Origin of the sequence: Nakamurella alba, from assembly GCF_009707545.1 — a bacterium.
GTDB classification, from domain to species: Bacteria; Actinomycetota; Actinomycetes; order Mycobacteriales; family Nakamurellaceae; genus Nakamurella; species Nakamurella alba.
In genome coordinates this window covers 1430541-1486098 of sequence record NZ_WLYK01000001.1, presented here as the reverse complement: position 1 = coordinate 1486098, position 55558 = coordinate 1430541, and the positions used below count along the sequence as shown (strand labels likewise).

The 55558-nt window shown below is 71.1% G+C and carries 59 protein-coding genes and 3 tRNA genes (2 of these 62 only partly in view); 27 read left to right on the top strand and 35 right to left on the bottom strand.

Annotation, left to right across the window (positions count from 1 at the left end):
* The 7 genes from rho to GIS00_RS27330 form a co-directional block, all read right to left on the bottom strand.
* Positions 1-688 carry the beginning of a transcription termination factor Rho gene (gene rho / locus GIS00_RS06735; RefSeq protein ID WP_322097607.1) on the bottom strand. Its footprint begins 1367 nt before the window's first position, so the window shows 688 of its 2055 coding nt (coding positions 1-688); its start codon is at positions 686-688; its stop codon lies beyond the left edge, outside the window.
* 1570 nt (positions 689-2258) lie between these two features.
* On the bottom strand, positions 2259-3161 hold the full coding sequence (thrB, locus tag GIS00_RS06730; RefSeq protein ID WP_322097606.1) for a homoserine kinase: 903 nt from the start codon (positions 3159-3161) through the stop codon (positions 2259-2261).
* On the bottom strand, positions 3158-4258 hold the full coding sequence (gene thrC / locus GIS00_RS06725; protein ID WP_154767452.1) for a threonine synthase: 1101 nt from the start codon (positions 4256-4258) through the stop codon (positions 3158-3160). The genes thrB and thrC overlap by 4 nt, the downstream gene beginning before the upstream one ends.
* A gap of 2 nt (positions 4259-4260) precedes the next feature.
* Complete coding sequence (locus tag GIS00_RS06720) at positions 4261-5559, bottom strand: homoserine dehydrogenase (RefSeq protein WP_154767451.1); 1299 nt, start codon at positions 5557-5559, stop codon at positions 4261-4263.
* Positions 5556-5783 carry a hypothetical protein gene (locus GIS00_RS06715; protein ID WP_154767450.1) on the bottom strand — a complete coding sequence of 76 codons (228 nt, stop codon included), beginning with the start codon at positions 5781-5783 and terminating at the stop codon, positions 5556-5558. The genes GIS00_RS06720 and GIS00_RS06715 overlap by 4 nt, the downstream gene beginning before the upstream one ends.
* Complete coding sequence (gene lysA, locus GIS00_RS06710; RefSeq protein ID WP_322097605.1) at positions 5780-7198, bottom strand: diaminopimelate decarboxylase; 1419 nt, start codon at positions 7196-7198, stop codon at positions 5780-5782. Before lysA ends, GIS00_RS06715 begins: the two co-directional genes overlap by 4 nt.
* Entirely contained in the window at positions 7195-7797 is a 603-nt protein-coding gene (locus tag GIS00_RS27330; protein ID WP_154767449.1) for a DALR anticodon-binding domain-containing protein, read from the bottom strand. Before GIS00_RS27330 ends, lysA begins: the two co-directional genes overlap by 4 nt.
* 217 nt (positions 7798-8014) lie before the next feature.
* On the opposite strand from GIS00_RS27330, the gene GIS00_RS06700 reads away from it, so the two are divergent.
* The 3 genes from GIS00_RS06700 (at position 8015) to GIS00_RS06690 (ending at position 9921) form a co-directional block, all read left to right on the top strand.
* Positions 8015-8980 (top strand): DUF3105 domain-containing protein, encoded by a 966-nt coding sequence (locus GIS00_RS06700; RefSeq protein WP_230312853.1) that lies wholly within the window; start codon positions 8015-8017, stop codon positions 8978-8980.
* Positions 8977-9783 (top strand): DUF305 domain-containing protein, encoded by an 807-nt coding sequence (locus GIS00_RS06695; protein ID WP_322097604.1) that lies wholly within the window; start codon positions 8977-8979, stop codon positions 9781-9783. The genes GIS00_RS06700 and GIS00_RS06695 overlap by 4 nt, the downstream gene beginning before the upstream one ends.
* Before the next feature lie 66 nt (positions 9784-9849).
* A tRNA-Arg gene (locus tag GIS00_RS06690) sits at positions 9850-9921 on the top strand.
* A 66-nt stretch (positions 9922-9987) separates the two neighbouring features.
* Here GIS00_RS06690 and GIS00_RS06685 read toward each other — a convergent pair.
* Both GIS00_RS06685 and GIS00_RS06680 read right to left on the bottom strand, forming a co-directional pair.
* Entirely contained in the window at positions 9988-10716 is a 729-nt protein-coding gene (locus GIS00_RS06685; protein ID WP_154767448.1) for a hypothetical protein, read from the bottom strand.
* 246 nt (positions 10717-10962) lie between these two features.
* The gene (locus GIS00_RS06680; protein WP_154767447.1) at positions 10963-11496 is read right to left on the bottom strand and encodes a hypothetical protein; all 534 of its coding nucleotides are present in this window, start codon (positions 11494-11496) and stop codon (positions 10963-10965) included.
* A 174-nt stretch (positions 11497-11670) separates the two neighbouring features.
* Here GIS00_RS06680 and GIS00_RS06675 point away from each other — a divergent pair, with 174 nt between their 5' ends.
* A complete protein-coding gene (locus GIS00_RS06675; protein WP_154767446.1) occupies positions 11671-12111 on the top strand; it encodes a pyridoxamine 5'-phosphate oxidase family protein in 441 nt (146 codons plus the stop codon).
* An 85-nt stretch (positions 12112-12196) separates the two neighbouring features.
* Here the strand turns inward: GIS00_RS06675 and GIS00_RS06670 are convergent, their stop codons facing one another.
* Positions 12197-12775 (bottom strand): TetR/AcrR family transcriptional regulator, encoded by a 579-nt coding sequence (locus GIS00_RS06670; RefSeq protein ID WP_154767445.1) that lies wholly within the window; start codon positions 12773-12775, stop codon positions 12197-12199.
* An 81-nt stretch (positions 12776-12856) separates the two neighbouring features.
* Between GIS00_RS06670 and GIS00_RS06665 the strand changes: the two genes are divergently transcribed.
* Positions 12857-13738 carry an SDR family oxidoreductase gene (locus GIS00_RS06665; RefSeq protein ID WP_154767444.1) on the top strand — a complete coding sequence of 294 codons (882 nt, stop codon included), beginning with the start codon at positions 12857-12859 and terminating at the stop codon, positions 13736-13738.
* On the opposite strand, the gene GIS00_RS06660 is transcribed toward GIS00_RS06665, so the two are convergent.
* The 5 genes from GIS00_RS06660 to GIS00_RS06640 form a co-directional block, all read right to left on the bottom strand.
* On the bottom strand, positions 13703-14206 hold the full coding sequence (locus GIS00_RS06660; RefSeq protein ID WP_154767443.1) for a DUF4262 domain-containing protein: 504 nt from the start codon (positions 14204-14206) through the stop codon (positions 13703-13705). The genes GIS00_RS06665 and GIS00_RS06660 overlap by 36 nt on opposite strands.
* 292 nt (positions 14207-14498) lie before the next feature.
* Positions 14499-15536, bottom strand: a complete 1038-nt coding sequence (locus tag GIS00_RS06655; protein WP_154767442.1) for a TIGR03842 family LLM class F420-dependent oxidoreductase — start codon at positions 15534-15536, stop codon at positions 14499-14501.
* Positions 15537-15551: 15 nt separating this feature from the next.
* Positions 15552-16985, bottom strand: a complete 1434-nt coding sequence (gene hydA, locus GIS00_RS06650; RefSeq protein WP_322097603.1) for a dihydropyrimidinase — start codon at positions 16983-16985, stop codon at positions 15552-15554.
* Entirely contained in the window at positions 16982-17827 is an 846-nt protein-coding gene (locus tag GIS00_RS06645; RefSeq protein WP_154767440.1) for a nitrilase-related carbon-nitrogen hydrolase, read from the bottom strand. Before GIS00_RS06645 ends, hydA begins: the two co-directional genes overlap by 4 nt.
* Positions 17828-17899: 72 nt before the next feature.
* Entirely contained in the window at positions 17900-18418 is a 519-nt protein-coding gene (locus GIS00_RS06640; RefSeq protein ID WP_322097602.1) for a nitroreductase family deazaflavin-dependent oxidoreductase, read from the bottom strand.
* Positions 18419-18565: 147 nt separating this feature from the next.
* Between GIS00_RS06640 and GIS00_RS06635 the strand changes: the two genes are divergently transcribed.
* Positions 18566-19081, top strand: coding sequence for a DinB family protein (locus tag GIS00_RS06635; protein WP_154767439.1), 516 nt, complete (start codon positions 18566-18568; stop codon positions 19079-19081).
* 63 nt (positions 19082-19144) lie between these two features.
* Here the strand turns inward: GIS00_RS06635 and GIS00_RS06630 are convergent, their stop codons facing one another.
* Positions 19145-19657 carry a hypothetical protein gene (locus GIS00_RS06630; protein WP_154767438.1) on the bottom strand — a complete coding sequence of 171 codons (513 nt, stop codon included), beginning with the start codon at positions 19655-19657 and terminating at the stop codon, positions 19145-19147.
* Between the two features lie 324 nt (positions 19658-19981).
* Between GIS00_RS06630 and GIS00_RS06625 the strand changes: the two genes are divergently transcribed.
* Positions 19982-20842, top strand: a complete 861-nt coding sequence (locus GIS00_RS06625; protein ID WP_154767437.1) for an alpha/beta fold hydrolase — start codon at positions 19982-19984, stop codon at positions 20840-20842.
* Here GIS00_RS06625 and GIS00_RS06620 read toward each other — a convergent pair.
* From GIS00_RS06620 to GIS00_RS06610, 3 genes are read right to left on the bottom strand one after another with little or no spacing between them, the layout of a single operon-like run.
* Positions 20823-21425: a hypothetical protein gene (locus tag GIS00_RS06620; protein WP_154767436.1), complete on the bottom strand. Its 603-nt coding sequence runs from the start codon at positions 21423-21425 to the stop codon at positions 20823-20825. The two genes, GIS00_RS06625 and GIS00_RS06620, sit on opposite strands and share 20 nt — an antisense overlap.
* Positions 21422-21763: a hypothetical protein gene (locus tag GIS00_RS06615; RefSeq protein ID WP_154767435.1), complete on the bottom strand. Its 342-nt coding sequence runs from the start codon at positions 21761-21763 to the stop codon at positions 21422-21424. The genes GIS00_RS06620 and GIS00_RS06615 overlap by 4 nt, the downstream gene beginning before the upstream one ends.
* Positions 21760-23553, bottom strand: coding sequence for a TIGR03767 family metallophosphoesterase (locus GIS00_RS06610; protein WP_322097601.1), 1794 nt, complete (start codon positions 23551-23553; stop codon positions 21760-21762). The genes GIS00_RS06615 and GIS00_RS06610 overlap by 4 nt, the downstream gene beginning before the upstream one ends.
* Before the next feature lie 120 nt (positions 23554-23673).
* On the opposite strand from GIS00_RS06610, the gene GIS00_RS06605 reads away from it, so the two are divergent.
* Positions 23674-24207 (top strand): hypothetical protein, encoded by a 534-nt coding sequence (locus tag GIS00_RS06605; RefSeq protein ID WP_230312846.1) that lies wholly within the window; start codon positions 23674-23676, stop codon positions 24205-24207.
* Between the two features lie 122 nt (positions 24208-24329).
* Here GIS00_RS06605 and rpsR read toward each other — a convergent pair whose 3' ends face one another.
* From rpsR to GIS00_RS06590, 3 genes are read right to left on the bottom strand one after another with little or no spacing between them, the layout of a single operon-like run.
* On the bottom strand, positions 24330-24569 hold the full coding sequence (rpsR, locus tag GIS00_RS06600; protein WP_154767432.1) for a 30S ribosomal protein S18: 240 nt from the start codon (positions 24567-24569) through the stop codon (positions 24330-24332).
* Positions 24569-24733 (bottom strand): 50S ribosomal protein L33, encoded by a 165-nt coding sequence (gene rpmG, locus GIS00_RS06595; protein ID WP_154767431.1) that lies wholly within the window; start codon positions 24731-24733, stop codon positions 24569-24571. The genes rpsR and rpmG overlap by 1 nt, the downstream gene beginning before the upstream one ends.
* A 10-nt stretch (positions 24734-24743) precedes the next feature.
* Positions 24744-25802, bottom strand: coding sequence for a GTP-binding protein (locus tag GIS00_RS06590; protein WP_322097600.1), 1059 nt, complete (start codon positions 25800-25802; stop codon positions 24744-24746).
* 75 nt (positions 25803-25877) lie between these two features.
* Between GIS00_RS06590 and GIS00_RS06585 the strand changes: the two genes are divergently transcribed.
* Positions 25878-26270: a VOC family protein gene (locus GIS00_RS06585; RefSeq protein ID WP_154767429.1), complete on the top strand. Its 393-nt coding sequence runs from the start codon at positions 25878-25880 to the stop codon at positions 26268-26270.
* A gap of 12 nt (positions 26271-26282) precedes the next feature.
* Here GIS00_RS06585 and GIS00_RS06580 read toward each other — a convergent pair whose 3' ends face one another.
* Positions 26283-27368, bottom strand: coding sequence for a DUF2332 domain-containing protein (locus GIS00_RS06580; protein ID WP_322097599.1), 1086 nt, complete (start codon positions 27366-27368; stop codon positions 26283-26285).
* A complete protein-coding gene (locus GIS00_RS06575; RefSeq protein WP_322097598.1) occupies positions 27365-28159 on the bottom strand; it encodes a hypothetical protein in 795 nt (264 codons plus the stop codon). The genes GIS00_RS06580 and GIS00_RS06575 overlap by 4 nt, the downstream gene beginning before the upstream one ends.
* A gap of 137 nt (positions 28160-28296) precedes the next feature.
* Here GIS00_RS06575 and GIS00_RS06570 point away from each other — a divergent pair, with 137 nt between their 5' ends.
* The 5 genes from GIS00_RS06570 (at position 28297) to GIS00_RS06550 (ending at position 31845) form a co-directional block, all read left to right on the top strand.
* Positions 28297-28848 (top strand): sigma-70 family RNA polymerase sigma factor, encoded by a 552-nt coding sequence (locus GIS00_RS06570; protein WP_196073148.1) that lies wholly within the window; start codon positions 28297-28299, stop codon positions 28846-28848.
* Positions 28845-29849, top strand: a complete 1005-nt coding sequence (locus GIS00_RS06565; protein WP_154767426.1) for a hypothetical protein — start codon at positions 28845-28847, stop codon at positions 29847-29849. The genes GIS00_RS06570 and GIS00_RS06565 overlap by 4 nt, the downstream gene beginning before the upstream one ends.
* Before the next feature lie 117 nt (positions 29850-29966).
* Positions 29967-30314, top strand: coding sequence for a hypothetical protein (locus GIS00_RS06560; RefSeq protein ID WP_154767425.1), 348 nt, complete (start codon positions 29967-29969; stop codon positions 30312-30314).
* Entirely contained in the window at positions 30314-30886 is a 573-nt protein-coding gene (locus GIS00_RS06555; RefSeq protein WP_196073147.1) for an RNA polymerase sigma factor, read from the top strand. The genes GIS00_RS06560 and GIS00_RS06555 overlap by 1 nt, the downstream gene beginning before the upstream one ends.
* Positions 30883-31845, top strand: a complete 963-nt coding sequence (locus tag GIS00_RS06550) for a hypothetical protein (protein ID WP_154767423.1) — start codon at positions 30883-30885, stop codon at positions 31843-31845. Before GIS00_RS06555 ends, GIS00_RS06550 begins: the two co-directional genes overlap by 4 nt.
* Positions 31846-32152: 307 nt before the next feature.
* On the opposite strand, the gene GIS00_RS06545 is transcribed toward GIS00_RS06550, so the two are convergent.
* From GIS00_RS06545 to GIS00_RS06535, 3 genes are all read right to left on the bottom strand, one after another.
* Positions 32153-32224: transfer RNA gene (locus GIS00_RS06545), tRNA-Val, on the bottom strand.
* Positions 32225-32240: 16 nt separating this feature from the next.
* Positions 32241-32711: a peroxiredoxin gene (locus tag GIS00_RS06540; protein ID WP_154767422.1), complete on the bottom strand. Its 471-nt coding sequence runs from the start codon at positions 32709-32711 to the stop codon at positions 32241-32243.
* On the bottom strand, positions 32712-33137 hold the full coding sequence (locus GIS00_RS06535) for a DUF3052 domain-containing protein (protein ID WP_322097597.1): 426 nt from the start codon (positions 33135-33137) through the stop codon (positions 32712-32714). It lies immediately after the preceding gene.
* Between the two features lie 277 nt (positions 33138-33414).
* Between GIS00_RS06535 and aceE the strand changes: the two genes are divergently transcribed.
* The 8 genes from aceE to GIS00_RS06495 all read left to right on the top strand — a co-directional run bounded on the left by aceE (position 33415) and on the right by GIS00_RS06495 (position 43220).
* A complete protein-coding gene (aceE, locus tag GIS00_RS06530) occupies positions 33415-36306 on the top strand; it encodes a pyruvate dehydrogenase (acetyl-transferring), homodimeric type (protein ID WP_154767420.1) in 2892 nt (963 codons plus the stop codon).
* 277 nt (positions 36307-36583) lie between these two features.
* Positions 36584-36787, top strand: a complete 204-nt coding sequence (locus GIS00_RS06525; protein WP_154767419.1) for a cold-shock protein — start codon at positions 36584-36586, stop codon at positions 36785-36787.
* Between the two features lie 76 nt (positions 36788-36863).
* Positions 36864-38063 (top strand): PucR family transcriptional regulator, encoded by a 1200-nt coding sequence (locus GIS00_RS28835; protein ID WP_322097596.1) that lies wholly within the window; start codon positions 36864-36866, stop codon positions 38061-38063.
* Positions 38064-38206: 143 nt separating this feature from the next.
* Entirely contained in the window at positions 38207-39118 is a 912-nt protein-coding gene (locus GIS00_RS06515) for an ACP S-malonyltransferase (RefSeq protein WP_407666792.1), read from the top strand.
* Positions 39115-40095 (top strand): beta-ketoacyl-ACP synthase III, encoded by a 981-nt coding sequence (locus GIS00_RS06510; RefSeq protein ID WP_154767418.1) that lies wholly within the window; start codon positions 39115-39117, stop codon positions 40093-40095. Before GIS00_RS06515 ends, GIS00_RS06510 begins: the two co-directional genes overlap by 4 nt.
* Before the next feature lie 112 nt (positions 40096-40207).
* Entirely contained in the window at positions 40208-40450 is a 243-nt protein-coding gene (locus tag GIS00_RS06505) for an acyl carrier protein (protein ID WP_322097594.1), read from the top strand.
* A gap of 94 nt (positions 40451-40544) precedes the next feature.
* Positions 40545-41771, top strand: a complete 1227-nt coding sequence (locus GIS00_RS06500; protein WP_154767417.1) for a beta-ketoacyl-[acyl-carrier-protein] synthase family protein — start codon at positions 40545-40547, stop codon at positions 41769-41771.
* Positions 41772-41792: 21 nt separating this feature from the next.
* A complete protein-coding gene (locus tag GIS00_RS06495; protein WP_154767416.1) occupies positions 41793-43220 on the top strand; it encodes an acyl-CoA carboxylase subunit beta in 1428 nt (475 codons plus the stop codon).
* A gap of 35 nt (positions 43221-43255) precedes the next feature.
* On the opposite strand, the gene GIS00_RS06490 is transcribed toward GIS00_RS06495, so the two are convergent.
* Positions 43256-43909 carry an SDR family oxidoreductase gene (locus tag GIS00_RS06490; protein ID WP_154767415.1) on the bottom strand — a complete coding sequence of 218 codons (654 nt, stop codon included), beginning with the start codon at positions 43907-43909 and terminating at the stop codon, positions 43256-43258.
* Positions 43910-43962: 53 nt separating this feature from the next.
* Positions 43963-45057 carry a glycoside hydrolase family 3 protein gene (locus GIS00_RS06485; RefSeq protein ID WP_154767414.1) on the bottom strand — a complete coding sequence of 365 codons (1095 nt, stop codon included), beginning with the start codon at positions 45055-45057 and terminating at the stop codon, positions 43963-43965.
* Between GIS00_RS06485 and GIS00_RS06480 the strand changes: the two genes are divergently transcribed.
* Complete coding sequence (locus tag GIS00_RS06480; protein ID WP_154767413.1) at positions 45023-45514, top strand: hypothetical protein; 492 nt, start codon at positions 45023-45025, stop codon at positions 45512-45514. The two genes, GIS00_RS06485 and GIS00_RS06480, sit on opposite strands and share 35 nt — an antisense overlap.
* A gap of 9 nt (positions 45515-45523) precedes the next feature.
* Here the strand turns inward: GIS00_RS06480 and GIS00_RS06475 are convergent, their stop codons facing one another.
* A complete protein-coding gene (locus tag GIS00_RS06475; protein WP_322097593.1) occupies positions 45524-46015 on the bottom strand; it encodes a DUF3145 domain-containing protein in 492 nt (163 codons plus the stop codon).
* A 389-nt stretch (positions 46016-46404) separates the two neighbouring features.
* Positions 46405-46542: a hypothetical protein gene (locus GIS00_RS06470; protein ID WP_154767412.1), complete on the bottom strand. Its 138-nt coding sequence runs from the start codon at positions 46540-46542 to the stop codon at positions 46405-46407.
* Between the two features lie 72 nt (positions 46543-46614).
* On the opposite strand from GIS00_RS06470, the gene GIS00_RS06465 reads away from it, so the two are divergent.
* Complete coding sequence (locus GIS00_RS06465; protein ID WP_154767411.1) at positions 46615-47574, top strand: LysR family transcriptional regulator; 960 nt, start codon at positions 46615-46617, stop codon at positions 47572-47574.
* On the opposite strand, the gene GIS00_RS06460 is transcribed toward GIS00_RS06465, so the two are convergent.
* The 3 genes from GIS00_RS06460 to GIS00_RS06450 form a co-directional block, all read right to left on the bottom strand.
* Entirely contained in the window at positions 47532-49565 is a 2034-nt protein-coding gene (locus GIS00_RS06460; protein WP_154767410.1) for an acyltransferase family protein, read from the bottom strand. The two genes, GIS00_RS06465 and GIS00_RS06460, sit on opposite strands and share 43 nt — an antisense overlap.
* 206 nt (positions 49566-49771) lie before the next feature.
* Positions 49772-50059, bottom strand: coding sequence for a hypothetical protein (locus GIS00_RS06455; protein ID WP_154767409.1), 288 nt, complete (start codon positions 50057-50059; stop codon positions 49772-49774).
* A gap of 235 nt (positions 50060-50294) precedes the next feature.
* A tRNA-Ile gene (locus GIS00_RS06450) sits at positions 50295-50368 on the bottom strand.
* Positions 50369-50501: 133 nt separating this feature from the next.
* On the opposite strand from GIS00_RS06450, the gene GIS00_RS06445 reads away from it, so the two are divergent.
* Complete coding sequence (locus tag GIS00_RS06445) at positions 50502-53435, top strand: AfsR/SARP family transcriptional regulator (RefSeq protein WP_154767408.1); 2934 nt, start codon at positions 50502-50504, stop codon at positions 53433-53435.
* 111 nt (positions 53436-53546) lie between these two features.
* Positions 53547-54164, top strand: a complete 618-nt coding sequence (locus GIS00_RS06440; RefSeq protein WP_154767407.1) for a hypothetical protein — start codon at positions 53547-53549, stop codon at positions 54162-54164.
* A gap of 68 nt (positions 54165-54232) precedes the next feature.
* Here the strand turns inward: GIS00_RS06440 and GIS00_RS06435 are convergent, their stop codons facing one another.
* A complete protein-coding gene (locus tag GIS00_RS06435; RefSeq protein WP_154767406.1) occupies positions 54233-55177 on the bottom strand; it encodes a quinone oxidoreductase family protein in 945 nt (314 codons plus the stop codon).
* 89 nt (positions 55178-55266) lie between these two features.
* Here GIS00_RS06435 and GIS00_RS06430 point away from each other — a divergent pair, with 89 nt between their 5' ends.
* Positions 55267-55558: the 5' portion of a TetR/AcrR family transcriptional regulator C-terminal domain-containing protein gene (locus GIS00_RS06430; RefSeq protein WP_154767405.1), read on the top strand. 356 nt of this gene lie beyond the right edge of the window; only the first 292 of its 648 coding nucleotides appear in the window; its start codon is at positions 55267-55269; the stop codon falls past the right edge of the window.

The window sequence follows — 55558 nt, the reverse complement described above, 5'->3', positions numbered from 1 at the left end:
CACGGCCCTGACGGTTCTGGTCCCGACCCTGGTCGCCGGACGGGCTGTCGCCGCCGTCCGGCCCCTCGGCCCGCACGTCACGGTCACCGCGGTCGCGGCGGCCGCGCCGGTTGCGGCGGCTGCCACGGCCGTCGCCGTCCTGCTGCCGGCCGTCGTCGGACGAGCCCTGCTCGGACCGGTCGCCGTCGGCGGATCCGCGGTCGTTGCGGTCGTGCTGGGCGGCGCTGCCACCCGGCGGGGGCGGCGGCGGCAGCTCGATGGCCGGGATGTTGATCGGGGCCGGCTCGGCGGCGCCGCCGGCCCGCGTGCTGCGCCGGCGGGCCGGGCGCTCGCGCTCCGGCAGGTCCAGCGGCAGCGACAGCTCGCCGTGCCCGTTGCTGCGGGAGTCCTGCGCGGCCGGCGCCTCCACGGCCGGCGCTGCGGCCACGACCGGGGCGGCCGGGGCCTCGGCCTGCTCGCGACGCGATCCGTTGGACCCGGCCTTGGCGGACGGGGCCGACTGGCCGGACTGGTGGCTGGTGATGGCGGCGATGAGGTCGCCCTTGCGGAGGGCGGAGGTGCCCTTGATGCCGAGTTGGCTCGCCATCGCCTTGAGCTCGGGCAGGGTCTGACCCGACAGGCCCTCGCCGCCGCTGCGGCGGGCGCGGGTGGAGGTCGTGGTGCCGGCCTGCTCCGTGGTTTCGCTCACGAAGTTCCTTCCTTCCGGCCCGAAGATGTGATTCCGGCCGGTTCCGAACGCCGCGGACAGATGGACCGCGGCGGATGCACCGCACCCGGCGGGCGCGGATCCCGATCCCGGCCGGCCCGTTGCCGTTCCCTGAAGAAGGAACGGTGCTGGGAGACGTGCGCCGGACTGCGGAATCAAGTGGTGTGTGCCCGAGGGGGCGGAGAATGACCAGTTCTCCAACGGCATCGGGTGCAGGGATCGTGAAGACGAAAGACCCCACCAAGGATTCCGGCGGCTGAGTTCACGACCGGTGATCACGACCAGACTAGACGCTGGTCACGGTGAGTGGCAACAACCCCCGGCGTGTCGTCATTCCCGGGAGCGATCGGGATGCCCTGCCGCCCGCCGCAGCTCTCTCCGCGGGACCGCAGCTCTCTCCGCGGGACGCGTCGCCGAGTCGGCCCCGGCATCCCGGTAGGTCACCCGCCGTTGCTCGGATCTGACGACAGGCCGGGACCGACGATCTCCGCCGGAACGGGGTCAGTGCGCGAGAGTTCCAGGGCCGGGCGGCGATGGGTAGGTGGCCGGGTTCCGCGTATACCCCGACCAGCCGGGGTTGTTCCGCCCGCCGGACTCCAGGGTCCGACCGGCGGTGAGCGGGTGGCCGGGTTCACGATCTGCCCTGACCAGAGAAGGACTGCCGACAGCAGTTCCGGAGCCGGGCGGCGGTGGGCACGTGGTCGGGTTCGGTGCATGCCCTGACCAGCGGGGAGGGATGCGGGCGCGCCAGCGGGGAGGGATGCGGGCGCGCTGTTCTCACGCCGGGCGGCGGTGGACACGTGGTCGGGTTCAATACATGCCCTGACCAAGCGGGAAGGGGTGCGGGTCGTCGGTTCCGGAGCCGGGCGGCGGCCCGGATCCTCTTCACCGGCCCCAGAACGACGCTCCGTGTACCTGGACGGACGCTGATGGAAGGATCTCCGGGACTACCTCTTCCCCGGCCCGTCCACGACATCGATTCCACCGACTGTCACCCTTCGTTGGCCGAATATCCCTGTGACACACGGATTGTGGGCCAACGAACGTCAGAATCCGGGTTCCCGGTCCCTTTGCATACACGGACGGTGGGCAGACGGCCCCGGAACCACCACGCCGGCAGTTCCTCCCACCTCTGAACCGCCACCGGGCCACTCGACCCCGCCCGCCACGGGCGATTCCCATCCGGGCGCAGTTCCTCCCCACTCCCGAACCGCCCCCCGGCCACCCGACCCCGCCCGCCACCGGCGATTCCCATCCGGGCGCAGTTCCTCCCCACTCCCGAATCGCCACCCGGCCACCCGACCCTGCCAGCCACGGGCGATTCCGTCCGGGCGCAGTTACTCCCCACTCCCGAACCGCCACCCGACCTCTGGACCCGGTTGCCGGCGTACCTCTCCGTACTAGCGCGGTGTTTCGCCACTCCCGAGCGGCTACCCGGCCACCCGTACCCGTTCGCCACGGGTCACCCCTTCGTCCAGGCGCAGTTTCCCCCTCCGCACCCCCGGCAACCCGACCCGACCTCGCACCCGACCGCTCGCGGTACGAACGGTGGTCAGCCGGTGGTGACGACAGCCCCGATGGTGTCGACCTGCACCGGGACGATCTCGAAGCCGTTGCGGGCGAACGGCTCCGGACTGATGTCGAGGTCGGTGAGGGCCAGCACCGACGGCCCGGCGCCGGACACGACGGCAGCGATGCCGGCGTCGCGCAGCGCCGCGACCAGGGCCGCGGTCTCCGGCATGGCCGGCGCCCGGTACTGCTGGTGCAGCCGGTCCTCGGTGGCCTCCAGCAGCAGCGCCGGTTCGGCGGTGAGCGCGTGCACCAGCAGCGCCGCGGCCGCGGTGTTCGCGGCCGCGTCGGCGTGCGGAACAGTCGGCGGCAGCAGCGATCTCGCGTAGTGGGTGGAGGCCGCCCGGTCCGCGCTGAACAGGTGGGCCCGCACGTCCGGGTGCACCTGCTTGCGGACGGTGCTCGGCCGGCCGTCGGTGGCGGCGGTCCACGCCATGGTGAACCCACCGAACAGGGCCGGCGCCACGTTGTCCGGGTGCCCCTCCATCTCGGTGCCGAGTTCCAGCACGTCGCGGTCGGTGAGCACCGTCGGGTCCGGCAGCATCGCGCGGCCCAGCAGCAGCCCGGCCACCACGGCGGCCGCCGAGGATCCCTGGCCGCCACCGTGCGGGATGGTGTTGCGGCAGGTCAGGGCGAAGCCCGGCAGCACGGCCCCGGCGGCGGCGAACGCACGCAGCGCAGCCCGCACCACCAGGTGGGACTCGTCGGTCGGCACCTCGCCGGCGCCGACCCCCTGCACCTCCACCGAGATGCCCTCGGCGGGGACGGCGGACACCTCGTCGTACCTGGTCAGCGCCAGTCCGAAGCTGTCGTACCCGGGGCCGAGGTTCGCCGAGGTCGCCGGCACCCGGACGGTGACCCGACCGGTCACCTGCTCGTCCGTCACCCGATCTCCAGGGCCCGGGCGACGGCCTCGGCGGACACCGGCACGATCACCGGAGCGGTCATCGACTCGAGTGCTGTCTGCGGGTCCTTCAGGCCGTGCCCGGTGACCGTGCAGACCACGGTGGCACCCTTCGGCAGTCGCCCGTCCGCCGCGGTCTTCAGCAGGCCGGCCACCGACGCGGCCGACGCGGGCTCGACGAAGACACCCTCGGTGGTGGCCAGTAGCTTGTACGCGGCGAGGATCTCCTCGTCGGTGACGGCGTCGATCAGGCCGCCCGAGGAGTCACGCGCCTCGACAGCGCCGTTCCACGACGCCGGCTCACCGATCCGGATGGCGGTGGCGATCGTCTCGGGATCGCGGACCGGGTGGCCGAGCACCAGAGGCGCGGCGCCGGCGGCCTGGAAGCCGAACATCCGCGGGGTGGACGTGGTGACACCGTCGGCGGCGTACTCGCGGTAGCCCTTCCAGTACGCGGTGATGTTGCCGGCGTTGCCGACCGGCAGCAGATGCACGTCGGGCGCCTTGCCCAGTACGTCGCAGATCTCGAAGGCGGCGGTCTTCTGCCCCTCGATCCGCACCGGGTTCACCGAGTTGACCAGGGCGATCCCGTCGACGGCCGCGGCGGTCTTGCGGGCCAACTCGAGACAGTCGTCAAAGTTGCCCTGCACCTGCAGGATCTTCGCGCCGTAGGCAACCGCCTGGGCGAGCTTGCCGGCGGCGATCTTGCCCTCGGGGATCAGCACCGCACACTCCAGCCCGGCCCGGGCGGCGTAGGCCGCGGCCGAGGCGGAGGTGTTGCCCGTCGACGCGCAGATGACGGCCCGCGCCCCGTCGGCGAGTGCCCAGGTGACCGCGACGGTCATCCCGCGGTCCTTGAACGACCCGGTCGGGTTGGCGCCCTCGATCTTCAGGTGCACGTCGGCACCGACCCTGGCGGACAGCGCCGGAGCGGGCAGCAGCGGGGTGCCCCCCTCCTGCAGCGTCACGATCCGAGCACCGGCCGGGATCGCGACCCGGTCGGCGTAGGCGGTGATCAGGCCCGGCCAGCGGGTGGCCACCGCGGTGCCGTTGGGTGCGGCGGGGGTGGATTCGGTCATGGTCACTGCTCCCCCATCACTCGCATCACCGAGGTGACGCGGTGCACGACGTCGAGTTCGGACAGCCGGGTCACCGTTCCGGCCAGGGCGGCGTCGGGCGCGCTGTGCGTGACGACCACCAGCTCGGCGTCCCGCCCGGTGCCCTCCTGTCGCACGGTGGAGATCGAGACACCGGCGTCGGCAAAGGCATTCGCGACCTCGGCCAGCACCCCGGCACGATCGTGCACGTCGAGGCTGATGTGGTACCGGGCCGGCACCTCGCCCATCGGCTGGATCGGCAGGTCGGCGTAGGCCGACTCGCGCGGGCCGTGGCCGCCCGCCACCCGGTTCCGGGCCACCGCCACCAGGTCGCCGAGCACAGCAGAGGCGGTGGGGGCGCCGCCGGCCCCTGGCCCGTAGAACATCAGCCGCCCGGCGGACTCCGCCTCGACGTAGACGGCGTTGTAGGCGCCGTCCACCCCGGCCAACGGGTGCGACTTGGGCAGCATGACCGGGTGCACCCGCGCCGACACGGACGCACCGGCGCCGGTCGCGTCGCCACCGACGCGTTCGCAGATCGCGAGGAGCTTGACCACACAACCGATCTCGGTCGCCGCAGCGATGTCGGCGGCGGAGACCCCGGAGATCCCTTCGCGGTGCACGTCGGCCGCGCCGACCCGGGTGTGGAAGCCGAGCGAGGCCAGGATGGCGGCCTTGGCCGCCGCGTCGAAGCCGTCGACGTCCGCGGTCGGGTCGGCCTCGGCGTAGCCGAGCCGGGTGGCCTCCTTGAGCGCGTACTCGTAGCTGTCGCCCGTCGCGGTCATGGCCGACAGGATGTAGTTGGTGGTGCCGTTGACGATCCCCATGATCCGCGAGATGCGATCCCCGGCAAGGGATTCGCGCAGCGGGCGGATCAGCGGGATGGCGCCGGCGACGGCCGCCTCGAAGTAGAGGTCGGCACCGGAGGCATCGGCCGCCTCGTACAGCTCCGGACCCTCCTCGGCCAGGAGCGCCTTGTTCGCGGTGACCACGCCGGCACCCCGGCGCAGCGCGGTCAGCAGCAGGTCCTTGGTCGGGGTGATCCCGCCGATCACCTCGACGACGATGTCCACGTCCTCGCGCGCGACCAGCGCCGCCGCGTCGGTGGTGAGCAGGTCGGCCGGGATGTCGGTGTGCCGCTGCGGGCGCCGGACGGCGACACCGACCAGTTCCAGCGGCGCGCCGATCCGGGCGGTCAGCTCGGCGGACTGCTCGCGCAGCAGCCGGACGACCTGGCCGCCGACGGTGCCGGCGCCGAGCACGGCGACCCTGATCGGGCTCATCGGCGGCCGCCGCGGGCGGTGATCCGGAAGAGCCGCACGGCGAAGACCAGCAGCAGCAGCACCATCACCACGGCGACGATCGCGATGGTGGTGCGCAGCCAGCCGGGCATGTCCGGATTGATCAGTACGACGATGATCAGGACGGCGGCGCCGCCGAGCAGCACGACGCCGGGGACGACGGAGGGCTGGCCGGTACCTTGCGGGCGGGGCTCGGGCGTGGTCACGGCATCTCCAGTCGCAGCAGGTCGTCGTCGGTCTCGCGGCGCAGCATCACCCTGGCCGTGCCTTCGCGCACGGTCACCACCGGGGGCCTCGGCACCCGGTTGTAGTTGCTGGCCATCACGTAGCAATAGGCACCGGTGGCGGCCACAGCGATCAGGTCCCCCACCGCCAGGTCGGCAGGAAGGTAGCAGTCGCGGACGACGATGTCACCGGACTCGCAGTGCCGCCCGACCACCCGGCAGCGCACCGGCGCGGCGTCGGAACTGCGGGAGGCCAGGGTCACCGTGTAGTCCGCGTCGTACAGGGCGGTGCGGATGTTGTCGCTCATCCCGCCGTCCACCGAGACGTACCGGCGGGTGTGCCGACCGTCCAGCGCGACGTCCTTGATGGTGCCGACCTCGTAGACGGTGACGGTGCCCGGACCGACGATCGCCCGTCCCGGCTCCACGGCGATGGTCGGGACCACCAGCCCGGCCGCCTGGCACTCGCGGGTGACGATCTCGGTCAGCGACTTGGCCATCGCGTCCGCGGTCGGTGGCCGGTCCTCCTCGGTGTAGGCGATGCCGAGACCGCCGCCGAGGTCGAGCGTGGTGATGGTGTCGGTCAGCGCCGGGTGTTCGTCGAGCAGGTCGCGCAGCAGGCCGACCAGCCGGTGCGCGGCCACCTCGAACCCCGAGGGGTCGAAGATCTGCGAGCCGATGTGCGAGTGCAGGCCCACCAGGCGGAGACCGGAGTTGGCCAGGATGCGCCGCACCGCCTCCGCGGCGTCGCCACCGGCCAGCGAGAAGCCGAACTTCTGGTCCTCATGGGCGGTGGCGATGAACTCGTGGGTGTGCGCCTCGACGCCGACGGTGACCCGGACCATCACCGGCACCGGGTCCGCCCCGTTGCGGCCCTCGGACTCGACCAGCCCGGCGAGCCGGCCGATCTCGTCGAAGGAGTCGACCACGATCGCGCCGATCCGCCCGCGGACGGCGGCGGTCAGCTCGGCGGTCGACTTGTTCGACCCGTGCAGGGTGATCCGCTGCGCCGGGAATTCGCGGGACAGCGCCAGTGCCAGTTCGCCGCCGGTGCAGACGTCCAGCGCCATGCCCTCGTCGGCGAGCCAGTCGACCACGCGGCCGGACAGGAACGCCTTGCCGGCGTAGTGCACCTGGCCGGCGCTGCCGAACGCGTCCGCGAAATCCTGGCAGCGGGAGCGGAAGTCGAGCTCGTCCATGACCATCATCGGGGTGCCGAACTCGGCTGCGAGGTCGCGCACGTCGGTCCCGGCCAGCTGCAGCGCACCGTCGGCACCGCGACCGGCGTGCCGCGGCCAGATGCGCTCGGACAGGACGTTCAGGTCGGCAGGTGCGCCGCTCTGCTCGTGGGCGGCCGGGATCTCGCCGTGGCGGGGTCCGGCGGGGTGCGCTCTCACAGGTACTCCGGTGCGGTGACGCCGGCCAGGCCGAGGCCGTGGCGCAGCACGTGGCGGGTGCGACCGAGGTCGCGGGTCAACTCGGGGGTGCGGACCGCGGGCAGGCGCGTGTCCAGCCAGCGATGGGTGGCGTCGGCCAGCTCGTCCAGGTGCAGGGCGAGCCGGTGCGGGGCGGCCGAGCGGGCGGCATCGGCGAGCACCCCGCGGTAGCCGGCCACCAGCGTGCGGACCCGCTCGCGCGTGCTGTCGGCCCCAGGCGTCTGTCCGAGCACGCCGGCACCGGCCTGGGCGCGGGACAGGCGGGCGTGCGCGGACTGCACGGCGAACACCGGATTGGTGGTGCGGTAGGACGTCCACACGGCCGGGTCGAGGGTGATCGACCGGGCCGGTGACCTGCGCAGCAACGCCCAGCGGGTGGCGTCGGAGCCGAGGATCCGCAGCGGGTCCCCGCCACCCTTGACCAGCACTGCTGCCGAAGGGCGGGCCGTGGTGGCGGAGACGCACCGGACGCTGTGACGGATGCCGGCCAGCACCTCGTCGACGATGCGGTCACGCAGCGCCGACCCCGGTCGGGCGTCGTCCGGTCGGGCGGCATCCACGTGACCATCCTATTCAGCGGCAAGGACCGCTCCGGACCACCCGCGGCGACCCGACGACGTGGTGCTGCCCACCCCGGACCCGTCACCCGACCGGTCCACATGCCCCTGACCTGCGACTCACGTCGATGACACGAACGCAGACCGTAGACTCCCCGCTGTCCCCGAGTGCCGCAGACGGCTGCACTCCCGCGTGTGAACGAACGAGGTCGCGCTACCGATGATGGCCAGCGGCAAGAAGAGCAGGAACTCCCGCCCCGCACCGGTGGTCTCCCGGCGGCAGGGACTGCCCTGGCTGACGATCGGCGCGGTCGTCGCCGTCGTGGCCCTGATCGGCGCGATCTTCGTGGTCGTCTACTCCCGGAACTCCGAGAACTCGGCCGCAGCGGACCGTCTCGCGCCGTGGGTGCCATCCGAGGAGAACAAGGACCCGTCGGTGAACATCCCCGGGATCTACGTGGGGGCCTCGGTCGAGGAGAACGGTGTCATCACCTTCCCGAAGTACAAGGCCGCGTTGCACGTCGAGTCGACCGAGCGGGTCGCCTACGACCGGTATCCCGCGGTCGGCGGGCCGCACGACGGGGTGTGGGCGGCGTGCAACGGCGTGATCTACACACAGGCCGTGCGCGAGGAGAACATGGTCCACCCGCTGGAGCACGGCGCGATCTGGATCGCCTACAACCCGGACACCATCGCCGACGGCGACCTGGCGATCCTGGAGGGCCTGGTCCGCAACCAGACCTTCATGGTGCTGTCGCCGTACCCGACCCTGGACCAGCCGATCTCGCTCCAGTCCTGGGGCCACCAGCTGAAGCTGCAGTCCGCGTCCGACGAGCGGATCCAGGAGTTCATCACCGCGCTGAAGCAGAACCAGTACGTGTACCCGGAGATCGGCGCCACCTGCGACCAGCCGTCCTTCGACACCGAGAACCCGCCGCCGTTCGTGCCGGGTGCCCCCGGTGCCGACGCCATCCCGCTGGACGGCTCCGGTCTGACCTCCGACACCTCCGAGGTCATGACCGACGACACCGCGAGCGGCTCCGAGACCGCCTCCGGGACCGGTTCGGCCACCTCCTCCGAGGTCTCCGGTTCGGGCACGTCGTCGGAGTCCGCAGAGACCTCTGGATCCACTGAGTCCGCTGTGAGCACCTCCGGCTCCGTCCTCGGGACCAGCGCGTCCCAGTGACAGACAGGCAGCAGCCGGCGCTCACCGACGCGTCCGCGCCGTCCGGTGCGGACCCGTCCTCGGCCGACGGCGCCGCTCCGCGCGGGGCCGGCCGGCTGCTGGACCGCTGGGGATCCCGTGGCACGGTGATCGTGCTGTCGTTGTCGGCCGTCGTGTTCCTGCTGGTCGGCGCCGTGCTCGGGGTGGCACTGGCGCCACAGCGGGATGCCGGGCCGAACATGGAGCCGGGTGCGGTCGACGTCGGGTTCGCGCAGGACATGATCGTGCACCACAACCAGGGCGTGCTGATGGCGCACTACGCCGAGCTCGACACCGATGACTCCGACATCGCCGTGCTGGCCTACGACATCAACTACACGCAGACGGCGCAGATCGGCCAGATGCAGGGCTGGCTGGCGCTGTGGGGCAAGCCGGTCTTCAACTCCGGCACCGTGATGGGCTGGATGACGGCCGGCGGCATGGATCACATGAACATGGGCGACAGCACCTCCGGCGGGACAGCCGGGATGAGCGTCGACCCGGCCCGCGCCGAGGACGGCGCGATCATGCCCGGGATGGCCACCAACACCGAGATGGCGAAGTTGAAGTCCTTGCGCGGCAAGGAGTCCGACATCTACTTCCTGCAGCTGATGATCCGCCACCACCAGGGCGGTGCGGACATGATGGAGTACGCCGCGGCCAACGCCTCGGTCGGCGTGGTCCGCAACTTCGCAGGTCAGATGCTCCAGGCCCAGCAGGCGGAGATCGGCCAGATGACCGACTGGCTGGCCGATCTCGGCGCCCAGCCGCTGCCGGCGCCGTGATCGGGGCCGTGCGCCGGCGCCGGGTGGACGGGACGACCTCCCGCATGCGGTAGAGTTCTCCCTCGCGCCCCCGTAGCTCAGGGGATAGAGCACCGCCCTCCGGAGGCGGGTGCGCAGGTTCGAATCCTGCCGGGGGCACAGGCGCAGAAGGTGCAGTTCAGGGCCGGTCAGCTGGAGACAGCGGACCGGCCCTTCGCTGTTGTCTCAGTCGGTTGCAGGCCTGCCCGGGATGCAGCCTTCGGGGTTGCCCGGGCTGGCCAGCGGTACTTCGACCCACCAAACCGGCCCTACGGCTCCCTTCACGTTGGGGGCACCCACCAGCACGGCCCGCACCGACCACGGCCCCTTGCTCATGGAGAAGGACAGATAGAACGATCCGTCAGCTGCCACCCGACCCACGCTCTGGCGCTTCCAGAAGACCGTCAGGTCATTGAAATAGAACTCCGCTGTCACGATCGTCCCCGCCGCCTCCTTAGGCGCCTTACCGACCATCGCGATGTAGGGCGCGCCGACGTAGCAGCCCTGGGCGTAGAACGAGTCGAAGCCCATCCGCACCCCGACCGTCGCGACCGGCGAGACCACCGCGTTGCCCGGCAGCCGCGCCTGCAACACCCGCGCCTGATCCGGCGTGTAGCGGAAGGTGAAGTGGCCCAGCGCGTTCGACCGGGTGTTCTGCACATGCGACCACGCCGTGCTGCCCACCGGCCGCGTCCACAGCTCGATCACCCCGCCGGCGACCCGATCACCGGACGCGGACTTCGCCGTGCCGGACACGATCGTCGATTGACCGATCCGCACCTCCGCCTGACTCGACGCGATCGACAACGACCCCGCCGCCGCGGACGCCGACGTGACCGCTGCGCCTGCGGGCACCGTGGCCGCACCCACCACCGGCACCACCCCGATCAGCGCCATCACCACCGTCGAAACCACGACCGCCCACCGCTGTGCCGCTCTGCTCATCAACCCGCTCCCCTTCGTCGATTCCTCGCCGTACCGGTCCGTTCAACGCCCCTCTCGGTCGCCGTGATCATTTCGTTACCAGGCTTCTTGGAGTGGATCGCAACGCCCGCATCGTCCCCGAGAAGGGGCACAGCAGAACGGTGACGCCGCTTTCGCTGTCGTCGAGACGCCCGCCACTCGACCAGGTCACCGTTCCCGTGCAACGGTCGTCTCAGGTCAGTAGCGGATCGAGTCCTCACCGACGAACTGGACCTTGTCTCCGTCCAGGAACAATGGTGACCATGGCGAACCGTCGTCTTGTGCGGTCGACGTCAGTACGTCGCCGTCGAGCGGACCGCCTTCCGGGTGGAACGAAACGACATACCTTCCACCGAGATCGTGGACACCCCAGGCCGTGAGCCGGATTCCGCGGGCCAGCAGCGACGGGAACGCCCGGGTCAACTGCTCGTCGAGGATGTCGACCTCCGCCTTCGACAGGACCGCGCGCTCGAATCGCAGCGCGACCTGCTCCGACAACACGGCCGCTCGATACCGATCGGCCGCATCCTCCGGCGTCGGGTCGGATCTGTAGATGACGAGCTCGTCGGACCTGGCTCTGACCTCCACCAGCGCGAACTTCGGATCCTCGGCAGCGACCCCCGCCTGGATGAGCGCAGCAATCCGACCGAGTTCGTCCTGCCGGGTCATCCAGACCTGGTCGGCCGGGTTCCACCCGTCCGCATGCTCCTCCGGAGAGTCGGTCCCACCCATGACCGGCACTGTAGGCCACGCCGGTCCGGACTGACCGCCCTCGGAATGAGGCCCGCGACCGCCCCGACTGGCCGCACCGCCAGGGATCGAGACACGGCGGCCGAGCGGGTCAATGCAGCCACCCCGGCACGTCCTGCGGTTTGTGGCGGACCCCGTTCGGGCACTTCCGGATCGATGACCGACGACCGCTTGACCGCCGATGATCTCGAGTTCCTGCGACGCCCGCTGCACGGGTTCCTGTCGGTGGCGGCCGGTCCGGTGCCGGCCCAGCCACGTCCGGTGTGGTTCGAGGCGACGCCGCCGTCGCCCGACGACCCGGCCGGCACCATCCAGCTCTTCACCGGCCCGGATACGGTGAAGATCCGGCGACTCGCCAAGGACCCGCGCGCCTCGATCGTGATCGCGGCCCCTGCGGATGAGCGGGAGCGCTGGATCGCGGTGGCCGGTCGGACCAGTGTCGAGGCCGACGGCGCGCACGACCTCGCAGCCCGGTTGGCCTCGCGCTACTGGGATCTGGCCGACCCCACCCGGGCTGCCGATCTGGCGGCCATCCTGGCCGAGGACCAGGTGCGGATCGTCATCCACCCGGAGAGCGTTCGTCGGTACAGCTACTGACCTCGACGGATGGCCGGAGAATCTGGCCCAGCAACGAGGCTGGCCGCTCATCCCCGGCGATCGGTGGCCGACCCGGATCCCGCGGTCATCCGAGAGCGGCGCTCGCCGCCCGCAAGTCGTCCAGCGCCGCCCGGGTGTAGGTGGCGAGCGGGACGTCCGCCGCACGATCGGTCTCCGTCCAGCGCGCCCAGCCCTGGCGAAAGGCGATCATCCCCAGTTCCGCCGCCAGGTGCGCGGTCGGATCGGCGATACCCCGGCGCAGCAGTGCCTCGGTCATCGCCGCCGACATGCCGACGCTCTTCGTCCGGTCCCGTTCCTGCAGCTCGGTGTTGGCCGCCACGGCGGCCTTGATCCGCGGCCCGAGATCTCTGTTGAACGACGTCATCTCGGACGACACACGGTCCAATCCCGCAGCGACAGCCTCGAGCGGCGTCGCATCCTCGGGAGCATCGGCGATCCCCTCGGACAGCAGCCGGCTCAACGCCTCCTGACCGGCGACCAGCACCTCCCGCTTGTCCGGGAAGTGCCGGAAGAAGGTGCTCTTGGTGACCCCGGCCCGCTCGGCGATCTCGGCCACCGTGGTCGCGTCGTAGCCCTGCTCGGTGAACAGGTCGACAGCCGCCAGCACCAGCCGTTCCCGCGCGCCGGGTTCCCATCGAGCCATCGGTCGATCCTACTGATGGGACTCTTGTCCCATCGCGGGTGTATCGTGACGGGACAAAGCTCCCATCACTTGGAGGACCTCATGCACGTGTTCGTCACCGGAGGCACCGGACTCATCGGAACCGCCGTTGTCGCCGAGCTGATCAGTCACGATCACTCGGTCTCCGTGCTGACCCGATCCGACGCGTCGGCGCAGAAAGCGGAACGGGCCGGCGCCGCCGTCGTCCGCGGCGGGCTGGCCGACCTCGACGTGTTGCGCACCGCTGCTGCCGGCGCCGACGGCGTCGTCCACCTCGCCTTCGGCAACGACTTCAGCAGCCCCGAAGCCCTCGCCGCGTCGGTGGCCGAGGAGACGGCGGCGCTCACCGCTCTCGGCGAGACGCTGGTCGGCACCGAGAGGCCGTTGGTGACCGTCTCCGGTACACCGTGGATCCCTGGCCGGCCGTCGATCGAGTCCGACCCGTTGCCGTTCGACGGCCCGGTGGGCGGGCGTGGGCGCACGGTGACAGCGACTCTCGGGCTTGCCGACCGCGGCGTCCGGGCCAGCGCCGTCCGTCTCCCCCGCACGGTGCACAACGAGGGACAGGGTGGTTTCGCCGGCCTGCTCACCCAGATCGCCCGCAGCACAGGTGTGTCCGGATACCCCGGCGACGGGACTCAGCGCTGGCCCGCCGTCCACGCGCTCGACGCCGCGGTGCTGTTCCGACTCGCCCTGGAGCAGGCGCCTGCAGGCACCGCCTGGCACGCGGTCGACGACGAAGGCGACCGTGTGCGTGACATCGCGGAGGTCATCGGTCGGCGGCTCGGCCTCCCGGTGCAGCAGGTCCCTCAAGAGTCCTTCGGTCCCATCGGCGTCATCTTCGCGACCGATCAGCCGGCGAACAGCGAGTACACCCGCCGGACCCTCGGCTGGCACCCGACGCACCCGTCACTGCTGGCCAATCTGGAGTTGCTGCAGCCCTGAGCGGCCCGGGCCGGGCCGGGACAGCTGTTGCGAGAACTTCCAGCGGTTGTAGCCCTTGTCCCACGGGTAACGGCCCTGCCAGTCCGGCCAGACCACCTGCAGCGCAGAGAATTCCGGGTAGACCTGTCCCGAAGCGACCATGTCGGCGTCGTCGATCACCTCCAGGAACACCACCGGCGCGCCGGCCGTCCGGCTCTCCACGACCTGTCCGTGCCGGAAGGACTCACCCGCCTGCACCCGGGCGCCGAACTCGTTGATCAGCGTCACCCCGGCATCCTTCTTGCGCCAGCCGCGCAGCAGGAACTCGGGGTGCCCCATCGCCGTGAGCCCGATGGAGTAGCTGAACGGATGCTCCACCCACTCGTTGCCACACTCCTTGTGCTTGCACCCGTCCCCGATGTGCAGGACCGCCCACCCGAACCTGTCGATCGTCTTCAGGATCCACAGCAGGTCATCGTCCATCACCATGTCGCGCCCTCCCCCGCTTCCGACGCACGTCCGTGCGACAGGAACGACGCTAGCCAGCGCGGACGAGACCGACGGAAACACTTCGGCCGGTTGTGGACAACCTCGGGCTTGTGGACAACCACCGCCCCGGAGGCCATCTCGGCAGCAGCAAGGCTCCGCAGATCCAGGACCGAAACCGTTGCCTCACATGGAAAAGGTGCCCGATTCCCTCGCCCCTGCCGTCCGCCGAGGAACCACGAAGGCGCGGCCGCTCCCATCGAGCGGCCGGGCCTGTCGTGAACGAGCCGAAGGGTCAGGCGTTCTCGCGCGCACTCCCGCGCACGGTCATGCCGGGGATGACCCGCTCGCCGTAGGTCGAGAGGGTGCGGTCCTTCGCATCGTGCTGGAGATAGACGGCGAACTGGTCCACACCCAGCGCCCGCAGCTCCTCGAGCTTCTCGATGTGCTGCTCGGCGGTGCCGATCAGGCAGAAGCGCTCGACGATCTCGTCCGGCACGAAGTCGGTGTGGGTATTGCCGGACTTGCCGTGCGAGTTGTAGTCGTAGGACTCCCGCCCGGCGATGTAGTCGGACAGCGCCTTGGGCACGCTCGCCCCGTCCGCGCCGTACCGGCCGACGAGGTCGGCGACGTGGTTGCCGACCATCCCGCCGAACCAGCGGCACTGGTCGATGCCGTGCTGGTAGGCGTCCGGCCCGTGGTCGGTGATGTAGGCCGGCGCCGCCACGCAGATGGTGATCGATTCGGGATCCCGGCCGGCCTTCTCCGCCGCCTCCCGGACGGCTTTGACCGACCATTCGACGATGGTCGGGTCGGCGAGCTGCATGATGAAGCCGTCGCCGACCTCACCGGTCAGCTGCAGCGCCTTCGGGCCGTAGGCGGCGACCCACACCGGCAGTTCGGAGCCCTTCGACCAGGCCAGCCGCAGCTTGCTGCCCTTGTAGTCGACCTGCTCGCCGTTCGCGAGACCCTTGATGACGCCGATGGACTCGCGCAGCGTCTTCAGGGTCACCGGCGCGCCGTTGATCACCCGCACCGCGGAGTCGCCACGGCCGATCCCGCAGACCGTGCGGTTGCCGAACATGTCGTTGAGCGTGGCGTGCAGTGATGCGATGACCGTCCAGTCCCGGGTCGCCGGGTTGGTGACCATGGGGCCGACGGTCATCCGGTGGGTGGCCGACAGGATCTGGCTGTAGACGACGTACGGCTCCTGCCAGAGCAGGTGCGAGTCGAAGGTCCAGGCATGGCTGAACCCGTACGTCTCGGCGCGGACCGCCAGGTCCACCACCCGCCAGGCGGGCGGGTCGTTCTGCAGCACAACTCCGAAATCCATGGGCGCAGGTCGTCCTTAGATGAGGTTCTGCGACAGTTCGCGCTTGACGAACCTGCCGTGGCTCTTGCCGCCGATGTAGCCGGTCTCGTCCTTGATGACGGTGCCGCGGGAGATCACGACGTCCACGTGGCCGTCGATCTCGTACCCCTGCCAGGCCGAGTAGTCCATGTTCATGTGGTGCTCGCGGCCCTCGCCGATACCGAGCGAGGTGTGCCCGTCCGGGTCGTAGATCACGATGTCGGCATCCGCGCCCGGGGTGATGACGCCCTTGCGCCCGTACATCCCGAACATCCGGGCCGGTGTGGTGCAGCAGACGTCGACCCAGCGTTCCTTGCTGATCCGGCCGTCCTTCACACCCTGGAACAGCAGGTCCATCCGGTGCTCGACCGAGCCGATGCCGTTCGGGATCTTCGAGAAGTTCCCGATGCCCATCTCCTTCTGGTCCTTCATGCAGAAGGGACAGTGGTCGGTGGACACGGTGGTGACGTCGCCGGTGCGGATGTACTTCCACAGCTCGTCCTGGTGGCCCTCGGCGCGCGAGCGCAGCGGCGTCGAGCAGACCCACTTCGCGCCCTCGAGCTCGCCCCACTCCTCGCTGACCGCGCCCAGCTGCTCCTCCAGCGACAGGTAGAGGTACTGCGGGCAGGTCTCGCCGAACACGTTCTGCCCGGCATTGCGGGCCTCGGCGATCCGGGCCAGCGCCTGCTTCGCCGAGACGTGCACGATGTACAGCGGGGCACCGGTCAGATCGGCGAGCATCACCGCGCGGTGGGTCGCCTCCTGCTCGGTCTGCCACGGCCGGCTGGTGCCGTGGAAGTACGGACCGGTCTCGCCGCGCTGCAGCGCCTGCTGCACCAGAACGTCGATGGCGGAGCCGTTCTCGGCGTGCATCATGATCAGCGCACCGAGGTCGGCGCCGGCCTGCATGGCCTGCACGATCTGGCCGTCGCTGGACAGGAACACACCGGGATAGGCCATGAACAGCTTGAAGCTGGTGATGCCCTCCCCGATCAGCTCCTGCATCGCCTTGAGCGACTCGTCGTTGACGTCCCCCAGGATCTGGTGGAACGCGTAGTCGACAGCGCTGTTGCCGGAGGCCTTCTCGTGCCACAGGGCCACCTGGTCCTGCACCCGCTGGCCGTGCGCCTGCACCACGAAGTCGACGATCGTGGTGGTGCCGCCCCAGGCAGCGGCCCGGGTCCCGGTCTCGAAGGTGTCCGACGCCTGGGTACCGCCGAACGGCATCTCCATGTGCGTGTGGCCGTCGACGCCGCCGGGGATGACGTACTTGCCGGTGGCGTCGATGGTGACGTCCGCGGTGACCGGGCCGAGCGGGGTGGTGCCCGGCGCGAGCAGCGCGACGATCCGCTCGCCGTCGATGAGCACGTCCTGCAGCGCGGATCCGGTGGCCGAGATGACGGTGCCGCCGGTGATCAGGGTGGTCGTCACTGGGCGGTCGTCCGGTTGTAGGTCTCCGGCCGGCGGTCCCGGTAGAACTGCCAGTCGTTGCGGGTCCGGGTCAGCTCGTCCAGGTCGAGGTCACGGATGACGATCTCCTCCTTGTCCTTCGAGGCCACCTCCCCGACGAAGTTGCCGCGCGGGTCGACGAAGTACGAGCTGCCGTAGAACGGTGGCGCGTCGGCGCCGAACTCGTCGGTCTCCTGACCGATCCGGTTATTGGCTGCCACGAAGTACTGGTTCGCGGCCGCGGCGGCCGGCTGCTCCAGCTCCCAGAGCCGGTTGGACAGACCGGGTTTCGTCGCGGACGGATTGAAGACGATCTCCGCGTTGCCCAGGCCCAGCTCGCGCCAGCCCTCGGGGAAGTGGCGGTCGTAGCAAATGTAGACGCCGACCCGACCGACCGCGGTGTCGAACACCGGGTAGCCCAGGTTGCCCGGCCGGAAGTAGAACTTCTCCCAGAAGTTTGGCAGGTGCGGGATGTGGTGCTTGCGGTACTTGCCCAGGTAGGAGCCGTCGGCATCGACCACGGCGGCGGTGTTGTAGTACTCCCCCGCGTTGGCGACCTCGTAGACGGGGAGCACCATCACGATGGCCAGTTCCTTGGCCAGCGCCTGGAACCGCTCAACGGTCGGGCCGGGGACGGATTCGACGTACTCGTAGTACTTCTGGTCCTGTACGGCGCCGAAGTACGGACCGTAGAAGAGCTCCTGGAACCCGATGATCTTGGCCCCGGCGGCCGCGGCCTCGCGGGCCAGCTCCTCGTGCCGGGTGATCATCGATTCCTTGGAACCGGTCCAGGCCACCTGCGTGATCGCTGCTCGGATCGTCATCGGCACATGATGCCACCGGCCCCTGCGCTCGCGGGAGAGGGCTCTGTCATAGCGCCGGTCACTGCGCCGACGTCAGGGCGTGGCGGGTGTCAGCGCGAAGACCGGGATCCTTCGACCGGTGGCGCGGCGGAACCGCTGCCAGCCGGGATTGAGGGCGAGGGCCCGGTCGAACCCGCGGTCCCGCTCCACCCCGTGGAGTTCGGTAGCGACCACCGACAACTCTGCGGAACCCTTGCGCAGCAACGCCTCCGGCGTGGATCGGAGGTTGTGGCACCAGGCCGGGTCACGATCACCGCCGAAGTTGGCCCCGACCACCACGAAACCGTCGGCGTCCGGGACCGCCAGCACGCGGGTCGACCGTGGCTCGCCGGACCGGGCGCCCGTGGTGATCAACTCCACCACCGGCAGACCGGTCAGGGCGCCGGACAGGGTGAGCCGCCCGCGGCTGATCCGGAAGGCGATCCGGTCCAGCGCCGGCAGGAACCGCGCCGACAGCCGGGCGACCGGGCGCAGGGTGACCAGCAGCCGCAGTCGACGCCGGACGGGTCCGGTCCGCACCCAGTCGTGGCCGTCGGGCGGGTCGGGGGTCACGTCTTCATGGTGCCCGTCTCCGCGTCTGCGAGTCCGGCCGATGCCGATGCACGTGCGGGTGCCGCTGTCGGTGCCCTGCTCTAGCGTTTCCGGCAGTGCATCCAGCACAGCAGTTCGTCCCAGCACCGCCCGACCGAGGAGATGCAGATGACCGAGACGACCGCGAGTACCTGGGTCGACGCCGAGAAGGCGGACCTGCTGGACGCTCTGGGCAAGCACCGCTACCTGTTCATGTACACAGCCCAGGGTCTGACCGACGAGCAGGCCGCACTCACCCCGACGGCCAGCGAACTGTCCATCGGCAGCCTGATCAAGCACACCACCTCGATGGAGCGCGGCTGGATCGCGTTCATCCGGAGCGGCGGCGATGCAATGGCGGAGGCGGCCGGCGACTGGTGGGCGAACCACCACTTCCTCGAGGGCGACACCATCGCCGGGCTCGTCGCCGCCTATCAGGAGGTGGCGGCGGAAACCACCGCGCTCGTCGAGTCGCTGCCGGACCTGAACGTGTCGCACCCGCTCCCGGAGGCGCCGTGGTTCGAGCCGGGCACGGCGTGGTCAGCGCGCCGGGTGCTGGTGCACCTGGTCGCCGAGACCGCCCAGCACGCCGGTCATGCCGACATCATCCGGGAGACCATCGACGGCCAGAAGAGCATGGGCTGAGGGCGACGGCGGTGGCGTTCCCGCTGGAACGCCACCGCCGTCGGTCGGATCAGCGAACAGGGATCAGTGGTCGTCCCACTTGTCCGTGCCGCAGATCTTCTTCAGGTCGGTCAGCACCACGAACTGGCTGGTGGTGTTGTCCGCCCATCGCACGCTGAAGGTGGCGCGGGCCCGGTAGTCGGTGCAGGTGCCCTCCGGGACCACCGCCCAGCCGGTGGTGCTCGAGGCCATCCGGTTGGCACCGGAGTTGACCGGCACCGCGTTGATCACCACGGCGCGTTGGGAATTGCCCAGCACCGCGACGTCGACCTGTACCCGGGACGCCTTGCTCAGCTTGGCGATCCGCGGCACCGCGCGCACCTGGATCACGCCCTTGGTCGTCTTGTAGACCTGCATCCCGACGGTGTAGCTGACGCCACCGGCGCTCGGGTTCGCGTAGTGGTACGCGACGCCCGACTCCTTGCCCACCTCCATCGGGTTGCTGCGCCACCCGCCGTCCCGGCCGCCGTCGGCCGACGCCGACGACACCCCCAGCAGCGACGAGAAGGCGAGCACGGTCACCGCACCGACCGCCATCACCCTTGCTCTGAACCTCGAACTCGACCCGGCCATCGCAGATCCCCATCCGTGAGTGCGGCGGCGACCTCCGTTGGCCACGCCGGCTGTGGTGGCGCAGTTCCCGTCACCACAGCCGCGCACGCCGGACCTCACACAGTCCACACGACGGCGCAGCCCCACCACGCCGAGCGGCGCCGCCGAACACGCTGGGTCGACGACGCCGCTGGGCCGATCGTGTGGTGGGCGGGTGCCGGGTCACGCCTTTCGCAGGATCGCGGAGGACGAGCCGATGTCGGTGCGTGGGCCTACCGTCGGCTGCATCGGATGGTCAGGAGGGGTGGCATGGTCTCGAGATCGAGCCCGGTGGACGGGTTCCGCCTGGCGTACGACACGGCCGGCGAAGGGCCGGACGTGGTGTTGCTGCACGGCTGGCCCGGCTTCCGGGAGGACTACCGGCACGTGGTGCCGTTGCTGACCGACCGGGCCCGGGTGATCGTGCCGGACCTGCGCGGGTTCGGTGAGTCGGACAAGCTGTCTGGCCCGCCGCGGGAGCTCTACTCCGCGCAGGCCCAGGTCCGGTCCGTGCTGAGGCTGCTCGACGATCTTGGCATCGATCGGGCGGTGTTCGGTGGCTACGACGTCGGCAGCCGGGTCTGCCAGGCGCTCGTCGCCCATGCACCGGACCGCGTTGCCGGGCTGGTGATGACCCCGCCGCAGCCCGGCGCCGGCGAACGCCTGCTCGCCACCGAGGTCCAGCAGCACTTCTGGTACCAGGTGCTGCACCGGCTGGACCTGGCCGACGAGATGCTCGACGGGCAACCGGGCGCGCTGCGCGCCTACCTCAGGCACTTCTGGCTGCACTGGTCCGGTCCTGGTCACTCCCCGACCGATCAGGAGCTGGACCGGTTGGTCGAGATGTACGGCGCACCGGGCGCCTTCACCGCGTCGATCGCCTGGTACCGGGCCCGTCCGGGGCCCACCTCCAGCGCGCACGACGCGCCGCCCGGCCCGACGGACCGGGTCGCCACACCGACCGAGATCCTCTGGCCGACGGAGGATCCGCTGTTCCCGTACACCTGGTCGGACCGATTGGACGAGTGGTACTCCGACGTCCGGCTGACCGAGCTGCCGGGGATCGGACACTTCGTACCGATCGAGGCGCCGACGGAGTTCGCCGCCGCGGTCAGGCGTCGACTGCAGTGACGTCCCGGTTCGCGACCGCAGACCCGCGGTGGTAGATCCCGCACCACCACCGCTGCACCAGGACCAGCAGCAGGCCGAACCACAACCAGGTCAGCGCCGCACCGGCCAGGCCGGTGACGAAGAAGCCGAGCATCAGGGCCAGCACCCAGCTGATCACCGCCAGCAGCACGAAGCCCAGCACCGCGAGCACCGCCCGTAGCGGCACCCGACCGATCGCGCGGAACGCGGAGCCCACCGGTGCGGCCACGGCCACGGCCGGCAGCACCATCACGCCGAGCAGCAGCACCACCGACACCAACCAGGGCGACAGGACCGCCGCGCCGATTGCGAGCAGACCGAACCCGGCCACCCAGAACAGCATCGTCGGACGCCGCACGGCGGCAGGTTCACCCGCTGCGGCGTCGGTCGCCGCGGCCACCACGGCCGAAACCGCCAGCACCACCACCAGGAAGGAGGCCAGCACCCGCAGCCCGAAACCCCAACCGACCTCGGCGATCGGATCACCGATGATCAGCAGCGTCTGCAGCACCACCAGCCCGAGCCCCGCGCCCAGGTAGACCGGCCAACCCTTGAGCACCCTCATGACGTCGGCCTCGCCCCGGCGTCGAGGACGTCCTGGATCGACCCCTCGAAGATCGTGGCCTCACCGACCGCGATCATCATCCGCTGCTCGTCATCGGCCGACGACGTCACGACGACCTGCGCGCCGTCCACGGTCTCGCCGGCGCACGACACGTCCCGACCGGTCATGGTGCACACCGGCGCGGTCATCAGGTCGACCTTCTTCTCCACCAGCACGTCCAGCGCCGCGAAGCGCACCAGGGTCGGCCGGTTCCCACCGACCGGTGCCAGGGCGGCCGCCTGGGAGCAGCCGGCCAGGACGAGGAGGGTGGCGAGCACGCCGAGCAGTCGGGACCTCATCCGCCGAGCCGGTTCTCGTGGTCCAGCAGGCGGGCCATCTCGGCGGTGTGCTGTGCTTCCAGCGCCGCATCGGTGATCACCGACAGGTCGAACGGGGCAGGCAGCAGCAGTTCGGTGTTCCGGTCCAGCGGCGAGCCGCGGCGCATCACCGGGTTCTCCGCCCAGTCGTTCGCCGCCAGCTCCCGACTGCGCGAGGCGAGATCCAGGTACGAGCCACTGTTCCCCGGCGTCACCGGAGAAGCGTGGTCCAGCACGGTGGTGAACAACGACAGCGTGCCGTCCCGGTTGTCGACGATCTCGACCAGTTGCTGCTGCTGCGGGAAGTCGATGCAGGACGCCGTCGTGATCTCCCAGAAGCCGCCGCCGTCCGGCCGGGTGTGCGCCAGGATCTGGTTGAGGTGCGTGTGGCCGTTGAGCCAGCCGATCACCACCGGGTACTCGAGCAGGGCCGCAACAAACTCCTCGCCGCCGATCAGGGTGTCGCTCTCGCCCGGCCGCTGCGCGCGGTTCTCCAGGGTCAGGCTGTTGTGGTGGCTGAAGATCAGCGCGAGCACGCCCTCGGCCTGCGCCGCGGCGAGCTCGCCGCGCAGCCAGGTCAGCTGTACCTTCGGCACCGCGCCGTCCGGCCCGGCGACCTGATTGCAGGTGTCCAGCCCGAACGCCCGGATCCGCGACGTGAGATCCGCCTTCCACCAGGTCTCCCCGGTGTCCAGGTTGTGCTGGGTGAAACCGTGGCCGACCGGTCCGGGCCGGTCCAGGGTCGCGAAGTGCTCGACCATGAAGTCCCGCTGCTCGAACAGCCGGCGGGCCGGGTCGGCGGACACCGACTTCAGCCCGGGGCGGGTGCCGGCCTGCACACCCAGCGCGTCGGCGAAGCGCTGCAGAGGACTGGCGGTGGAGGCGTAGCCGGTCAGCAGCGTGGCAGCGGTGCCCTCCAGCGAGTACGACTTCTGGCCGCCGGTGGCGAACGCCCGCCACTGCGCGTCGACGTCGAAGGTGCCGAGCATCAGGGTGTCGTGGTTGCCGTAGACGGCGTACCAGGGCACCGGGAGTCCGGTCGATCGCACCGGCTGGGCCATCGCCTGGGCCAACAGGTCCGGCAGCCGCGGGAACCCGTAGTCCCCGAAGTCGCCGCCCGTCGGGTCGTTCGGCCGGTACGCCCAGGTCGCCTCGGCCCAGGCCTGCACGCCCTCCCAGGTGCCGCTCGACCCGGTGCTGGGCAGCACCGAGGTGCCGTCCATCAGGTCGATGTACCAACGCAACTCGGTCATGTTGTGCATGTCGGCACTGTCACCGGTGACGATCGCGGCGCCCATCGGCGCGCCGGTGAGCGGGCTGATCCGGGCGTCGGAGAACGACTTCACCATGGCGGCCGTGGCGTGCACGGTGAGCGGGTCCTGCGGGTGGAAGGCCGACCCCCAGGCGGCGTGGTCCTGGACGATCATCGGCTCGATCCGGCCCGGCGACTGGGCGTCGATCACGTGCAGATCAGACAGGTGCCCGAGGTAGAGCAACGAGCGCCGGGCCTTCGCACGGTCCGCCCCCGGGGCCTTCCGCAGCACATCCAGCCGCGGCAGGTACGGCTCGCCCTGGCCCTCGACCAGTGTCCGGTAACTACCGGACTGTACGGCGCCCTGCAGGATCGTCCGGTCCAGCGTGGTCCCGACGTCGTCGGCGACGCCGGCGCGGGAGGCCTGCGCGGCCGCACCGAGCTTCGCCGGATCGATCGACCACAGCGCGGCGAGCGCACCGACCCCGGCCACGAACCGGCGCCGCGACAGACCTGCCACCGACCAACCTTCCGCCGTGCGACAGCCATGCTGTCCGACTTGCCTGGAATGCCTGGATCGGCGCAGGCTAGCACCCCACCCCCGGATCCGGCGGAGGATCCCGGTGCCACACTCTCCGCCATGGCCCTGTTCCGCCGGCGGCGCCGACCGACCCTTGCCGCGCCGGCCTCCGTCGGCCCGGCGGATGCCGGTGATCTGGCTGCGGTGCAACGGGAATGGGCCAATGGTCTCGAAACGTCGGCGGCCCTCACCCGGTGGCGGGAGGCGATGCGGGACTATCCCGACACGCCACCGGAGCGCCGCATGGTCATCGCGGACGGTCTGGGCCAGGGGCTCCGGCATGTTCTGCTCGGCGATGGCCTGCCGGTGCCCGAGTCGGAGGTCGCCGAGTCCGCGCGCCGCATGCTCTGGCTGTTGGACCGGGCACCGGACGATCCGACGGTCGAGTCGCAGACCTACGCGCTGTACCGGCTGGCACTGCACGTCGTCCGGATCCGCGGGTGGCAGCCGGACGCCTGGGGCGGAGACCACACGGTGACCGTCGATCCCGGCGCCCTGTGGGCACCGGCACGACTGGTCGCGGCCCTGGAACCCGGCGGGCCCACCGACGCCGACGCGGCATCGGCCCTGGCCCGGTTCTTCGCCGGACCATGACCGGCGAACCTGGGGCCGTCCTGGTCCGCTCCCGACACCGCCGCTGACCGTTCACGGTCGACCCACCGACCGGCCGGCCTCGCCGGAGCGTCGGCCTTTCAGTTCCAGCGTCGGCGCTCTGTTCAGCGGCGGCCGTTCGTCGGATACGGCAGCAGGGCCATCTCCCTGGCGTTCTTGATCGCGGTGGCCACCTGACGCTGCTGCTGCGGGGTCAGCCCGGTGATGCGACGGCTGCGGATCTTCCCGCGGTCGGAGAGGAACCGGCGGAGCGTGGCCGGGTCCTTGTGGTCGACCCGGTCGATGCCCAGCGCCTCGAACATGTTCTTCTTCGGCCGCGGGCCGGCTCCGGTACGGGCAGGCATCAGCGTTCCTCGCGGAAGTCGACGTGTCGTCGCGCGACCGGGTCGAACTTGCGCAGCACCAGGCGTTCCGGGTCGTTGCGCCGGTTCTTCCGGGTGACATAGGTGTAACCGGTGCCGGCAGTGGAGCGGAGCTTCACGATCGGCCGGATCTCGTTGCGTGCCATGGGGTTCCTTTCAGGCTGCCTGGTGGCGGGTGCCGAGCCAGGGATCGAAGCCGTCGTCGTCGATCCACGGGCGCACCGCGCCGGTGGACATCTCGTGATCGGTGCAGACGCAGGCCGAGAACGCCTGCAGCAGTGCGGCCCTCACCTCCGGGTCACCGACACCGGTGAAGACCAGCCGGGTGGACCGGCCACCACCCGGCCAGCGCCCGGCCGCGGCGATGCTGAGCTGACCGCCGACACCGTCCCACTCGCACAGGGTGTGCGGGCGGCTGGCCAGGTGGAAACGACCGCGTCCGATGACGTCCGGCAGGGCCATGCCCTCGATGCCGGCGAGCAGCCGCTCCGGGTGCAGCGGGCGGGTGCTGACCAGTTCGAGGGTCCACACCTGATCGCTCAGCCCCTGCAGGTCCGGGCGCGCGGTGATCCGCGGCCGGGTGCGGACGGTCGGGAACAGGTGCTCGAGGCCTGCCTCGTAGAGGTCCAGCCGGGTGGTGGTCGCCCCGCGGACGTGCTCGACCAGCGCGTGCCCGACCTCGTCGGCACCGACCGTCAGCACCAGCCCGGCATGCCGCAATTGACCGGCCACCGCCTCGCCGAAGCAGCGCCCGTCGTCGTCGGACAGCGCCAGATCCCTGACGGCGAGCGGGTCGTCGTCGAACAGGTCGCGGCGCAGGGTCGGCAGTTCGACCACCGAGGCGGCCGACGCGAGCCGCAACCCGTGCTCGCCGGCGACCACCGGGTGGGCGAGCGCAGCGGTGATCGGCATGCAGTCCGCGGCCACCGGCAACGCGAAGAGGATCCGCTCCCACCGGCCGCTGCCGGCCATCCGGCCCAGGGTCGGCAGCGAGTCCTCCCGGATCGCACACCCCCAGCACGCGTGCTCCAGCGGCACCACGACATCGTCGACCACACCGGTGATGTCGCTGATCGTCCGGCGCAGGGTCCGCGACGCCCGGTCCAGGTCCTGCCGCAGCACGGCGGTCCCCGGACCGGCCACCAGCACATTGAACGCCGCGGTGTCGCGCAGCACGGGATCGGTGGTCGACAGCACGGCCACGGGTACGGTCACGGGCATCCTCCAGCTCTATTGAGAATCACTCTCATTAGAGTAACAGGGGGCGACGGTCCGGTAGCGTCGGGGCTCATGGGCCTGCGTTGGTACACCACGGTGATCGACTGTCACGACGTGCACGCCCAGGCCGCCTGGTGGGCGCAGGCGCTCGGATGGTCGGTCGCCGTCGATCAACCCGACGAGGTGATCCTGGTACCGCCGCACGCCTTCACCACCGGCGCCCAGTTGCCGCCCGAGGAGCGAGGCCCCGGGCTGTGTTTCGTCCCGGTGCCCGAGGGCAAGCAGCTCAAGAACCGGCTGCACCTCGACCTGGCGCCGCGCGCCGACGACGACCTCGAGGCGGAGGTCGCGCGGCTGCTCGCCCTCGGCGCACACCGGATCGATGTCGGTCAGCCGGACGGTGCTGTGGTGCTGACCGACCCCGAGGGCAACGAGCTCTGCGTGCTCAGCCCGCGGGACCAGTGACTGTTCGGTTCGTCAGTCGGCGAGCCAGGACATCAGGCGACCCCGGGACCAGCAGCGCCCCAACGCTTCTGACGAGGTCGTCCGGTGATCGAGCAGGGTCAGGCCGATGATGCTGTGCCCCGATGCCGGCCGGTCCCCCATCGTGGGGACCGACGGCGCCACGCCGACTCCCTCCACCGAGACCCAGGCCACCGTGCGGTGGGTCGCGGCCGCGTCCAGCGCTTGCAGGAACCTGAGACGGTCGCCGGCCGGCAGCCGGGACAGTGCCCAGGTCGACGTCACCACCGGGAGCGCGCCGTCAGGGACCTGTTCTGCGGCCTTGTCCACCCGCTCGATCACATCGCCCTGCAGCAGGCCGGGCCGTGCGGCCGTCACCAGGGCGATCTCCGCGTCGAGCAGTGAGCGCCGGGCGGTTTCGTCCGGGGCAACGCAGGCCCGCAACCACCGCGCATCGGCCGGTTCGAGGACATCGACCGGGTGCTCGTCGATCCCGACCCGTGTCACCACCGGCGGGATGACGGCGCCCGGAATGCGACCCGGCCCGACGACCTTGCACGTCCGCTGCACCGGCGACGCGGGATCGCCGCGGGTGCCGCCCTTGTCGTAGGTGAGCCCGACCCGGTCCACCACCAGGTTGAACCCGGCCACGGTGCCCAGGTCCACCAGCCCGATCGATGTCGCGCCGGCACGGCGGGCGGCTTCCGCGATCGCCGGGTACAGCACCGCATGGCGTCCGGTGACGTCCGTCAACATCCGGCGGTGATCGACGATGTCCCGCATCTCGTCCGCGTGGTCGATCAGCGCCCGCACCGCTGCCGCGCCCGCCGCGTCCGGGTCGCCGGCGGCGTAGGCGGCGGCCAGCTCCGGAGCACTGCCGGACAGCGCGAGATCGTGCAGGGCGGCCAACACGATCGGCGGTCTGCGCAGCGGACCGTTCGCCTCCGGCGTGACGTCCATCGCCGCCGGCGACCGGCCCAACGCCGCAGCCACCGCGGCGGACAGCGGCGAGGTCGTTGCGACCTCCTCGGCGTGCAGGAGGTAGATCTCTCTCAGGCTGCGGGCGGGCCGGTGACTCACCTGTCCCCTGGCGCCGCTCACCGGCCGGTCAGCTCCTCGACGAACTCCGACAGCGGCATCTCGGCGGGTACCTGCGGCCAGTCCGGATAGATCCTGAGCACGGTGGTCCCCTTCAGTCCGAAGATGCCCGATCCGTTCGCGCTCCACCGGCCCGACGGCGGCTCGCCCCGGCGCAGATACCACGGGCTGATCGCCAGCACGTACCGCGAGCCCGGCGACAGGATCACCGACGACGGATCGACGCAGTGCGTCGGCGACCCAACCTGACGGAACAGCAGGTCGGTCGTGTCCAGGTCGCCGGCCAGGACCTGCTCGACATGGATCTCGGTGTCGGTGAACGGCACTGGCGTCCCTGCTTGCCGAACGGTGACCACGGACCGGTCCCCGGCCACGGCGATCACCACCGCCTGCGCGGTCGACGCCATCTCGGCCAGCGAGGCCGGCGGCGCAATCGGGTCGAAAGCGTCGGTATTCGGCTCGCCGCACGGATTGGATGTGGCGGTCGATGGCACGGTCGACGTCGCGACGGTCGAGATCACCATGCCTGCAGGGGTAGTCGCAGATGTCCGGGATGGTGACGTACGGACAACGGTCGTCGGCATCCCGGGGATCATCGCTGTCGGCTGGATCCCCGCGAGCGGTGCCGGCGTGTCCTGGGTGATCCAGTTGACCTGCGGAGCCGCCGTCGATGCGGACGGCGCCCCGATCAGCACCAGCGCGCCGACGACAACCGCCGTCACCACCGCTGCCGCCGCGGCGGGCACCAGACCGACCGGCCGGCGGCGGGTGTGCCGGCCCTGCTCTCCACCCACCCTGTCCACCTCCCGGTCGCGGTCGATCCACAGATCCTCCGCCTGCGGTCGACGATCCGCTGCTCCGGGGTCGCTGCAACAGTTCGACGACCTCGCGGCGTGATGGAGTGTGGAGATCCGCAGGGCGAGGGGGTGTGGTGGGACCGGACGAACTGGAGCGGCTGGTGACGGCGTCGGGCGACCGGCTGCTACGCCTGGCCCTGCAGCTGACGCACCAACACGCCGCCGCCCAGGACCTGGTGCAGCAGGCGCTGCTGCATCTGCTCCGGTCGAGGGTGCGGCTCGACGCCGACAGCGAGAACGCCTACCGCTACGCCCGCAAGGCCGTTGTCCACGCCCACATCTCCGGGCACCGCCGCCTGGTCCGGCTGATGCCCACAGTCTCGGGCCGGCTCCCGGAACCACAGCGGACGATCGATGACCCGGCCGACCGGATCGTCGATGCCGACCTGGTCTGGACCTCCCTGATGACCCTGCCCGACCGGCAGCGCGCGGTCCTGGTGCTCCGGTACTTCGAGGATCTGGCCGATCCGGACATCGCCCGGATCCTGGGCTGTCGCCGCACGACCGTCCGTAGCCTCGCTGCGCGCGGGCTCGCCACCCTCCGGCATCTCGACGCCCTGGGCACAGTACGTCCGGCCCGCCCAAACCGCCTGGCCTCCTCCGACCGACCCGTGGAGCAGCAGTGAACGGATTCGAGAACGACCTCGCCCAGTTGATGCGCGACCGCGCCGACCCCGCTCCGCCGACCGACACCCTCCGCGAGTGGGCCGCCGACCAGCGGCGATCCCGCCGGAACCCCCTGCCCTACCTTGCTGCGGCAGCTGTGGTCGTGCTGCTGGTGGTGGCTGCTGTGGTGGTGCCGAGAGTGGTGTCCGATTCAGGACCGGCAACTCCTCCCGCAACCGTGACCTCGTCCGCCCCGTCTGCTTCACACTTCGCGACGTCCAGCGCCGCTGCCGGACCCGTCGGCGGGGACATCCATCCGTACTGCGGACTGCCGCTGCCTGCCGGGACGGACGGTGCCACCGGCTCCTTCGACCTGGCAACCGGCAAGTTCGATCTCGTGAACTCCGGAACCGTGGAACTGGAAGTGCTGGAGGGCGGGGCCAACCTGGTACTCATCCGGGACTGGAAGGTCGTCGGGGCAAGCACGGTCAACAATCTCGCCTTCGGCCTGCGGTCGGTGACCGCCGGCGAACGGCTGGAACTGGGCTTCGGGACGTCGGTCGAGTGGTGTTCCGGCATCGAACCGGAACCCGGCAGCTGGGCCGCCGTGATCGACTCCACCGCCACCGGTAACGGGGTCGTCTCGGAGTGGCAGTTCGTGAGCATCGAGAACGGGACCGTTTCACCCGCCACACCGATCACGCTGCCGACCTCCGCCTGGCGGGTAGGCGAGGCGGGCATGGGAGCGCTCCTGCTGGGTCGGCTCGATGTCGACGACAACGGCTGCGCGACAGTTGGTCCGGATGGTGCGGCGCTCGTCTGGCCGAGCGGCTACGCCGGCTGGTCCGCAGGCGGGGAGCTCTATGTCGTGTCCGACATCAAGCAGGTCGTCGCCAGGTCCGGGGAAGAGATCAGCGTCGGCGGCGGGTACACCGAAGCGAACCTCGCCGGCACCGCCTGCGACGGACATTCGGGCGGTCCCTTCGTGATCCAACTCGGACCGCCCTATACACAGGAGTAGCTGCCACCGGTCGTCTCCGGCCGATGTTCCAGCGGGGAACGCCCGCCCTACGGTAGGAACGGATCACCACGTCGCCGGAGGGGCCCGACCGTGAATCGACTGCCGCAGCACCGGCCGATGAGGATGCGACTTCTTTCGGTGGTCGGCGCCGCCGCCGCGACGGCGGCCGCGTGCGCGATCTGGCTGCGCGCCGACCATCCGTCGACGGCTCAGCTGATCGCCCTGTGCGCTGCGCTTCTCGTCGTGGTCATCGCTGCGACGTCCGTCCTCGCGTGGTGGTCCGTCGCGATCACCGTCACGGTCGTCGTGCTGGCGGCGTGGTTGCTGCAGACAGCGCCGAACGACGAGTCCGGCCTGTTCGTCGTCGGCGCGATCATCCTGATCATCGGGGTCGGCGCCGCTTCCTGCGCCGTGGCGGCGCTGTGCAGCTGGGCATGGTCAGCGCGTCGACATGCTCTCCGTTGATGGGGGCGAGCGCTTGGGAGCCGCCGCTCGTCTACGGAGTTGTGGACCGGACACCGCGGAGCGCGGCCGACAGGCGGGGTGAACTCGTCGAGGTGCTGCTGGCGGAACGCCACGGCCTGCTCCGACTCGCAGCCGCACTGACCGGCCGGATGGTGGCGGCCGAGGACCTGGTCCAGGAAGTGATGCTGCGCTGCATCAGGGCGTGGCCAGATCCGCCTCCGACCAGCCCGGGGGCGTACCTGCGACGTGCCCTGGTGAACCTGCATCACGACCAACTGCGCCGTCGCCGGATCGCGACGGAGGACCCGGTCGCGCAACCACCGGAGAGAGCTGACGGATCCGATGCCCAGCAGGACGTGCTCGATCGGATCGTGCTGCACCAACAGCTCTCGACCCTCCCCGACCGGCTGCGGGAGGTGTTGGTGCTGCGCTACTACGCCGACCTGACCACGACCGAGATCGCCAGGATGCTCCGCCGACCGGTCGGTACCGTCCGCCGGCAGTGCACGGAAGCACTGGATCTCCTGGGCCGGGCACACCTCTCCGAGCAGGACCTGGAGGAACGGGCATGACCGACAACGACATCCGGGAACGCTTCACGAGCGAGTTCGCCGTGATCACCGCATCCGACGACTTCACCCGGCAGCTCCGGGCCGAGCTGAACCAGGCACCAATACGTCGACGAAGGCACCTGTTCCATCCGGCCGCCCTGATCGCCGCGGCTGTCGTCGTCCTGCTGGTCGCCGCAGTGGTTGTGCCACAAGTGGTTTCCGACAAGGGGCCGGCGACTCCGCCTGCTCCCGCGATGTCGACCACCGCCCAGCCGCCACCTCCGGGCATCACTGGTGTGACCTGGACGAAGATGGATCCCCACTCGAGGCAGACGGAGTCGCTGCTGCTGCGCACCGACGGGACCGCGCGCTTCAACACGACGTGCCGGACCTTCGAAACCACCTGGCGACCTATCGCGCGTGGATTTCACCTTGATGAGGGAGCCGCGCCTCCGTGCGTCGGCCGCTCCGACGAGAGTTCGATGTTGACCCCCCTTCTCGGGCGCGATGTCGTCGCCCAGGTGGTGGACCATGTCCTGGTCATCGACCTGCCGGCGACCAACGGACTTTCGTCCCTGTACGACCCTGACGCCAGGACGGTCGTGACCGGGCCGTCGGAATGGCGCCTGTCGGACGTGCGCGGCCCGACCTCCCTGGCCGACGTTCAAGCTCTCCGGATGCGCATCGAAGCGGGCGTCGTCACGATCCACGACAACGCCTGTGGTGGATCGGCATACGCAGTCGTCCCGCTGACGGACTTGACCTTCGACCTGGTCTACTGGATGGGCGCCGTGCCTTCGGCGCTGGACTGCGCCTCCGCACCGAACCCACCCTTGGCCGACCTACTGCATGCGTTGAGGAACCCCGAGGACATCTCCTCAGCAGCCCTTGCGGGGTGCTGCGTGATCAGCGGAGCCGTGCAGGGGAACTCCATCGTGATCACTGCTCGCTCCTACACGCTGACCTTCAGCCAAATCTGAACCGCTGACCAGATATCCATTCGTTGGCCATCCCACCGCCCAGCACCCGGATGGATGGCCAGGGAATGGGCTGCAGTGCAGGGTTTTTCCGTCAGTGGACCAATACCTACACAGTTGGTGGGCAAACGGCCCTCGAACACCGGACCCGGAGTCGCCGACCTCTCGAACACCAGGGCGGCGTCTTTCCCAGGCCATGCAGCGCCCGCCCGCGGCGTACCCGGCCGGCCCAGGAACACGACCACTCAGACCGACCACGCCCGACCCCGCACCGCCCCACCACAGAAGCGGAGACGAGGAGGCACCGAAGTGGGCGCGGACGGGTTCGAACCGCCGACCGCCCGGGTGTAAACCGGGTGCTCTTCCGCTGAGCTACGCGCCCTCGACGGATGAGTGTGTCAGACCGCGGGGGCCAGTTCGGCCAGTGCGCGCTTCCAGGCGGACTGATCTCGGGCCTCACCGGGCTGGTTGACCTCGGCGAAGCGGACGACGCCTGTGGTGTCGACGAGGAAGGTCCCGCGCAGCGGCATACCGGCCTTCTCGAAGAAGACGCCGTAGGCCTGGGACACGGCGCCGTGCGGCCAGAAGTCGGACAGCAGCGGGAAGGTGTACTCCTGCACCTCGGCCCAGGCCTTCAGGGTCGGGATCGGGTCGGTGGAGATGGCCAGGATCTGCACGGAGTCGTTCTCGAAGGAGCTCAGGTCGTCGCGGACGGCGCACAGCTCGGTGGTGCACACCCCGGAGAAGGCGAACGGGTAGAACACCACCAGCACGGCCTTCTCGCCGCGGAACGAACTCAGCGTCACCGCGTTGCGGTAGGCGTCGGAGAGGGTGAAGTCAGGAGCGGTGTCGCCCACTGCGATGGTCATCTAGCGCCTCGGCCGGCTCTGCTTCGCCCGGGCGATCCGGGCGATCATCCACGGGCCGCCGGTGGGCACCGTGGTGGTCTGCGCGAGCCCGGCGGTCCGGGTGGCCTCGCCGATCTCGCTCGCGTCGATGTAGCCGGGGGTGCCGGTCTTGGGGGTGAGCAGCCAGATCACGCCGTTGTCGGCGAGCAGGGTGATGGCGTCGACCAGCCCGTCGGTGACGTCGCCGTCCTCCTCGCGCCACCACACCAGGACGGCGTCCAGCACCTCGTCGGTGTCCTCGTCCAGGAGCTCGCTGCCGATCAGGTCCTCGACGGCCTCCCGCAGGTCGTGGTCGACGTCCTCGTCGTACCCGATCTCGCCCACCGTGTCCCCCTGGGACAGGCCCAGCCGGGCGGCGACCGCCGCCGACCCCGAAGCCCCACTCACCGTGTATCGCTCCCCTTCGCCCATGATCCGAGTCCGATGCTGATCAGCCCACCCTAGACAAGCGCCGCGGCCAGGTGAACCCGGGCCGCCCGCAACCGGGCACCGACCACCACCGGCAGTTCCCGCGCAGCATGACCCTCACCCCCGACACCACCGACCGCTCCACCCCTCCCGGACCCCTGACCTGCACAGCGGCCGACGCCGACCCGGCCACCGCGAGCAGCGCCGCCGACCGCACCGGGGCACCCCCGCCGCCCCGCGCACACCACTGCGCCGGATGGGGAAGGATGGGTGTGCATCCCCCACCCGGGGTGCGGTTCGACCACCATCGACCGCCGCGCCCAGCGAGCGCGAAGGTCGTCCGTCAGAGGAGACCCCCTTGGCTGCGACAAGCGAGCCCGCACGGCACCACGTGACCCTGGACGGGTTGGCCGCGCAGATCCCGGACATCGATCCCGAGGAGACGCAGGAGTGGCTGGCCTCGTTCGACGCGATGGTGCAGGCGGACGGCACCCAGCGCGCCCGCTACGTGATGCAGCGCCTGCTGGCCCGTGCCCGTGAGCAGAACGTCGGCCTGCCGGCGCTGACCACCACCGACTACATCAACACCATCCCCACCGAGGCGGAGCCGTTCTTCCCCGGCGACGAGGGCATCGAGCGCACCTATCGCCGCTGGATCCGCTGGAACGCCGCGATCATGGTGCACCGCGCGCAGCGGCCGGGCATCGGCGTCGGCGGGCACATCTCCACCTACGCCTCGTCCGCCAGCCTGTACGAGGTCGGCTACAACCACTTCTTCCGCGGCAAGGACCACCCCGGCGGCGGCGACCACGTCTTCTTCCAGGGCCACGCCTCCCCCGGCATGTACGCCCGCGCCTTCCTCGAGGGCCGTCTCTCCGCCGCTGATCTCGACGGCTTCCGGCAGGAGGTCTCGCACCCGGGCGGCGGCATCCCGTCGTACCCGCACCCGCGGCTGATGCCGGACTTCTGGGAGAACCCGACGGTGTCGATGGGCCTCGGCCCGATGAACGCCATCCAGCAGGCCCGGTTCAACCGCTACCTGGCCAACCGCGGCATCAAGGACACCTCCGACCAGCACGTCTGGGCCTTCCTCGGCGACGGCGAGCTCGACGAGGTGGAGTCACGCGGCCTGGTGCACGTCGCCGCGCTGGACGGCCTGGACAACCTGACCTTCGTCATCAACTGCAACCTGCAGCGGCTCGACGGACCGGTGCGCGGCAACGGCAAGATCATCCAGGAGCTCGAGGCGTTCTTCCGCGGCGCCGGCTGGAACGTCATCAAGTGCATCTGGGGCCGCGAGTGGGACGCACTGCTGCACGCCGACCGTGACGGCGCCCTGGTGAACCTGATGAACACCACGGCCGACGGCGACTTCCAGACCTACCGGGCCAACGACGGTGCCTACGTCCGGGACCACTTCTTCGGCCGCGACCCGCGCACCAAGGCCATGGTCGCCGGGATGACCGACGACGACATCTGGCAGCTGCGCCGCGGCGGCCACGACTACCGCAAGATCTACGCCGCCTACCACGCGGCGATGCGGCACGTCGGCCAGCCGACGGTGATCCTGGCGCACACCATCAAGGGCTTCGGCCTCGGCCCGTCCTTCCAGGGCCGCAACGCCACGCACCAGATGAAGAAGATGACCCTGCAGAACCTCAAGGAGTTCCGCGACGGTCTGGACCTGCCGATCATCGACGCCGAGCTGGAGGAGAACCCTTACCAGCCGCCGTATTTCCACCCCGGCAACGACACCGAGGAGATCCGCTACCTCAAGGAGCGCCGGGCCAACCTCGGCGGTTTCGTGCCGGAGCGCCGGGTCACCAGCAAGCCGCTGGTGCTGCCGGGCGACAAGGTCTACGAGGTGATGAGCAAGGGCTCCGGCAAGCAGGAGATCGCCACCACCATGGCGTTCGTCCGGCTGGTCCGCGACCTGTTCAAGGATCCGGAGATCGGCCACCGCATCGTGCCGATCATCCCGGACGAGGCCCGCACCTTCGGCATGGACTCGTTCTTCCCGACGCAGAAGATCTACAACCCGTCCGGCCAGCTGTACACGGCCGTCGACGCGAACCTGATGCTCGCCTACAAGGAGTCCGAGCAGGGCGTCATCCTGCACGAGGGCATCAACGAGGCCGGCTCCACCGCCACCTACACCGCGGTGTCCACCAGCTACGCCACCCACGGCGTGCCGATGATCCCGATGTACATCTTCTACTCGATGTTCGGGTTCCAGCGGACCGGTGACGGCTTCTGGGCCGTCGGCGACCAGATGGGCCGCGGCTTCATCCTGGGCGCCACCGCGGGCCGCACCACGCTGACCGGCGAGGGCCTGCAGCACGCCGACGGCCACTCGCACCTGCTGGCCGCGACGATGCCGCACATCGTCGCCTACGACCCGGCGTTCGCCTACGAGATCGGGCACATCGTCAAGGACGGCCTGCGCCGGATGTACACGAACGACTCGTCCGGCGACGGCCCGGCCGGCCCGGGAGTGCTGAAGGGCGAGGACATCTCGTACTACATCACGATGTACAACGAGCCCTACCAGCAGCCCGCGGCGCCGGCTGACCTGGACGTCGACGGCCTGGTCAAGGGCATGTACCTGCTCTCGCCGGCCACCGGCGACCCGGAGACGGCGAAGGTGCAGCTGCTGGCCTCCGGCGTCGGCGTGCGCTGGGCCCTGGAGGCCCAGCAACTGCTGGCCGACGACTGGAGCGTGGATGCCGCGGTGTGGTCGGTGACCAGCTGGACCGAGCTGCGCCGGGACGCCGAGACCATCGAGCGGGCCAAGCTGCTCGACCCGGCCGGCGAGCACCCGCTGCCCTACGTGACCCGGGCGCTGCAGGACGCCCCGGGACCGGTGATCGCCACCAGCGACTACCAGCGCGCCGTGCAGAACCAGATCGCGCCGTGGGTGCCCGGCACGTACACGGCCCTGGGCGCTGATGGTTTCGGTTTCTCCGACACCAGGGCCGCGGCCCGTCGCCATTTCCTCATCGACGGCCCTTCCATGGTCGTCGCGGCACTGTCGGCATTGGAGAACGACGGCGCCTATCGGGCCGGTGCGGCGGCCGAGGCGGCGACCCGTTACGAGTTGCACGACGCCAGTGCCGGACGTTCCGGGAATGCGGGTGGCGAATCCTGAAATGACGGGCGGATCACGGCTGTGTCACTGCGATGTCACCGCCGGACGTGCAGGTCAGGTGGTGCCGGAGGGTCACTTCGGCGGCACCGAATCGTGTGAAGATCGGGTATAGCCAAGCGCCGGATCGGCACGGTATGTTTCCCCCGTTGTTGCTCTTCTCCTGGTGCCTGTGGCTCCTGCAAGGGGTAAAGCGCATCCCCTCGGCCGGAGAAGGACCCGGTCGGGGTGTCCCACCCCGCGGGGCGAATCCGCGGACAAACGCTCGAGGAGAGCAGGCATGGCACAGGGAACTGTGAAGTGGTTCAACGCGGAGAAGGGCTACGGCTTCATCTCCCCCGACGACGGCTCGGGCGACGTGTTCGTCCACTACTCGGCCATCGGCGGCACGGGCTACAAGTCCCTCGAGGAGGGGCAGCGCGTGACCTTCGAGATCGAGCAGTCCCCGAAGGGGCCGCAGGCGACCGGGGTCGCCGCGGTCTGACAGACCGACACCCACGAGGCCGGTACCGACACACCAGTCGGTATCGGCCTCGTGGTCTAACTGGCAGGCTGTGCGGGTGAGATCAGCGCCGCCGCCGGGCAACTCCCCCGCCGCACCCGATCCCGGCGCGGGCGCGCCCGGGATCGGTCCGGACACCCTGGCCCGCCTGGAGCGCGCCTCCGGTGGGCTGGCCACCCGGGCCGTCGCCCTGATGGACGACCGGCTGCCGTGGTTCCGCACGCTCTCCGCCGCGCACCGGTCATGGGTGACGATCGTTGCCCAGGCCGGGATCTCGGGTTTCGTCGACTGGCTCAAGGCCGGGTCGACGCCGGCCCTGGACGGGTTCCGGATCACCGGCGGCGTGTTCGGGTCGGCCCCCCGCGAACTGCTCCGTACGGTGTCGCTGCGGCGCACCGTGGAACTGGTGCGGATCGCGATCGGTGTGGCCGAGCAACAGTTCCCGGCCTTGGTCGAGGATCCGGTGGAGCGCGCCGCCGTCGCCGACTCGTTGCTGCGCTACTCGCGTGAGGTCGCGTTCAGCGCCGCTGCGATCTACGCCGCCGCGGCCGAGACCCGGGGAGCATGGGACGACCGCCTGGAGGCCATGGTCGTCGATGCCATCGTCCGCGGCGAGGCCGGTGATGCGGTGGAATCCCGTGCGGCAGCGCTGAACTGGGACGTCTCGCTGCCGGTCACCGTGCTGGTCGGCGCCCCCGGCGAGGCGGCCGCCGGCACCGACCGCCGCACCGCACTCACCGGCGTGCACGGCGACCGGTACATCGTCGTCCTCGCGGACGAGGACCCGGAGCTGCTGCAGAAGGTCGCCGACGAGGTCGCCGACGCCTGGTTCGGACCCGGTCCGGTGGTCCGCGGGCCGGTCGGCACGGGACTGCGCGGCGCGATCGACTCGGCGCGGCAGGCACTCTCGGGTCTACGGGCGGTCAACGCCTGGCCGGCCGCACCCCGCGGGGTGACCGCAGACGACCTGCTGCCCGAGCGGGTGCTCGCGGGCGACGCAGAGGCCGCGGCCACGTTGCGGGACAAGGTGTTCGGACCGCTGGTGGCCGCCGGCGGGTCGCTGATCGCCACCCTGGACGCTTACGCCGCCGCGGGTGGCGCGCTGGAGCCGGCCGCCCGCGAGCTGTTCGTGCACACCAACACGGTCCGGTACCGGCTGCACCGGGTCACCGAGGTCACTGGCCTGGACCCCTGGCGCCCGCGGGACGGGGCTGCCCTGCGGTTCGCGCTGGCGCTCGGCCGTTTGCGTGCCCACTGAGCCACGGCCGCAGGCGCCGCGGCAGATGCCACCCAGTTGGATGTTTGCTCTGACCGGTTTGTAGGAACCCTACAAGGACGCGCCGGGCATTCGGTACCGGGCCATCCGGCGCGGACCCGACGCCCCGTGATTGGGTGGTCACCGTGCTCGCCATCGTCGCGCCCGGACAGGGTGCCCAGAAGCCCGGAATGCTGAGCCCGTGGATCGAGGTCGGATCCCTGGCCTCGACGCTGGAATCGTTCTCCGAGGCCGCCCGGCTCGATCTCACCCGGCTCGGCACCACCGCCGATGCCGAGGAGATCAAGGACACCGCGATCACCCAGCCGCTGGTCGTCGCCGCCGCCCTGCTCGGCGCCGCGGCGCTGGAGATCCCGGCCGGCACCGTGAGCGCCGGCCACTCGGTCGGCGAGCTCGCCGCCGCCGCCCTGGCCGGCGTCCTGGACCCGGTCGACGCGGTTCGGCTGGCCGGCATCCGCGGCCAGGCGATGCAGCTCGCCTGCGCGCTCACGCCGACCACCATGGCCGCCGTCCTCGGTGGCGACACCCAGGTGGTGCTCGACGCGCTTGCCGAGCTGGACCTGGTGGGCGCCAATGTGAACGGGGCCGGACAGATCGTCGCGGCCGGGTCCACCGAGGCGGTGGCGCAGCTGGTCGCCTCGCCGCCGGCGGGCACCCGGATCATCTCGCTGCAGGTGGCCGGCGCGTTCCACACCTCGTTCATGGCCCCGGCCGAGCAGGCCCTCGCCGATGCCGTCGGCGCACTGACCCCGGCCGACCCGGACCGCCCGCTGCTCACCAACTCCGACGGCACGGTGATCGCCGGCGGCGCGGACTACCTGCAGCTGCTGGTGCGCCAGGTGACCCGCCCGGTCCGCTGGGACGAGTGCATGGCCACCCTCTCCGCCCTGGGCGTCACCGGCGTGCTGGAACTGCCCCCGGCGGGGACACTGGTCGGGCTGGTCAAACGAGAACTGAAAGGCGTCGCCACCATGGCCCTCAAATCCCCGGACGACCTGGACAAGGCCGCCGCGTTCGTCGCCGAGCACGCGGCATGAGCCCCGTGATCGCCGGACTGACCGGCCCCACCGGTACCCGGATCGCCGGGCTGGGCCACTACCGCCCGGACCGTGTCGTCACCAACGACGACCTGGCGCAGACGATGGAGACCAACGACGAGTGGATCCGCACCCGGGTCGGCATCGCCGAGCGACGGTTCGCCGGCCCGGACGAGTCGGTGGCGTCGATGGGGGCCGCGGCCGGCGCGAAGGCGCTGGCCGAGGCCGGTCTCTCCCCTGCCGACATCGACGCGGTCATCGTCGCGACCTGCACGCTGCCCAGTCAGATCCCGCACGCGGCCACCCAGGTCGCCGGGCTGCTAGGGATCCACGCACCGGGCGCGTTCGACATCAATGCCGCCTGTGCCGGGTTCTGCTACGGGCTGGCGATCGCCTCGCAGACCGTGCGTTCCGGCGCGGCGCGCAACGTGCTGCTGGTCGGTGCCGAGAAGCTCACCGACTGGGTGGATCCCACCGACCGGGCGAACGCGATCATCTTCGCCGACGGTGCCGGTGCCGTCGTCGTCACCGGCTCCGACACCGAGCACATCGGACCGGTCGCCTGGGGCTGCGCCGAGGACCTCACCGACACGATCCACGTGAAGGACCGCAACTCCTTCATCCACCAGGAGGGCCAGTCGGTCTTCCGCTGGGCCACCACCGCGATCGCGCCGGTGGCGATCCGCGCCGCCGCCCAGGCCGGGGTGGACCTTGCCGAGATCGACGTGCTGGTGACCCACCAGGCGAACCTGCGCATCGTGGAGGCCATCGCGAAGAAGCTGGTCGCCGCCGGCGCGAAGCCGGACCTGCGGGTGGCCAAGGACATCGTGACCACCGGGAACACCTCCTCCGCGTCGATCCCGATCGCACTGGACCGGATGCGTGCCGCCGGCGAGGTCACCTCCGGCGAGACGGTGCTGTCGGTGGGTTTCGGCGCCGGACTCACCTTCGCCGGCCAGGTGTTCCGCTGCCCGTGAGCCCCGGTCCGGCAGAATGCGGCCGAGCACGACGCACCGGACGAACCGCGACCGGTGTCGGCTTCACCCTCGCGGGACACCCGCGGGGAACACCCCACCGAAAGGAAGCACCGTGAGCAACGAGGACATCCTTGCCGGACTCGGCGAGATCGTCGAAGAGGTCGCCGGCGTCCCCGCCGCCGACGTCAGCGCCGACAAGTCCTTCACCGACGACCTCGACATCGACTCGCTGTCGATGGTCGAGATCGCCGTCCAGGCCGAGGACAAGTTCGGCGTGAAGATCCCGGACGACGAGCTCGCGAACCTCAAGACCGTGGGCGACGCCGTCTCGTACATCGAGCGCAACAAGGCCTGACCCACCTGAACCACCCCGCCGCCGCCCGGCCGCGCGCCACCCGCGCGCGGTCGGCGGCGCGGATCGTCACCATCCCACCAGGAGCGGAAACACCATGAGCGCATCGGATCAGGACGTCGTCGTCACCGGTATCGGCGCCACCACCCCCATCGGTGGTACGGCCCCGGAGACCTGGCAGGCGATGCTGGCCGGCACGATCGGTGTCAAGGCCAACACCGCCTCCTGGGTCAAGGAGTTCGACCTGCCCGTCGCGATCCACGCGCCGCTGGCCGTCGAGCCCACCGAGATCCTCCCCCGGGTCGAGGCCCGCCGGCTGGACCGCTGCCAGCAGGTGGCGCTGGTCGCCGCCCGCGAGGCGTGGGCCGACGCCGGCTCGCCCGAGGTGGATCCCGAGCGGCTGGGCACCGTGGTCGGCACCGGCATCGGCGGCGCGCTGACCCTGCTCGGCCAGGACGACCTGCTGGAGACCGAGGGCCTGCGCAAGGTCTCGGTGATGACCATCCCGATGCTGATGCCCAACGGCCCGGCCGCGGCGATCGGCCTCTGGTCGAAGTCCCGCGGCGGCGTGCACGCGCCGGTGTCCGCCTGCGCCTCCGGCGCCGAGGGCATGGCCTGGGCCTACACGATGATCAAGGCCGGCGAGCTGGACATCGCCATCGCCGGCGGCGCCGAGGCCTGCATCCACCAGCTGCCGGTCGCCGGCTTCTCCCAGATGCGCGCCATGAGCACCCGCAACGACGACCCGGAGACGGCGTCCCGCCCGTTCGACACCGGCCGCGACGGGTTCGTGCTCGGTGAGGGTGCCGGGATCATGGTGCTGGAGCGACGCGACCACGCGGTCGCCCGCGGCGCGAAGATCTACGGGACCCTGGCCGGCATCGGCATGTCCAACGACGCGCACCACATCACCGCCCCCGAGCCGGACGGCGAGGGCGGCTCGCGCGCGATCGCCAAGGCCATCCGCTCGGCCGGGCTGACCAAGGCCGACATCGGTCACGTCAACGCGCACGCCACCTCCACCCCGGTCGGCGACGTCGCGGAGAGCAAGACCATCCTGCGGGCCATCGGCAACCACCCGGTGGTCACCGCCACCAAGTCGATGACCGGCCACATGCTCGGCGGCTCCGGCGCGGTCGAGGCGATCGCCACCGTGCTCGCCGTCCGCGACGGGATCGTCCCGGGCACCCGCAACGTCATCGACCTCGACCCGAAGATCGAGATCGACGTGGCCACCGAGAACCGGGAGGTCGCGCTCACCGCCGCGATCAACGACTCGTTCGGTTTCGGCGGGCACAACGTCGCCCTGATCTTCACCGCCTGACCTGCCCCGACCAGGAGCCTCATGACCGCCACCGCCACACCCGCCGACCCGAGCACGCTCGGCCCGCGGCAGCTCGACTTCCGCGAGCCGGAGGTGCGCCTCGCGCACCTGCTGGACGAGGGCACCGTGGTGCAGCTGCACCCGACCGACACCTCCGGGGTGACCGCGGCCCGCGGTCGCATCGACGGCGCGAAGGTCATCGCCTTCTGCACCGACGCCACCCGGATGGGCGGCGCGATGGGGTCCGGCGGGTGCAAGCACATCGTCGACGCCATCGACACGGCGATCCGTGAGCGCATCCCGGTCATCGGCATCTGGCACTCCGGCGGCGCCCGGCTGGCCGAGGGCGTCGAGGCGCTGGACGGCGTCGGCCAGGTCTTCGCCGCGATGGTCCGGGCCTCCGGCCGGGTCCCGCAGATCTCCGTGGTCCTCGGGCCCGCCGCCGGTGGCGCGGCCTACGGCCCGGCGCTCACCGACATCGTGATCATGTCGCCGGAGGGCCGCGTGTTCGTCACCGGACCGGACGTGGTCCGCTCGGTGACCGGCGAGCAGGTCGACATGGAGGAGCTCGGCGGGCCGTCGGCGCACGGGCGGAAGTCCGGCGTGGTGCACATCGTCGCCAATTCCGAGGACGACGCGTACGCCCGTGCCCGCAACGTCACCTCGCTGTTCTCCCGACCCGGGATCTCCGGGGTGGCCGGCCTGGCCGACGACCCGGAGCTCGGCGCCGTGCTGCCCGAGCAGCGCAACCGCGCCTACAACGTACGGCCGCTGATCGACCGGATCCTGGACTCCCCGATGGAGGAGCTGCAGGCCAAGTGGGCGCCGAACATCGTCATCGGCCTGGGCCGGCTGGCCGGCCGCAGCGTGGGCGTCATCGCCAACAACCCGCTGCGCCTCGGCGGATGCCTGGACTCCACCTCGGCGGAGAAGGCGTCCCGGTTCGTCCGGATGTGCGACGCCTTCGGCATCCCGCTGCTGGTGGTCGTCGACGTGCCCGGGTATCTGCCGGGTGTCGGCCAGGAGTGGGACGGCGTGGTCCGGCGCGGGGCGAAGCTCCTGCACGCCTTCGCCGAGGCCGTCGTGCCGCGGGTGACCCTGGTGACCCGCAAGGCCTACGGCGGCGCCTACATCGCGATGAACTCCAAGTCACTCGGCGCCACCGCGGTGTTCGCCTGGCCGGACGCCGAGATCGCCGTCATGGGCGCCAAGGCGGCCGTCGGCATCCTGCACCGCCGCAAGTTGGCCTCCGCTCCGGACGACCAACGCGACGCGCTGCATGCACAGTTGGCCGAGCAACACGAGAAGGTGGCCGGCGGCGTCGCCCGGGCGATCGAGATCGGTGTGGTGGACGAGGTCATCACCCCGGCCGAGACCCGGCGCCGGGTGGCCGAGGCGCTCGCCTCCGCCCCGTCCGGCCGCGGCGCGCACGGCAACATCCCGCTGTAGGCGCTACAGGGAGCCAGGGAGACAGGGCGGCTGCGCTACGGGAGTTGCTGCAGCGCTTCGTCGATCGGCGTGTCACCGGTGTCGAACTCGATCATCCGGTCCGAGATCGACGGCGTGGCCAGCACTGCGGCGATCACCGCGGCGACATCCTCGCGGCTGACCGAGGTTCCGGTCGCGCCCTGCTCCCGGGTGGCGATCCGACCGGTGCCGGGGTCGAGGGTGAGCGCACTCGGCCCGACGATCACCCAGTCCAGCCGGGAGTGTCGTAGGTAGGTGTCGGCCGCCGCCTTGGCCTCGGCATAGTGGTGGAACGGGTTGTCGGCGGGCACGCCGTGCTCCGGGCCGGCGCCGAAGTACGACACCAGCACGAATCTCGGCACCCCCGGGCGGTCGGCGGCATCCATGCAGCGGATCGCCGCATCCCGGTCCACGGCGTAGGTGCGCTCCGGGTTGCCGCCGCCGGCCCCCGCGCTGAAGACCGTCGCGTCGTGGTCGGCGATGACCGCCGCCAGCTGCTCCGGGTTCGCCGACTCGATGTCCAGCACCAGCGGTGTCGCCCCGGCCGCCGCGACATCGTCGGCGTGGTCGGGATTGCGGATCACCGAGGAGACGGTGTCGCCGCGGGCGGTGAGCTGCTGCGCGAGCAGGAGGGCGACCTTGCCGTGGCCGCCGATCACGAGAACGTCCATGCGGTCCACGCTAACCCCGGGGGCCGCGGCCGGGCCGGGTCGGGTCGGGTGGATCAGCCCCACACCTGCGCGGCCAGGTCCCGGTGCTCCTGGCTGTCGATGACGTCCATCGAGGGACGGGTGACATCGGCGGTGGCGACCCGCAGCGCGGTGACGCGGGTGGCGGCGTCCACCAGGCGCTCCCGGGGCAGGTCCCCGGAGGCCAGCGCGGCGACGATGCCGGTGACCGCGGCGGCCGGGTCCACCGGCATCAGCAGCAGGTCCTGCCCGGCCAGCAGCGCCTGGACGGCGGCCGATCCGGAGGCGAAGGAGTTGGCCACCGGCGCCATCTGGAGGGAGTCGGTCACGGTGATCCCGGTGAACCCGAGACCTTCGCAGCCGTCGCTGCCCTTCCCCTTCAGCAGGTCGGTCACCGCGCCGGCGGACAGGCTGGTCGGCACGGTGTCCTCGCCGATGGCAGGCAGCGTGACGTGCCCGGTCATCACCATGGCGACACCGGCGTCCACCCCGGCCCGCATCGGCACCGCACCGACGGCGTTCCAGGTCTCGCAGCTGACCCCGAGCTCGGGCAGGCTCTGGTGGGTGTCCGCGGCGATGCCGCCGATGCCCGGGAAGTGCTTGAGCGAGGCGGCGAGCCCGGCCGACTGGTAGCCCTTCACCGCCGCGGCGACGAAGGCGCCCACCCGCTCCGGGTCCGAGCCGTAGGAGCGATCGCCGATCGACGAAGGGCTGCCGTCGTCCGGCAGCACGTCGGCATCGGGGGCGAAGTCGACGGTGATCCCGACCGCGAGCATCTCCTGGGCGGCCGCGGCGGCGATCTGCTCGGTGAGCGCGGTGGCCGTGGCGGTGTCGCCCATGTCCGCGAGCGTGGAGGCGCCGGGGAACTCGGTGAACCCGTTGACCAGCCGGGTGACGTCGCCGTACTCCTGGTCGGTACCGACCAGCACCGGCAGGTCCGGCGACTGCTGCTGCAAGGCTGCGGTGACCGCGGCGACCTGCTCCGGGGTGCCGCCGTCGGTGCCGTCGACGATCCCCTGGCTGCCCATCAGGATCACCCCGCCCAGGTGCAGCCGCTGCACGGCGTCGGTGCCGACCGCGTCGGCGGACGACGCCATGATCACCGCGCCGGCCAGTTCCGCGTCGGTCATCTTCGCGACTCGGGTGGCGGCGGCCGCCTGGTCCTGCTTCGTGACGAAGGCCTGCGGCGTCGTGGGCGGTGCAGGGGCGCTCGACGCGGAGGAGCTCGGCGCGGCCAAGGAGGTGCTCCGGCTGGTGGCAGAGGGCACTGAAGAAGCTGCGGAGGGTGCTGACGACGCCGAGGACGCCGTCGGCCGGGACGAACTCGTCGTCGGCGCTGCGCTCGTACTGCTGGCGACGGCGGTGGTGACGGTGACGGTGACGTCGGCCTGGTCGGTGGCGCCCGAGCACCCGGCGGTGATCAGCAGTGCCGTGGTCAGGCCCACGGCGACGGCAACGGAACGGCGACGGACACCGGAGCGGGCACGGGAGGACAGGGGCAACGGCACCGGTCCAGCATGGTCGAGCTGCCGACGGCCTTTCAAACCCCGCAGGTCAGCCGCCGTGTCGCGGTGTCGGGTGCGGTGACGGGACGGGTCAGCCGACCTGGTGCAGCCAGGTGACGGGGGTGCCGTCGCCGGCGCGGCGGAACGGCTCCAGTTCCTCGTCGAGGTCGATGCCGAGGGCACGACCGAGGTCGTGCCGCAGACCGTCGAGGCTGGTGGCCTTGTCCAGGATGGAGCGGAGCTGGTCCTCACCGATCATCACGTCGCCGTTGGCGGACACGGCGGTACGCCAGATGCCGCGCTCGGGGAGATGACAGATGCGTTCGCCGTCGGATCCGGCGCTGGCGTCCTCGGTCACCTCGAACCTGACCATCGGCCAGGCGCGCAGCGCTGTCGCCAGCTTGCCGCCGGTGCCGGCGTCGCCCTTCCAGGACACCTCGGCACGCAAGGTCCCCGGCTGTGCCGGCTGCGGGGTCCACGACAGGGACACCCGATCGCCGATCACACCGGCGATGGCCCACTCGACGTGCGGACAGACCGCCGCGGGCGCCGAGTGCACGAACACCACTCCACGAGTCACCACGACTGCCTCCTTTTCGATCTCCGGACGTCTTCCCCAACGCGGATCTCTTCAGGACGAGCAGTGGTGCGATGTATGCGGTGTCCTCCTGTCACTCCAGTCGTTCTGCTGTGACTCTAGTGACTGTAGTGCAGCTTGTGAATCTGTGGTGCTCTATCACACTTCTGAGGACAGTGTGCCCCGCGAGGGCCGTGTTGCGCCAGCCCGGGTACGGATCGTTGTCGGGCCAGGGAACGAGAACGGCCGGGCCCTGGCGACGGTCAGCCTGCGGGCTGCTGGGTCATCCGGGGCCCGGCCGTGTGGGTGGGTGGTCGGGTGCGGGTGGATTGGTGGTGCGGGGTTGTGCTGGTCGCGTAGCGGAGCCGGGGTCGTGCGGGGACAGCAACAGGGATTCACCAGCGGGCGACGGGGCCGCGATCCGCGGACTGGTCACCCCACTTGGCGAAGCCGGTCGGACGCGAGTCGCGACCCAGGAAGGGCGCTGCCACAGCGAGCGCCACCAGCAGGAACAGGACGATGAGGAGTGTCATGCGATAAGGATGTGCCCGTTTTATCCACGCGTCCATCTGTTTATTGCGATGGATATGCGTAAGATCCGCTGCATGATCGATGTGCGTCGCCTCCAGCTGCTCCGCGAGCTCGACCGCTGCGGCACCATCGCCGCCACCGCCGCCGCGGTGCATCTCACGCCGTCCGCCGTGTCCCAGCAACTGGCCGCCCTGTCCAAGGAGGCCGGGGTGCCGATGCTGGAGCCGGACGGCCGCCGGGTGCGGCTCACCGCGGCGGCGCAACTGCTGCTCAGCCACGCCCATCAGGTGTTCTCGCACCTGGAACATGCCGAGGCGGATCTGGCTGCCTTCCGCCGCGGCGATGCCGGCACCGTGCGGCTGGGTGCCTTCGCCACCGCGATCAGCGCACTGGCTGTCCCGGCGATGGCCGACCTGGCCCGGGACTCGCGACTCGAGGTGCACATCCGGGAGACCCAGCCGGAGGGCGCGACCGACGCCCTGATGGCCCGCGCGGTCGACGTCGCAGTCACGCTGACCGGCATCGAGGGGTCGGTGAACGAGGAGGATCCGCGGATCGCTGTGTCCCGGTTGATGGACGACAAGCTCGACATCGCCCTGCCTGCCGACCATCCGCTCGCCCAGGGCTCCGACGAGGTGTCGCTCGACGACCTGGCCGAGGAGAACTGGATCCTCAACGTCCCCGGCACGCCGTGCTGGAAGATCGCCGTCGCCGCCTGCGCGCGCACCGGCTTCTCCCCCAGGGTCCGGCACCACGCCGACGACTTCACCGGTGTGCTGGCGCTGATCGCGGCCGGCGCCGGTGTCGGCGTGATCCCGCGGCTGGCCGGCCACTCGCTGCCGACCGCCCATGTGGTGATCAAGCCGATCTCCGGGCCGCACGCGCCGGTCCGCCGGCTCGGGCTGCAGTACCGCGCCGGCACCGAACGGCAGCCGCACATCGCCCCGCTGCTGGAGGTGCTGCACCGGGTGGCGCTGGAGGCCAGCTCGGATCAGTGGCAGTTGCGCAGCGTGGACGCCACCAGGTCCGCGTAGATCCCGCCGGCCTCCGGGCCGGGATGGATGCCGTCGGCCGCCAACAGGTCCTTCTTCCCCTCGATCGCAGCGCGCCAGTCGGCCACACAGGTGTGCGCCCGCGTCGAGGCGGCGGCGGCGATCTGCGCGTTCGCGTCGTCCTGCCACTCCTGCGGCCCGAAGGTGGTCACCAGCACCACCACCGTCGACTCCGGGAGCGCACCGAGCGCGTCGACCAGGGTCTGTGCCGGCTCGGTGCCGTTGGTGCCCAGTCCGATCACCACGTAGGGCCGGTCCTGCGCGCCCCCGGGCAGCAGCCCGGGCAGGTCCCAGATCTGCCGGGAGACGACCGCGTCGATCGACGCCCCGGGCATCCGGGACAGCAGTGACGGCGCCGCCGCCAGCATCACCGAGTCGCCGATCATCGCGATCCGGTCCCCCGGCACCTCCGGCGGCGGCGGGGTGTTCTTCGGCGGCTTCGGCTGCTGCGTGGTCGTGGGCTTCGGGCTCGTCGGCGTCGAGGTCGTCGGCTTCGAGGTCGTCGGCTTCGAGGTCGTCGGCGTCGGGGTCGTGGGCTTCGAGGTCGACGGCGTCGGGGTCGTCGGCTTCGCTGTCGTCGTCGGCGTCGGCTGCTGCGTGGCGGTCGTCGGGGTCGTCGACGCAGGAGTGGTTGACGGGGTCGCAGTGGTCGACGGCACTGTCGTGGCGGACGTGGAGGCCTGCGCGGCAGCAGATGCCTCGGCGAGTGCCTGCTCCCCCGCTGCCAGTTGGATCTCCAGCCCGGACCGGGCCGGCGCGGCCACGACCCCGCAGGCCGCGGTCACCGTGACCACCCCGAGGCAGGTGGCCGCGAACCAGGCCATGGACCGGCGGACCGGGCGGACCCGGCCGCGCCGCAGCAGCACCCGGCGGGCCGCGCGGAGGTAGCCGCGGAACCCGAACCGGCGGATCGGCCGCTCGACGAGCCGGAAGGTGATCTCGGTGGCCAGCACCGCCGCCACCACCCCGACGGCAGCGGCGAGCGGCCGGCCGAGGTCGACGGCCAGGATGCGATCGGCCATCACCACCGCCGGCCAGTGCCAGAGGTAGAGCGAGTAGGACCGCTCACCGACCGGACGCAACACCCGGGATCCGAGCAGCTTCGCCACCGGACCGGACCCGCGGATGGTCACCGCGACGAGGCCGACGGCCGCGAGGCTGACCAGCAGGAGACCGCCGCGGTAGGTCCAGGGGTTCTCCAGGTCGAGCACGACCATCCCGCCGAGCACCACGGCCAGGCTCGCGAACCCGAGCAGGTCGGTCCCGCGGCCGCGGCGACGGGCACCGCGGACCGGATCGAGCTCGCTGGCCGGGCGGGCCAGCGCCAGCGCGGCACCGAGCAGCAGGCCGAACCCGTGCGTATCGGTGGCCGCGTAGATCCGGGTCGGGTCGGTGCCGGTCCGGTAACCGGCGAACATCGCGGCCGCGGAGGCCAGTGCGACGAGCACGGCGAGGGCCGCCCGGCTGCGGCGGGCCTTCACCACCGTCAGCAGGAACAACACCGCCAGTGGCCACAGCAGGTAGAACTGCTCCTCCACCGCGAGCGACCAGAGATGGGTCAGCAGTGCGGGTTCCATCGTCTCGAGATACGAGGAGCCGTTGGCGATCTGCAGCCAGTTGCTGGAGAAGGTCAGCGCCCCGGCGAGCTGCCAGCGCAGGCCGGCACCGAGATCGCGGCCGCAGGCCAGCGTCGCCGCGCAGACCACGAGCAACATCAGCAACAGCGCGGGCAGCAGCCTCCGGGCCCGCCTGAGCCAGAACCCGCGCAGGTCGATCCGGCCGGTGCGGTCGTGCTCGCGCTGCAGCAGAGCGGTGACCAGGTAGCCGGAGACCACGAAGAAGAGATCGACACCGAGGAATCCGCCCGGCAGGAACGGCACGCCCGCGTGGTACAGGACCACTCCGAGCACTGCGATGGCCCTGATCCCGTCGAGGCCGCGGGCATAGCCCTTGATCCGGGGGGAACGGGTCACTGCGCTGTCACTCCACACACCTACTCGTGCCGGTGAGGGCACGCACGTCACATCCGCCACCGGTGAGGGTGGTCGTCGGTCATCGGGATGTGGCTGACGCTACGGGTGTTGTTCACAGAGGGGCAAGACGGCGCGCGCCTTCCGCGGGCGACACGCCGGAATCACCCGGTCGGCGGGAGGGAGCGACGTGCGGAGCGGTGCGGAGGTCAGCCCTGACCGGGGACGGACTGCGGCGGCAGGGTGATCACCACGACCTCCGACCTGGTGACGACGGCCGCCGGCCGCCCGTACTCGTCGGGCGTCCAGTCCCCGAGCCGGGTCCAGCCGAGTTCGGCCAATGCCCGGTCCGCGGCGTCGTCGCCCGGAGCGTCGCAGGTCGCCGACCCGAGCTGCTGCCCGTCCTCGGCGACCACGAACACCGATCCCTCGAAGAAGTCGGAGCTGTCCCGGCTCACGGTCCAGTCCACCGCGCCGGCGCCGGCGTCCTGTTGCACAGCGCGAGCGGTCTGCCGCCCCGCGGGGCGTCCGGGGGAACCTTGTGACGGGAGCAGGGAATCGGTCTGTCGAACCATCGGGCTCATCCTTCTGCAGCACTGCAGGTCGCAGCCTGGATTCGACTGCTGTTACCACGATAGCTCTCTCGCCGCGAATGCGACAGGACGTGACCAGTCGGTCACACTCCCACGAATGGTGGATTCGGGGGCGGACACCAGGACCTGCGGTGCGGGGTGGGGCGGGTGGGGCTCGAACCCACGACTGGCGGATTATGAGTCCGCTGCTCTGACCGACTGAGCTACCGCCCCGCTGGGGTCGTCGACCCCGTCGCGAACCCTAGTCGAACCGGCGCCACATCCCTCGCGCCCGACGCCGGGAACTGCGACAATCCGGACACGAGGCAGGGCGTGCCGGTGGGACCGCGGGCGGGGGTGAGGAACGGTGGCATCGACGGCGCGGGCGCGCCTGGCCCTGCTGGGACCCGTGGTGATCACGGCCGCGGACGGCTCCGACGTCCCGCTCGGCGGTCTCCGGCAGCGGGCGGTGCTCGGCTGGCTGGCGCTGCGTCACCCCCGGCCCAGCACCACGTCGGAGATCATCGACGCAGTCTGGGGCGAGGACCCTCCGGCCACCGCACGCAACACGGTGCAGGTCTACGTGTCCGCCCTCCGGAAGGCACTGCGACCGCTCGGCGCCGACGTGACCCGCACCGGGGACGCCTACCTGCTCGCCGCCGGACCGTTGGCGGTGGACGGGGTGGACTTCGAGGCCGCATGTGCCGCCGGCCGGGTGGCGCTCCGCACCGGTGAACCCGCCCGATCGGTGGACCGGCTGACCGAGGCGGTCGCTCTCTGGCGCGGCACCCCGTTCGCCGGGATGGACGACGTCCCCTACGTCGGGCCGGCCCGGGTGCCTCTGGCCTCCACCATGCTCGGCGCGCGGCTGGATCTCATCGACGCCCTGTTGCGGCTGGGGCGGGCGGAGGACGCGGTGGCATCCGGCGAACGACTGGTCGCCGACCACCCGTTCGACGAACGGGCGTGGGCGCTGCTGGCGACCGCACACCACCGGGCGGGCAGACAGTCCGCCGCCCTGGACACCCTCCGGTCTGCCCGGCGCACCCTGGCCGACGAACTCGGGCTCGACCCGGGCGCGGACCTGGTCACCCTCGAGGCGCAGATCCTCGCCGGCACGGTGCCGGAACCGGAACCGCCCGCTCCGTCGGATCCGGCGCCGGAATCGGAACCGGCTGCGACACCGAGGATCCCGCTGCCGCCGCTGCCTGCCGGCTTCACCGGGCGGTCGGAGATCCTCGACGACCTCGTCGGACGCATCGGCACCGGACAGCGGCACGTGAACCTCGTGGGCATGGGTGGGATCGGCAAGACCACACTGGCGCTGGGTCTGGCCCACCGCCTGGAGGCGGACGGCACCCGGGTCGTGGTCGCCGAACTGGACGGCGTGCTGGACGCCGAACTCGCGACCGACCGGATCGCCAGGGCGTGGGGCATCTCCGACGCCGACGATCCGCTGACGGCCATCGGCACGGCCATCGGCGACTCCCCCGCGGTGCTGATCGCCGACAACGTCGAGCAGCTCGTCGATGCCGCGCAGGTCGTCGAGTCGGTGCTCGCCGCGGCGCCCGGACTTGTCGTGGTGACCACGTCGCGCTGTGCCCTGCAGAACCGCTCCGAGTACATGCTGCCGGTGCCGCCGCTCGCGGCCGCGTCCGCGGTCGACCTGTTCCTGATGCACGTCGCCCGGGTGCGGCCGCAGTTGACCTCGGTCGACCCGGCGGTGGCGGCGGAGCTCTGCGAGTCCCTGGGCGGGATCCCGCTGGGCATCGGACTCGCCGCCGAACGGGTCCGCTCGCTGACCCCGGCACAGCTGCTGGAACGCACGAAGCGGGCGGCGGTCTCGCTGATCGACGTCACCGGCTCGACGATGCCGGCGCGCCAGCACTCCCTCCGACTGGTCATCGAGGGCGCGCTCGGCACCCTGGACCATCCCGCCCGTGAGCTGCTGCGCCGGCTCAGCGTCGTCGACGGCTGGGTGCCCCTGGAACTGGCCGAGGCGCTCGGTGCGAAGGGCGAGGATCCCGGCGATCCGCTGGACGCGCTGGACACCGCCGTCGCCGCGCAGCTGCTCGAGCTGTCCGACACCGGCCGGTACCGGCTGATCCCGCCGGTGCGCTCGCATCTGCGCGAGATCGACGGCCGGGACGAGGATCTCGACGATCTCCTGGCGGCGGTGGAGGATGTCGCCGCGACCTGCGGTCCGGCGATGGTCGGCCCGGAATCCGTGACCGCGGCGGGCACGATGGAGGACTGGCACGATGCCCTGACCTCCGTGCTGACCCGGGCAACAGGTCCGGCGGCGGAGCGGGCCGGAGCGGTCCTCCTGCTGACACACCGGTACTGGCTGCTGATGTCCCGGCTCGCCGAAGGCTGCCGGTGGAGCGAGCTGCTCGCCGATCGGGTCGGCCTCTCGGACGACATCCGGGTCCGGATGACTGTTCTCGCCGGAACCCAGGCGATCTACGTGAACCGGACCTCGGGGGCCGAGGTGCTGCGGCGCGGTCTGGCCGAGGCCGCCGCACTGGATCTCGCCCCGGACCGGGTGCTGGTCAACGGCTGGTGCTCGCTCGGCGCGGTCGCGGCGATCCAGGGCCAGGACCACCAGGAGGCGGCTCGCTGCGGGCAGCAGGCGCGGGTGCTGGCCGCTGCCTCGGGCAACGCCGAACTGATCGCGCTGGCAAGGGATTTCGTCGGGTTCGCGGCCTCGCACGCCGGCGACCGGCTCACCGCGCATGCGGTGGCGATGGAGGGCATCACCGATGCCCGGGCGTCGGGAGACCGGCACGACCTGCTCATGCTGCTGCTCGCGGCGTCGGAGGAGTTGCTGCACCTCGGCCGTACCGACGAGTCGTGGGTGCTGATCGAGGAGGCCTTCGAGCTGGCGGCCTCCTTCCCACCGGGTACACAGCTCTGCCGGGTGCTGCTCTTCCGCTCCGTCGGGCTGCTGGCCACGGACCGCTGGACCGCGGCCGTCGGGCACACCACGGAGTTGCTGGCCCTGACCGCCGAGCGGTTCCCGGATGCGTTCACCGTCGGCGACGCCCTCGGTGTGATGGCCGCGGCGACCGCCTGCCTGGGCCGGCACGAGGAGGCGGCGACCCTGTGGGGCGCCGCCGACCAGGTGCTGCGCGACATCGGCATGCAGGACGTCCGCGACCGTCAGCCCCCGGTGGTCGAGCAGTCCCGGGTGGCCACCGAGTCCGTGCTCGGCGGCGAGGCGAACGACCGCCTGCTGGCCGTCGGCGCCGCGAACCCGCAGCGACTGATCGACCGCATCCTGGCCGACCACAAGGCCTGAATCCGCGCGAATCAGCGCTGAAGAGATCCTTTCAGCGGTTCTTCAGCGCTCCCGGCGAGAGTTCAGGTCATCAGGTCCACCCCGGACCGGCCAGCCCACCAGGAGCCCGCCATGACCACCACCGCCCTGATCCAGAACGACACCGAGTCCAACAGCTCCGATGCCACGCCCGCTGTCCGGAGCCTCTCCGTCTGGCGCCGCCTGGTCGCGGTCTTCGCCCTCGTCGCGGCGATGTTCGGTGGCCTCGCCACCGTCGGTGCCGGCGATGCCCAGGCGTACACCTACAACCGGTCGGGCGTCCCGGGCACCCTCGACGCCATCGCTCCGGTCTGGGGCTCCTACACCCGAGTGGCCGGCGCGGTTGGCACCTCCGTCACCACCTCGGCGATCGTGGTGCCGCAGTACACCGCCCGCCGGTCGTCCGCGGCCGCAGGAGCGCAGACCGTCACGAAGTCTGTCAACATCTACCGCTGGACGGGTTCCGCCTGGGCGATCTACACCACGACCTCCGGGTACGGAACGATCTCCGGCGGGTACACCGGGGTCACCTTCGGATCGCAGACCTTCCCCGTTCGTCACGCCGGCTACTACCAGGTGCGGGTCGGCTTCAGCTGGGGTTCCGGCAGCCGGCACCTCGGATCCTGGGGCATCGCGTACGACCGGTCCGGTGACTACCGCTGCGACGGCACGCGCTTCTGCCTGGTCGGCGCGAACTACCTCCAGCTCTGACCCGGGGTGGGAACCGCCGATCCGGCCGAGGCCTCGGGCCCGGCCGGATCGGTGCGTCTGCACGAACTTCAGAACGTGACCACCAGCCGCCTGGGATCCTCGAGATCCCAGGCGGTTCCGGCGTCCGCCAGCGGCACCGCGCGCAGCTCCGCGGCCACCGAACCGCTCGCCACCATCCCGAGCAACTCCGGGATCGCACCGGCCACCACCCGCGGATCCACCGACCCGGCTCCGGACCCCAGCAACGTCAATCCGGACGACCGGAGCGGCGTGGCGTCGAGAGTCATGCGGGAGCCGGCCATCTCGCCCACCTGTACCCACCGCGTCCCGGTCGCGTGGTGCGTGAGTCCGGTCCGGGTGAGCAGCCCGATGACCGTCTCGGCCGGCGGTCCCCAGAGGTAGTCCAGCACCACATCGACACCCTGCTCGCCGAGAACCCCTGCCAGACGGTCGGTGTCGGACAGTGACACCGCAGTCACACCCGGCGCCGCACCGAGTTGCTCCAGCACCGCCGGATTCCGACCCACAGCCACCACCTCGCCGGCGCCCATCCCGGCCGCCAGCTGCACCGCCAGCCGGCCACTGGCCCCGGTGGCACCGAGCACCAGCAGCCGCTCCCCCGACTTCAGCGCCGCCCGGTGCACCAACGCCATCCAGACCGCGGCGAGCGGGTTCATCGTCGCCGCGACCACCACCGGGTCCGCCCCGGCCGGCAACGGGATCGACCAGCCGGCCGGGATCACCGTGCGCTCGCACAGCGTCCCCCAGGGCGCCCGCGCGAAGCCGACGTAGGCGACGGTGCCGTCGGGCAGCCGGCCGATCCCGTCCACCCCGGGCACGAAGGGCAGCTCGGCATGCGACCCGTAATGCCGACCCGCCGCGATCATCCGGACGATGGGATGCACGCCGGCAGCGAGCATCTCGACCACGATCTCGTCCGGACCGGGGTCCGGCTCCGCGAAGTCCGCCACCACCGGCGACGCCCCGACGTCCTTCACGACCAACGCGCGCATCCCATTCTCCTTAACGTCGTTCAATTGAACAACGTTAAGGAGACGCTCGACGCAGTCGGATGTCAAGAGCGACATGGCACGATGCCCCCATGGCCCTGGACCGCGAGCAGATCGTCCGGACCGCCCTCGAGCAGCTGGACGAGGTCGGTCTCGACGGTCTGACCCTGCGGGAACTGGCGACCCGGCTCGGGGTCAAGGCACCTGCGCTCTACTGGCACTTCGACTCCAAGGCCGCGCTGCTCGACGAGATGGCGACGACCATGCTGCGCGATCTGATGGCGACGGTGCCGGACGACTTCGCCCCGAGCGGGAGCGGATGGCGGGCCTTCCTCGAGGGCGCCGCGCGCGGCCTGCACGGAATGATGCGGGGACGCCGCGACG

What these genes read in the sequence shown, in the direction of transcription:
- thrC (WP_154767452.1), bottom strand. Translation starts at nt 4,258, where the DNA reads ATGACCGAATCCACCCCCGCCGCACCCAACGGCACCGCGGTGGCCACC.
- GIS00_RS06720 (WP_154767451.1), bottom strand. Translation starts at nt 5,559, where the DNA reads ATGAGCCCGATCAGGGTCGCCGTGCTCGGCGCCGGCACCGTCGGCGGC.
- GIS00_RS06700 (WP_230312853.1), top strand. Translation starts at nt 8,015, where the DNA reads ATGATGGCCAGCGGCAAGAAGAGCAGGAACTCCCGCCCCGCACCGGTG.
- GIS00_RS06680 (WP_154767447.1), bottom strand. Translation starts at nt 11,496, where the DNA reads ATGGGTGGGACCGACTCTCCGGAGGAGCATGCGGACGGGTGGAACCCG.
- GIS00_RS06675 (WP_154767446.1), top strand. Translation starts at nt 11,671, where the DNA reads ATGACCGACGACCGCTTGACCGCCGATGATCTCGAGTTCCTGCGACGC.
- GIS00_RS06670 (WP_154767445.1), bottom strand. Translation starts at nt 12,775, where the DNA reads ATGGCTCGATGGGAACCCGGCGCGCGGGAACGGCTGGTGCTGGCGGCT.
- GIS00_RS06665 (WP_154767444.1), top strand. Translation starts at nt 12,857, where the DNA reads ATGCACGTGTTCGTCACCGGAGGCACCGGACTCATCGGAACCGCCGTT.
- GIS00_RS06660 (WP_154767443.1), bottom strand. Translation starts at nt 14,206, where the DNA reads ATGGTGATGGACGATGACCTGCTGTGGATCCTGAAGACGATCGACAGG.
- GIS00_RS06655 (WP_154767442.1), bottom strand. Translation starts at nt 15,536, where the DNA reads ATGGATTTCGGAGTTGTGCTGCAGAACGACCCGCCCGCCTGGCGGGTG.
- GIS00_RS06645 (WP_154767440.1), bottom strand. Translation starts at nt 17,827, where the DNA reads ATGACGATCCGAGCAGCGATCACGCAGGTGGCCTGGACCGGTTCCAAG.
- GIS00_RS06635 (WP_154767439.1), top strand. Translation starts at nt 18,566, where the DNA reads ATGACCGAGACGACCGCGAGTACCTGGGTCGACGCCGAGAAGGCGGAC.
- GIS00_RS06630 (WP_154767438.1), bottom strand. Translation starts at nt 19,657, where the DNA reads ATGGCGGTCGGTGCGGTGACCGTGCTCGCCTTCTCGTCGCTGCTGGGG.
- GIS00_RS06625 (WP_154767437.1), top strand. Translation starts at nt 19,982, where the DNA reads ATGGTCTCGAGATCGAGCCCGGTGGACGGGTTCCGCCTGGCGTACGAC.
- GIS00_RS06620 (WP_154767436.1), bottom strand. Translation starts at nt 21,425, where the DNA reads ATGAGGGTGCTCAAGGGTTGGCCGGTCTACCTGGGCGCGGGGCTCGGG.
- GIS00_RS06615 (WP_154767435.1), bottom strand. Translation starts at nt 21,763, where the DNA reads ATGAGGTCCCGACTGCTCGGCGTGCTCGCCACCCTCCTCGTCCTGGCC.
- GIS00_RS06605 (WP_230312846.1), top strand. Translation starts at nt 23,674, where the DNA reads ATGGCCCTGTTCCGCCGGCGGCGCCGACCGACCCTTGCCGCGCCGGCC.
- rpsR (WP_154767432.1), bottom strand. Translation starts at nt 24,569, where the DNA reads ATGCCTGCCCGTACCGGAGCCGGCCCGCGGCCGAAGAAGAACATGTTC.
- rpmG (WP_154767431.1), bottom strand. Translation starts at nt 24,733, where the DNA reads ATGGCACGCAACGAGATCCGGCCGATCGTGAAGCTCCGCTCCACTGCC.
- GIS00_RS06585 (WP_154767429.1), top strand. Translation starts at nt 25,878, where the DNA reads ATGGGCCTGCGTTGGTACACCACGGTGATCGACTGTCACGACGTGCAC.
- GIS00_RS06560 (WP_154767425.1), top strand. Translation starts at nt 29,967, where the DNA reads ATGAGGATGCGACTTCTTTCGGTGGTCGGCGCCGCCGCCGCGACGGCG.
- GIS00_RS06555 (WP_196073147.1), top strand. Translation starts at nt 30,314, where the DNA reads ATGGGGGCGAGCGCTTGGGAGCCGCCGCTCGTCTACGGAGTTGTGGAC.
- GIS00_RS06550 (WP_154767423.1), top strand. Translation starts at nt 30,883, where the DNA reads ATGACCGACAACGACATCCGGGAACGCTTCACGAGCGAGTTCGCCGTG.
- GIS00_RS06540 (WP_154767422.1), bottom strand. Translation starts at nt 32,711, where the DNA reads ATGACCATCGCAGTGGGCGACACCGCTCCTGACTTCACCCTCTCCGAC.
- aceE (WP_154767420.1), top strand. Translation starts at nt 33,415, where the DNA reads ATGGGGAAGGATGGGTGTGCATCCCCCACCCGGGGTGCGGTTCGACCA.
- GIS00_RS06525 (WP_154767419.1), top strand. Translation starts at nt 36,584, where the DNA reads ATGGCACAGGGAACTGTGAAGTGGTTCAACGCGGAGAAGGGCTACGGC.
- GIS00_RS06510 (WP_154767418.1), top strand. Translation starts at nt 39,115, where the DNA reads ATGAGCCCCGTGATCGCCGGACTGACCGGCCCCACCGGTACCCGGATC.
- GIS00_RS06500 (WP_154767417.1), top strand. Translation starts at nt 40,545, where the DNA reads ATGAGCGCATCGGATCAGGACGTCGTCGTCACCGGTATCGGCGCCACC.
- GIS00_RS06495 (WP_154767416.1), top strand. Translation starts at nt 41,793, where the DNA reads ATGACCGCCACCGCCACACCCGCCGACCCGAGCACGCTCGGCCCGCGG.
- GIS00_RS06490 (WP_154767415.1), bottom strand. Translation starts at nt 43,909, where the DNA reads ATGGACGTTCTCGTGATCGGCGGCCACGGCAAGGTCGCCCTCCTGCTC.
- GIS00_RS06480 (WP_154767413.1), top strand. Translation starts at nt 45,023, where the DNA reads ATGATCACCGCGCCGGCCAGTTCCGCGTCGGTCATCTTCGCGACTCGG.
- GIS00_RS06485 (WP_154767414.1), bottom strand. Translation starts at nt 45,057, where the DNA reads ATGACCGACGCGGAACTGGCCGGCGCGGTGATCATGGCGTCGTCCGCC.
- GIS00_RS06470 (WP_154767412.1), bottom strand. Translation starts at nt 46,542, where the DNA reads ATGACACTCCTCATCGTCCTGTTCCTGCTGGTGGCGCTCGCTGTGGCA.
- GIS00_RS06465 (WP_154767411.1), top strand. Translation starts at nt 46,615, where the DNA reads ATGATCGATGTGCGTCGCCTCCAGCTGCTCCGCGAGCTCGACCGCTGC.
- GIS00_RS06440 (WP_154767407.1), top strand. Translation starts at nt 53,547, where the DNA reads ATGACCACCACCGCCCTGATCCAGAACGACACCGAGTCCAACAGCTCC.
- GIS00_RS06435 (WP_154767406.1), bottom strand. Translation starts at nt 55,177, where the DNA reads ATGCGCGCGTTGGTCGTGAAGGACGTCGGGGCGTCGCCGGTGGTGGCG.